This is a genomic window from Streptosporangium vulgare (genome assembly GCF_042428775.1).
GTDB lineage: Bacteria > Actinomycetota > Actinomycetes > Streptosporangiales > Streptosporangiaceae > Streptosporangium > Streptosporangium vulgare.
The window spans coordinates 1-56836 of the sequence record NZ_JBHMBS010000039.1 but is presented as its reverse complement, the minus strand read 5'-3'; the positions used below and the strand labels follow the sequence as shown (position 1 = coordinate 56836).

General features: G+C 71.3%; 51 protein-coding genes and 1 riboswitch (1 of these 52 cut by a window edge). Of the genes, 25 read left to right on the top strand and 26 right to left on the bottom strand.

All coding sequences use genetic code 11. The features are described 5' to 3' along the window. The 8 genes from ACFFRH_RS40745 to ACFFRH_RS40710 all read left to right on the top strand — a co-directional run. Window positions 1-1015 carry the 3' portion of a glycosyltransferase family 4 protein gene (locus ACFFRH_RS40745; RefSeq protein ID WP_344748492.1) on the top strand. It extends 101 nt beyond the left edge of the window, so only the last 1015 of its 1116 coding nucleotides appear in the window; the start codon falls outside the window, past its left edge; it ends in the stop codon at window positions 1013-1015. Continuing rightward, window positions 1012-2100, top strand: a complete 1089-nt coding sequence (locus tag ACFFRH_RS40740; RefSeq protein WP_344748491.1) for a glycosyltransferase — start codon at window positions 1012-1014, stop codon at window positions 2098-2100. Before ACFFRH_RS40745 ends, ACFFRH_RS40740 begins: the two co-directional genes overlap by 4 nt. Window positions 2101-2103: 3 nt before the next feature. Then, window positions 2104-3435, top strand: coding sequence for a polysaccharide biosynthesis protein (locus tag ACFFRH_RS40735; protein WP_386163162.1), 1332 nt, complete (start codon window positions 2104-2106; stop codon window positions 3433-3435). 251 nt (window positions 3436-3686) lie between these two features. Next, a complete protein-coding gene (locus tag ACFFRH_RS40730) occupies window positions 3687-4868 on the top strand; it encodes a glycosyltransferase (RefSeq protein WP_344748488.1) in 1182 nt (393 codons plus the stop codon). Further along, window positions 4865-5830, top strand: a complete 966-nt coding sequence (locus ACFFRH_RS40725) for an NAD-dependent epimerase/dehydratase family protein (RefSeq protein ID WP_344748487.1) — start codon at window positions 4865-4867, stop codon at window positions 5828-5830. The genes ACFFRH_RS40730 and ACFFRH_RS40725 overlap by 4 nt, the downstream gene beginning before the upstream one ends. Before the next feature lie 59 nt (window positions 5831-5889). Then, the gene (locus ACFFRH_RS40720; protein ID WP_344748486.1) at window positions 5890-6879 is read left to right on the top strand and encodes an NAD-dependent epimerase/dehydratase family protein; all 990 of its coding nucleotides are present in this window, start codon (window positions 5890-5892) and stop codon (window positions 6877-6879) included. Continuing rightward, window positions 6876-7913 (top strand): MraY family glycosyltransferase, encoded by a 1038-nt coding sequence (locus tag ACFFRH_RS40715; RefSeq protein WP_344748485.1) that lies wholly within the window; start codon window positions 6876-6878, stop codon window positions 7911-7913. The genes ACFFRH_RS40720 and ACFFRH_RS40715 overlap by 4 nt, the downstream gene beginning before the upstream one ends. 4 nt (window positions 7914-7917) lie before the next feature. Continuing rightward, window positions 7918-9300, top strand: a complete 1383-nt coding sequence (locus tag ACFFRH_RS40710; protein ID WP_344748484.1) for a tyrosine-protein kinase domain-containing protein — start codon at window positions 7918-7920, stop codon at window positions 9298-9300. Here ACFFRH_RS40710 and ACFFRH_RS40705 read toward each other — a convergent pair. The 5 genes from ACFFRH_RS40705 to ACFFRH_RS40685 form a co-directional block, all read right to left on the bottom strand. After that, window positions 9278-9997, bottom strand: a complete 720-nt coding sequence (locus ACFFRH_RS40705) for an arsenate reductase/protein-tyrosine-phosphatase family protein (protein ID WP_344748483.1) — start codon at window positions 9995-9997, stop codon at window positions 9278-9280. The two genes, ACFFRH_RS40710 and ACFFRH_RS40705, sit on opposite strands and share 23 nt — an antisense overlap. A gap of 138 nt (window positions 9998-10135) precedes the next feature. Next, window positions 10136-11863, bottom strand: coding sequence for a DUF4012 domain-containing protein (locus ACFFRH_RS40700; RefSeq protein WP_386163155.1), 1728 nt, complete (start codon window positions 11861-11863; stop codon window positions 10136-10138). Window positions 11864-11888: 25 nt separating this feature from the next. Beyond that, window positions 11889-12290, bottom strand: a complete 402-nt coding sequence (locus ACFFRH_RS40695; RefSeq protein WP_344748481.1) for a hypothetical protein — start codon at window positions 12288-12290, stop codon at window positions 11889-11891. Between the two features lie 315 nt (window positions 12291-12605). Beyond that, on the bottom strand, window positions 12606-13856 hold the full coding sequence (locus ACFFRH_RS40690) for a PQQ-dependent sugar dehydrogenase (protein ID WP_344748480.1): 1251 nt from the start codon (window positions 13854-13856) through the stop codon (window positions 12606-12608). Window positions 13857-14045: 189 nt separating this feature from the next. Continuing rightward, a complete protein-coding gene (locus tag ACFFRH_RS40685; RefSeq protein ID WP_344748479.1) occupies window positions 14046-14360 on the bottom strand; it encodes a hypothetical protein in 315 nt (104 codons plus the stop codon). A 58-nt stretch (window positions 14361-14418) separates the two neighbouring features. Here ACFFRH_RS40685 and ACFFRH_RS40680 point away from each other — a divergent pair, with 58 nt between their 5' ends. The 4 genes from ACFFRH_RS40680 (at window position 14419) to ACFFRH_RS40665 (ending at window position 16930) form a co-directional block, all read left to right on the top strand. Beyond that, entirely contained in the window at window positions 14419-14715 is a 297-nt protein-coding gene (locus ACFFRH_RS40680) for a hypothetical protein (protein ID WP_344748478.1), read from the top strand. Next, complete coding sequence (locus ACFFRH_RS40675; RefSeq protein ID WP_344748477.1) at window positions 14712-15575, top strand: class I SAM-dependent methyltransferase; 864 nt, start codon at window positions 14712-14714, stop codon at window positions 15573-15575. Before ACFFRH_RS40680 ends, ACFFRH_RS40675 begins: the two co-directional genes overlap by 4 nt. An 85-nt stretch (window positions 15576-15660) precedes the next feature. Beyond that, window positions 15661-16044 carry a hypothetical protein gene (locus ACFFRH_RS40670; RefSeq protein ID WP_344748476.1) on the top strand — a complete coding sequence of 128 codons (384 nt, stop codon included), beginning with the start codon at window positions 15661-15663 and terminating at the stop codon, window positions 16042-16044. A 133-nt stretch (window positions 16045-16177) separates the two neighbouring features. Further along, a complete protein-coding gene (locus tag ACFFRH_RS40665) occupies window positions 16178-16930 on the top strand; it encodes an SDR family NAD(P)-dependent oxidoreductase (RefSeq protein ID WP_344748475.1) in 753 nt (250 codons plus the stop codon). Between the two features lie 252 nt (window positions 16931-17182). Here the strand turns inward: ACFFRH_RS40665 and ACFFRH_RS40660 are convergent, their stop codons facing one another. Beyond that, a complete protein-coding gene (locus tag ACFFRH_RS40660; RefSeq protein WP_344748474.1) occupies window positions 17183-18403 on the bottom strand; it encodes an ABC transporter ATP-binding protein in 1221 nt (406 codons plus the stop codon). A gap of 177 nt (window positions 18404-18580) precedes the next feature. Here ACFFRH_RS40660 and ACFFRH_RS40655 point away from each other — a divergent pair, with 177 nt between their 5' ends. Continuing rightward, window positions 18581-19579: a LacI family DNA-binding transcriptional regulator gene (locus ACFFRH_RS40655; protein ID WP_344748473.1), complete on the top strand. Its 999-nt coding sequence runs from the start codon at window positions 18581-18583 to the stop codon at window positions 19577-19579. Here the strand turns inward: ACFFRH_RS40655 and ACFFRH_RS40650 are convergent. Then, window positions 19551-20036 (bottom strand): glutathione peroxidase, encoded by a 486-nt coding sequence (locus tag ACFFRH_RS40650; RefSeq protein ID WP_386163148.1) that lies wholly within the window; start codon window positions 20034-20036, stop codon window positions 19551-19553. The genes ACFFRH_RS40655 and ACFFRH_RS40650 overlap by 29 nt on opposite strands. A 220-nt stretch (window positions 20037-20256) precedes the next feature. On the opposite strand from ACFFRH_RS40650, the gene ACFFRH_RS40645 reads away from it, so the two are divergent. Then, on the top strand, window positions 20257-20649 hold the full coding sequence (locus tag ACFFRH_RS40645; RefSeq protein WP_344748472.1) for an aggregation-promoting factor C-terminal-like domain-containing protein: 393 nt from the start codon (window positions 20257-20259) through the stop codon (window positions 20647-20649). Between the two features lie 339 nt (window positions 20650-20988). Next, window positions 20989-21483: an aggregation-promoting factor C-terminal-like domain-containing protein gene (locus tag ACFFRH_RS40640; RefSeq protein ID WP_386163144.1), complete on the top strand. Its 495-nt coding sequence runs from the start codon at window positions 20989-20991 to the stop codon at window positions 21481-21483. Between the two features lie 284 nt (window positions 21484-21767). Here ACFFRH_RS40640 and ACFFRH_RS40635 read toward each other — a convergent pair whose 3' ends face one another. The 4 genes from ACFFRH_RS40635 to ACFFRH_RS40620 form a co-directional block, all read right to left on the bottom strand. Continuing rightward, window positions 21768-22493 (bottom strand): hypothetical protein, encoded by a 726-nt coding sequence (locus tag ACFFRH_RS40635; protein WP_344748470.1) that lies wholly within the window; start codon window positions 22491-22493, stop codon window positions 21768-21770. Between the two features lie 23 nt (window positions 22494-22516). Beyond that, complete coding sequence (locus tag ACFFRH_RS40630) at window positions 22517-22849, bottom strand: DUF202 domain-containing protein (RefSeq protein ID WP_344748468.1); 333 nt, start codon at window positions 22847-22849, stop codon at window positions 22517-22519. A gap of 7 nt (window positions 22850-22856) precedes the next feature. Next, window positions 22857-23198: a YidH family protein gene (locus ACFFRH_RS40625; RefSeq protein ID WP_386163140.1), complete on the bottom strand. Its 342-nt coding sequence runs from the start codon at window positions 23196-23198 to the stop codon at window positions 22857-22859. Between the two features lie 133 nt (window positions 23199-23331). Then, complete coding sequence (locus tag ACFFRH_RS40620; protein WP_386163138.1) at window positions 23332-23733, bottom strand: DUF8711 family protein; 402 nt, start codon at window positions 23731-23733, stop codon at window positions 23332-23334. A gap of 175 nt (window positions 23734-23908) precedes the next feature. Between ACFFRH_RS40620 and ACFFRH_RS40615 the strand changes: the two genes are divergently transcribed. The 3 genes from ACFFRH_RS40615 to ACFFRH_RS40605 all read left to right on the top strand — a co-directional run bounded on the left by ACFFRH_RS40615 (window position 23909) and on the right by ACFFRH_RS40605 (window position 27625). After that, window positions 23909-24166, top strand: a complete 258-nt coding sequence (locus tag ACFFRH_RS40615) for a ubiquitin carboxyl-terminal hydrolase 14 (RefSeq protein ID WP_386163136.1) — start codon at window positions 23909-23911, stop codon at window positions 24164-24166. A 640-nt stretch (window positions 24167-24806) separates the two neighbouring features. Further along, on the top strand, window positions 24807-25466 hold the full coding sequence (locus tag ACFFRH_RS40610) for an ABC transporter ATP-binding protein (RefSeq protein ID WP_386163133.1): 660 nt from the start codon (window positions 24807-24809) through the stop codon (window positions 25464-25466). 380 nt (window positions 25467-25846) lie between these two features. Continuing rightward, window positions 25847-27625, top strand: coding sequence for a hypothetical protein (locus ACFFRH_RS40605; RefSeq protein WP_386163130.1), 1779 nt, complete (start codon window positions 25847-25849; stop codon window positions 27623-27625). Window positions 27626-27736: 111 nt separating this feature from the next. Here ACFFRH_RS40605 and ACFFRH_RS40600 read toward each other — a convergent pair whose 3' ends face one another. Beyond that, the gene (locus ACFFRH_RS40600; protein WP_386163128.1) at window positions 27737-29320 is read right to left on the bottom strand and encodes a Na+/H+ antiporter; all 1584 of its coding nucleotides are present in this window, start codon (window positions 29318-29320) and stop codon (window positions 27737-27739) included. Window positions 29321-29510: 190 nt separating this feature from the next. Continuing rightward, entirely contained in the window at window positions 29511-30938 is a 1428-nt protein-coding gene (locus tag ACFFRH_RS40595; protein WP_386163126.1) for a hypothetical protein, read from the bottom strand. Window positions 30939-31203: 265 nt separating this feature from the next. On the opposite strand from ACFFRH_RS40595, the gene ACFFRH_RS40590 reads away from it, so the two are divergent. Beyond that, window positions 31204-33303 carry an ATP-dependent DNA helicase gene (locus ACFFRH_RS40590; RefSeq protein ID WP_386163123.1) on the top strand — a complete coding sequence of 700 codons (2100 nt, stop codon included), beginning with the start codon at window positions 31204-31206 and terminating at the stop codon, window positions 33301-33303. A 27-nt stretch (window positions 33304-33330) separates the two neighbouring features. On the opposite strand, the gene aroQ is transcribed toward ACFFRH_RS40590, so the two are convergent. From aroQ to ACFFRH_RS40565, 5 genes are all read right to left on the bottom strand, one after another. Continuing rightward, window positions 33331-33765, bottom strand: coding sequence for a type II 3-dehydroquinate dehydratase (aroQ, locus tag ACFFRH_RS40585; protein ID WP_386163172.1), 435 nt, complete (start codon window positions 33763-33765; stop codon window positions 33331-33333). A gap of 177 nt (window positions 33766-33942) precedes the next feature. After that, the gene (aroB, locus tag ACFFRH_RS40580; RefSeq protein ID WP_386163121.1) at window positions 33943-35013 is read right to left on the bottom strand and encodes a 3-dehydroquinate synthase; all 1071 of its coding nucleotides are present in this window, start codon (window positions 35011-35013) and stop codon (window positions 33943-33945) included. Next, window positions 35010-35513, bottom strand: a complete 504-nt coding sequence (locus ACFFRH_RS40575; RefSeq protein WP_386163118.1) for a shikimate kinase — start codon at window positions 35511-35513, stop codon at window positions 35010-35012. Before ACFFRH_RS40575 ends, aroB begins: the two co-directional genes overlap by 4 nt. A gap of 64 nt (window positions 35514-35577) precedes the next feature. Continuing rightward, on the bottom strand, window positions 35578-36756 hold the full coding sequence (aroC, locus tag ACFFRH_RS40570; protein ID WP_386163115.1) for a chorismate synthase: 1179 nt from the start codon (window positions 36754-36756) through the stop codon (window positions 35578-35580). A gap of 238 nt (window positions 36757-36994) precedes the next feature. Next, complete coding sequence (locus ACFFRH_RS40565; protein ID WP_386163112.1) at window positions 36995-37825, bottom strand: prepilin peptidase; 831 nt, start codon at window positions 37823-37825, stop codon at window positions 36995-36997. Window positions 37826-37971: 146 nt separating this feature from the next. Between ACFFRH_RS40565 and ACFFRH_RS40560 the strand changes: the two genes are divergently transcribed. Both ACFFRH_RS40560 and ACFFRH_RS40555 read left to right on the top strand, forming a co-directional pair. Then, window positions 37972-38964 carry a hypothetical protein gene (locus ACFFRH_RS40560; protein WP_386163109.1) on the top strand — a complete coding sequence of 331 codons (993 nt, stop codon included), beginning with the start codon at window positions 37972-37974 and terminating at the stop codon, window positions 38962-38964. Beyond that, entirely contained in the window at window positions 38943-39962 is a 1020-nt protein-coding gene (locus ACFFRH_RS40555; RefSeq protein ID WP_386163106.1) for a cation:proton antiporter, read from the top strand. The genes ACFFRH_RS40560 and ACFFRH_RS40555 overlap by 22 nt, the downstream gene beginning before the upstream one ends. Here ACFFRH_RS40555 and ACFFRH_RS40550 read toward each other — a convergent pair. The 5 genes from ACFFRH_RS40550 to ACFFRH_RS40530 form a co-directional block, all read right to left on the bottom strand. Continuing rightward, entirely contained in the window at window positions 39883-40446 is a 564-nt protein-coding gene (locus tag ACFFRH_RS40550) for an SseB family protein (RefSeq protein ID WP_386163103.1), read from the bottom strand. The two genes, ACFFRH_RS40555 and ACFFRH_RS40550, sit on opposite strands and share 80 nt — an antisense overlap. Before the next feature lie 239 nt (window positions 40447-40685). Next, window positions 40686-41777, bottom strand: coding sequence for a barbiturase (bar, locus tag ACFFRH_RS40545; RefSeq protein WP_386163100.1), 1092 nt, complete (start codon window positions 41775-41777; stop codon window positions 40686-40688). A 27-nt stretch (window positions 41778-41804) separates the two neighbouring features. Further along, window positions 41805-42713 (bottom strand): carbamate kinase, encoded by a 909-nt coding sequence (locus ACFFRH_RS40540; RefSeq protein ID WP_386163098.1) that lies wholly within the window; start codon window positions 42711-42713, stop codon window positions 41805-41807. Between the two features lie 304 nt (window positions 42714-43017). Further along, on the bottom strand, window positions 43018-43746 hold the full coding sequence (locus tag ACFFRH_RS40535) for a thioesterase II family protein (RefSeq protein ID WP_386163096.1): 729 nt from the start codon (window positions 43744-43746) through the stop codon (window positions 43018-43020). 152 nt (window positions 43747-43898) lie between these two features. Continuing rightward, entirely contained in the window at window positions 43899-44459 is a 561-nt protein-coding gene (locus ACFFRH_RS40530; RefSeq protein ID WP_386163093.1) for a TetR/AcrR family transcriptional regulator, read from the bottom strand. An 80-nt stretch (window positions 44460-44539) separates the two neighbouring features. On the opposite strand from ACFFRH_RS40530, the gene ACFFRH_RS40525 reads away from it, so the two are divergent. Further along, window positions 44540-46219 (top strand): MDR family MFS transporter, encoded by a 1680-nt coding sequence (locus tag ACFFRH_RS40525; RefSeq protein WP_386163090.1) that lies wholly within the window; start codon window positions 44540-44542, stop codon window positions 46217-46219. A gap of 282 nt (window positions 46220-46501) precedes the next feature. Here the strand turns inward: ACFFRH_RS40525 and ACFFRH_RS40520 are convergent, their stop codons facing one another. The 3 genes from ACFFRH_RS40520 to ACFFRH_RS40510 all read right to left on the bottom strand — a co-directional run bounded on the left by ACFFRH_RS40520 (window position 46502) and on the right by ACFFRH_RS40510 (window position 49693). Continuing rightward, window positions 46502-47005: a ricin-type beta-trefoil lectin domain protein gene (locus ACFFRH_RS40520; protein WP_344749122.1), complete on the bottom strand. Its 504-nt coding sequence runs from the start codon at window positions 47003-47005 to the stop codon at window positions 46502-46504. Window positions 47006-47280: 275 nt separating this feature from the next. After that, a complete protein-coding gene (locus tag ACFFRH_RS40515) occupies window positions 47281-48204 on the bottom strand; it encodes a bifunctional 5,10-methylenetetrahydrofolate dehydrogenase/5,10-methenyltetrahydrofolate cyclohydrolase (protein ID WP_344749128.1) in 924 nt (307 codons plus the stop codon). 14 nt (window positions 48205-48218) lie between these two features. Next, a riboswitch (ZMP/ZTP riboswitch) is annotated at window positions 48219-48301 on the bottom strand. Between the two features lie 207 nt (window positions 48302-48508). Continuing rightward, window positions 48509-49693, bottom strand: coding sequence for a pyridoxal phosphate-dependent aminotransferase (locus ACFFRH_RS40510; RefSeq protein ID WP_344749121.1), 1185 nt, complete (start codon window positions 49691-49693; stop codon window positions 48509-48511). A 563-nt stretch (window positions 49694-50256) separates the two neighbouring features. Here ACFFRH_RS40510 and ACFFRH_RS40505 point away from each other — a divergent pair. The 3 genes from ACFFRH_RS40505 to ACFFRH_RS40495 form a co-directional block, all read left to right on the top strand. Beyond that, on the top strand, window positions 50257-52272 hold the full coding sequence (locus ACFFRH_RS40505; protein ID WP_344749120.1) for a substrate-binding domain-containing protein: 2016 nt from the start codon (window positions 50257-50259) through the stop codon (window positions 52270-52272). 48 nt (window positions 52273-52320) lie between these two features. Continuing rightward, window positions 52321-53796, top strand: coding sequence for an extracellular solute-binding protein (locus ACFFRH_RS40500; protein WP_344749119.1), 1476 nt, complete (start codon window positions 52321-52323; stop codon window positions 53794-53796). A 98-nt stretch (window positions 53797-53894) separates the two neighbouring features. Then, window positions 53895-56836, top strand: a 2942-nt coding sequence (locus ACFFRH_RS40495) for a DEAD/DEAH box helicase (RefSeq protein ID WP_386163084.1), incomplete at its 3' end; no start/stop codon positions are given.

Genomic DNA, 56836 nt, shown 5'->3' with positions numbered 1-56836 from the left:
GGTGGTCGTCGCCCACCGACTGGGCGACATCCCCGGTGGCGCGAGGGCGCTTCCGCTGACACGGACCGCTGCCAGCCACGCCGTCTCCGGGAGGTCGGATGTGATCGCCTTCGCCATGGAATGCGCGCGGACGCTCCGCCGGGCGCACCGGATCGACATCGTGCACGCGCACGGCGACCATCGCGAGGCGCTCGGCCTCGGCTCCGCCGCGCGGCGGGCGGGGATTCCCCTCCTGCTCCATGTCCACGGCGCCCTCACGACGCGTCACCGGCGGATCATGCCGTGGGCCTTCCGCCACACCGACGGATTCATCGTGGCCGGAGAACGGCCGCGGGAGGACCTGCTGGCGGTCGGCGTACCGGAGCGGCGGATGCGGATCATACCCGGCGGCCTGAACCTCGATCACCTCGCTCGATTCCGGGAGAGACATCCGGTCGAACCGGGATTGATCGTCAGTGTGGGCTCGCTGGTGGAGGTGAAGAACCACGCGCTGACCATTCAGGCCTTCCACCGGCTACGGACCGACCACCCCGGCGCGCGCCTCGTCATCGCGGGTGACGGCCCGGAGCGCGCCCGGCTTGAGCGGCTCGCCGGGACGGGCCGGGGAATCGAGTTCACCGGGCACCTCCCCGCCGACGACGTGTACTCGCTGGTAAGCCGGGCCCAGGTGCTCGTGCATGCCTCCCGGCGGCTTCCCACCATCGGCGAGGGCATTCCCTTCGCCCTTCTGGAGGCCCTCGCGCTGGGCACCGCCGTCATCGTCTCGTCCGACGCCTCGCTCGGCGTGGCCGTGACGGACCGCTCCGCCTACCTCGTCTTCCAGTCGGGATCCGCGCAGGACCTGGTGACGCACCTGCGATCGGTCCTCGACGACGAGGCGCTGTGCCTTCAGATGATCGAACGCGGGGTGCGGGCCGTGTCGAACCTCGACTGGCGGATGGTGGGCGAGCGCATCGGGGAATGGTACGAGACGCTCATCACCGACCGGCCCCTCAGCCCGGTGAGCGTGTCATGAGCGGCCTGCACGTCTGTGAGGTGATCAAGACGCTGGACGTGGGCGGCGCGGAGGTCCTGCTCGTCGAGAGGCTGCTCGCCGCCCCCCCGACGGGCAAGCGCTACACCGTCGTATGCCTGCGGGCCTCCACCCACGAGCTGAGCGGACGGCTGCGATCGGCGGGCATCCGGGTCGTCGACCTCACCGCGTGCCCGCGCTGGCTCCGCCTGGCCCGCCTCGCGTGCGTGGTGCGGAGGTTGGAACCCGACGTTCTCAACATCCACTCCCCCCTTCCCGCGTCGCTCCTGCGGCCCGTGTCCCAGCTGCTGAGTCCTCGCCCGGCCCTGGTCTCGACGGTGCACAACGTGCGCTACCGCCTGCCGACGATGTTGCTCGACCGGGCGACGGGATGGCTGGACACCCGGACCGTGGCCGTCTCCCCGCAGGTCGCCAGCGCTTGCACCAGCAGGCGCTCGCGGGGCCTGTCCGTTCGCGTGCACGGCGTCCACCTCGCGGAACAACGCCACTGGGCGGCTCGATCGGAACAGACGAGGCGAGAGTGGAACGTTTCCCCGGACGCCTTCCTGATCGTGCACGTCGCCAACTTCCGTGCGCAGAAGAACCACGAGCTACTCGTCGAAGCCGCGGCGAGGGTCGGTGAACAAGATCCCCGTCCGGTGTTCCTGCTCGCCGGATCAGGTCCCCTGCACGCGCGGGTGGCCCGCCAGGTCGAGGATCTCGGCCTGGGCAACGTGCGCCTGCTCGGTCACGTGCCCGACGCCGACCGGCTCATCGCCTCCTCCGACCTGCTCGTGCTCAGTTCCTCGTACGAGGGGTTGCCCGTGGTCGTCATGGAGGCTCTCGCCGCGGGCGTGCCCGTCGTGTCCACCGCCGTAGGCGGAGTGCCCCATCTGATCGAGGACCGCGGGAACGGCATCCTCGTCAGGCCGGGGGACCCCGCCGCCCTCGCCGAGGGCATCCTGCGGGCGACGCGCCCGGAGATCCACGCGCGCCTTCGAGAAGGGGCGCGGGCAAGCGCGGAACTCGTGGACATCAGCCGGACGGCCGCCTGGTTCGACAAGCTGTACGACGAAGTCTGCTCGTAGGACATGGTCAACACTCTCGGACGCGCCGTCCACCGGATGCGCCCTCCTGTCAGGCGCCATCTGCGAACCTTCACATCGCTGACCGCCGCCGGTCTGGGCGAGGCGGTTCTTCCCACTCTCAGCCTGATCGCTCTGGTACGCCTGACGGGAACCGAGACATCCGGGCAGGTCATCTTCGCCCAGTCTGCGGCGACCGTCTGGTTCCTCCTGTGCGACCCCTGCCTGGAGAACGCCGCCCAGCGATTCGTCCCCATCGAACAGCAGCGGAGCGGGCGGGGCTCCTCGCTGTTCATGCGCCTGATCCGCTGGGATGTGGCGATCGGCGTGGCCGCGGCCTGTGTCGGTCTCGTGGCGGTGCTGGCCGCGCGCCTGCTGGGCTCCCTGTCGGACGAGTTCGCGTTCATGCTCGCTCTCGCGATCGTCACACGCGGGGCCATGTCGTCGTACGGCACGGCGGGCGCGGCCTTCGCACTGACAGACCGGCTGCGCGCTCTGGGCGCGCTCAGGACGCGGTGCGCGGTCCTGTCGTTCGGGCTCTCCCTCGGCGGGTTGTTCCTCGGAGGCCCCCTCCTCTACCTGGTGGGCCAGGCCGCGGGTGCGCTGGTGATGGCGGCGGTGTTCTACCTGCTGGCGACCCGAGAGCTCCTCACGGAGCTGGGACCGGCCGTCGCACGGGTCCGGTTGCCCCCGGGCATGATCGCCTTTGCCGTGAAGACGTCCATGGGAACCAGCGTGGCCGGGATCTCCGACTCCGGCATCCTCGCCCTCGCGGGCCTGCTGGGCGGTCCGACCCTCGTCACCATCCTCAAGATCGCATCAGCTCCCGGCCGCTTCTACGCCAACCTCGCGATCCCGGTGGCCGCGATGCTCTATCCCCGGATCATCCGGACGGCCACGACGGGAGCGGGAAGGGCACCCATCATCCGGGACATCACGCGCACCACCCTGCTGCTCGCCGCGACCGGAGCGGCGACCGTCGCCGTCGCGCTCCCGGTGACCGACGCCGTCATCGGCCTGGCCTACGGCCCCCACTACGCCCACCTCGGCGTGGTCGCCGTGGTGCTCCTGGGCGCCGCCTGTGTGAAGGGAACGGTCTGCTGGTCCAACGTGCTTCCCCTCGCCCTCGGCAGGCCCGGCCGGCGGCTCGCGTACCTCCTGGCGGAGGCCGGCATGCTCCTGGGCGTGCTCCTCTTCGGCAGCTGGACCGCCTCGGGCCCGTTCCAGGCGTCGCTCTGCTTCGCGTGGGGAACGCTGGCCGTCGCCACGCTCGGCACGGGTTTTTGGATCGCGTCGTTGCGGCGCGTCACCGACCTCGGTTGTCCAGACCGCGAGTGATCTTCCAGCATCGAAACGCAAGCAATACAAAAGGGCTAATTCATCATATTCCCTGCACGGCCACTCACAAAGCCATCGGACCCGATGGGGATCACCGGGCGGACTGCGAACACTTGGGGCGACCCAGCTAGATCATGCCTAGGTAGGGAATAGGAAAAACATCGTGCCACCGCCGTGATGGTGTCGGCGAACAACTCAAAGAGCGAACTAGTTTCTCCAACGTGAGCCAGGCCTGTCACCAAGGAGCCCGCATGAAGCCGGACGGCCGGATTCGTGTAATGGAAATCATCGCTCGAATGAACGTCGGCGGCCCCGCCACGCAGGTATCGGGGTTGTCGGAGGGATTGGATCCGAAGGAGTTCGACCACCGCCTTTACACCGGCTATGTAGACGACCACGAGTGCGACCACCTCCGACTGCACGGTATGGAAAGTCAGGTCCGGCGGGTCCCCGGCCTCGGCAGGTCGGTCAGACTCGGAGACGACTACCGCGCGCTCTTCTGGCTGATCAGCGCCATGCGGACGTTCCGCCCGCACATCGTCCACACCCGCACGGCCAAGGCGGGCGCCCTGGGCCGGGTGGCCGCCCGCCTGGCCGGCGTCGGCTCGGCCCGGGTGCACACCTTCCACGGGCATCTCCTGCACGGCTACTTCTCCCCGGCCAGGCGGGCGCTCTACGTGCGGTCGGAACGGCTCCTGGCATCCATGTCGGACCGGCTGGTGACGGTGGGGTCCCAGGTCAGGGATGATCTTCTCCAGGCCGGGATCGGACGCCCCTCGCAGTACGTGGTGATCCCTCCGGGTGTCCGGCTGAGACCGGTCCCCGACCGCGGGACGGCGCGCGCCGCGCTGGGACTACCACCGGACGCGCCCGTCGTGGCGTACGTGGGCCGCCTCACCCCGGTGAAGCGGCCCGACCGGTTCCTCGCCGTGGCCGACGCCGTATCCAGGCAGATTCCCGGCTGCCGCTTCGTCGTATGCGGGGGCGGCGGCCTGGAGTGGCAGGTCGCGCGGGACGTCGAGCCCGTCCACGACTCCTTCCACCTGCTCGGCTGGAGGAAGGACGTGGAGACCGTCTACGCCGCCGCCGACGTGGTCGTGCTGACCTCCGACAACGAGGGAACCCCGCTCACCCTCATCGAGGCGGGCATGGCGGGCACGCCGGTCGTCTCCACCCGGGTGGGAAGCGTCGCCGAGGTCGTCAAGGATGAGCACACCGGTCTGCTGGCGTCGACCGACCCTGCCGAACTGGCGGCGCACACCGTCCGCCTGCTCTGCGATCGGAGCCTGGCCCGCCAGATGGGCGAGGCGGCCCGCGACTGGACAAGATACGCGTTCGGCGTGGGGCGCCTCGTCTCCGACACCGAGCACCTCTATCGGTCGCTGTGCGGGAAGGCCGACCGGCGGCTCGTGGCGGAAGAGAGCACCCGATGAGAGTGCTGGTGACGGGCGGCGCCGGTTTCATCGGCGCGCACATGTGCCGGGCGCTGGCCGCCAGGCCCGAGGTCGGGCACATCACGGTGCTGGACGACCTGAGCAGCGGGGATCTCACCAACCTCGACGGCGTCGAGGCCACGGTGGTGACGGGCAGCATTCTGGACCGAGACCTGCTGACGGACCTGGTGGCCGGTGCCACGCACGTGATCCACCTCGCCGCCCGGCCGTCGGTGCCCCGTTCCCTCGCCGACCCGCTGGCCTCGCACGCCGTCAACGCGACCGGCACCCTGCACGTGCTGGAAGCGTGCCGCGCGAGCAGACCACACGTGATCCTCGCCTCCTCGTCCTCGGTGTACGGCGACAGTTCCGCACCCCGCAAGCACGAGGACCTGCCCACCAGGCCGCTCAGCCCCTACGGGGCCGGCAAGCTCGCCGCGGAGGCGTACGCGCTGGCCTACGCGCACAGCTACGGCCTGCCGGTTCTGCCGTTCCGCTTCTTCAACGTCTACGGCCCGCTGCAGAGCGCCAGGCACGCGTACGCCGCCGTGATCCCGGCGTTCGTCTCCGCGGCGCTGCGGGGCGAGCCGGTTCCGCTGCACGGCGACGGCCTTCAGTCACGGGACTTCACCTACGTGGACTCGGTGACCCGGGTCCTCGCCGAGGCGGCCGCGCATCGGATGACCAGCGCGAAGCCGGTGAACCTGGCATTCGGCACCCTCGTCTCCCTCCGGCACCTGATGGGCGTCCTCGCCGAGATCCTCGGCCGCCCCGTCGAGGAGACCTGCCTGCCGCCACGACCGGGCGACATCCGGCATTCCCAGGCCTCTCCCCATCTGCTGCGCGAACTGTTCCCCGACGTGCGTCCCGTTCCGCTTGAGGACGGGCTACGCACAACGGTGGCCTGGTTCGAGAGAACGCAGGTCCCGGGCATCAAGGCGAAGGTCGGCGGCTACGCGTGATCCACCGCTTCCTCCCGCCAACAGAGATCTCTCTCCAAGCATGTGACGAGGAGAACCCCATGCTTACGACATCAGGCACCAAATATCTGATAACAGGTGGTAGCGGATTTATCGGATCACATCTGGCTGACGCGCTGCTCGCGCGTGGTGACTCCGTCATCGCCCTGGACAACCTCTCGACGGGACGGCTGGAAAACCTGCGCCCCCACCCGAGCCTGCGTTTCGTGCACGGTTCGGTCCTGGACGAACTCATGGTCGACGAGTTGGTCCATCGGTGCGACGTCGTCGTCCACCTGGCGGCGGCGGTCGGCGTCAAGCTGATCGTCGAGCAACCGCTGCGGTCGCTGACGACCAACATCCGCGGTTCGGAGATCGTCATCGAGGCCGCGCACCGGTACCGGAAGAAGATCCTGATCACCAGCACGAGCGAGATCTACGGCAAGAACTCCTCCGGCGCGCTGCGCGAGGACGCCGACCGCATCCTCGGCAGCCCCGCGGTGGTCCGATGGGCCTACAGCACCGCCAAGGCCGTCGACGAGATCCTCGCCAACGCCTATCACAAGGAGCGCGACCTGCCGACGATCGTCGTCCGGCTGTTCAACACCGTCGGCCCGCGCCAGAGCCCGACCTACGGAATGGTGATCCCGAGCCTCGTCCGGCAGGCTCTGTCGGCCATGCCCCTGACGGTCTTCGGCGACGGGACCCAGACTCGCTGTTTCGCACACGTCGCGGACGTCGTCGACGCGCTGCTCCGGTTGCTCGACGAGGACGCGGCCGTCGGCGAGACCTTCAACATCGGCTCCTCCGACGAGGTGAGCATCTTGGAGCTGGCGAAACTCATCATCGAGTTCACCGGGTCCACCTCCGGGGTCGAGCTCATCCCCTACTCCCAGGCCTACGAGCGGGGGTTCGAGGACATGACCCGCAGGGTTCCGGACACCACGAAGCTCCGCGCGCTCACAGGCTGGGCTCCCCGGCGCACTCTCGACAAGATCCTCGCCGAGATCATCAGGGAGGCCTCCGGCGACCCGACGGCGATCCCCCGGTGAGCGGGACGATCGCCCTCACCGCGGGAGCGGCCTGCCTGCTCAGCGTGACGGCCGCCGTGCCGCTGAGGCGTCTGGCGCTGCGATGGAATCTCACCGACCACCCCGGCGGGCACAAGGCCCACACCCACCCGACCCCGTACCTCGGCGGTATCGCGATCACGGTGGGCACGACCGTGCCCACCGTGATCGCGCTCGGCTTCGCCGATCTGCAGATCATCGCGATCCTCCTCGCCGCCGCCGCGGTTTCCGTCCTCGGCCTGATCGACGACATGGCGCCCCTGCCCGCGGCCACCAGGTTGATCGTGGAGACCGTGGCGGCGATCGGGGTGGTGCTGTCCGGCGTCCAGGCGACCGTCACCGGGACGTGGCTGGACAGCTCCCTGACCGTGGTGTGGATCGTCGTGATGACGAACTCCTTCAACCTGCTGGACAACATGGACGGCGCGCTGGGAACCGTCACCACCGTGACCGCCGGTCTTCTCGCGGCCACCGCCCTGCTCCAGGGCCACACCTCGCTCGCGGTGCTTCTGTGCGCGCTCGCCTGCGCGTGCCTGGGCTTCCTGCCGCACAACTGGGCGCCCGCGAGAATGTTCATGGGGGACTCCGGATCGCTGTTCCTCGGATTCACGATCGCCTGCTCGGCGACCGTCCTGGTCATGGGCCGGTCCCCAGACGCGGCGATCGCCGGACTGTTCCTGCCGACGTTCATGGCGACCGTCGACACCTGCGTCATCCTGTTCTCCCGCATCCTGGCGAACCGCCCACCGTTGCAGGGCGGTACCGACCATGTGTCGCACCGGCTGCGCCGTATGGGCCTGGAAACCCGCGCGGTCGCCATGACGCTGGGCGCGATCACGGCGATCACCGGCGCTCTCTGCCTGATGACGGTCTCGGACCTGCTGTCACCACTCGTCGCGATGGTCGTGGCGGGCGCGATCGCCGTCGCTCTCGTCAGCCTGCTGCGGGGCACGAACGCCCAACCGCCGGCCCAGCGCCACCAGATCCCGCAGAAAGCTCACGAAAGGCGACGTTGATCCCATGGATCTGCTCTACTACGCACGGCTGGCGCGCAGGAACTGGCTGATCATCCTCCTCTCATTGATCCTGGCGGTGGGTGCGGCGCTCGTCATCACGGTGAACATGCCGCCGAAATACGTCTCGACGATTTCCATGCTGGTGTCGGGCCACGACGAGAAGGGCAGCCTCTCCACCGCCTACCAGGCGGGCATGCTGTCGGCCCAGCGGGTGCAGTCCTACGCCAACCTGCTGTCCAGCCGCCGGGTGGTCGGCCAGATCGTCGAGGGCGAGGACATCCCGCGCCTGCAGGGGAACATCAGTGCCGAGGCCGTCCCCGGCACCGTGCTCCTGCGCGCCACGGTCACCGACACCGCCCCCGAGCGAGCCTCCCTGCTGGCCAACGCCCTGGGAGCACGCTTCTCGGAGCTGATCGACCAGATCGAGCGGCCCACTCCGAACAGCCGCCCCACCATCAAGATCACGATAGTGGACAAGGCGGACGTCCCACGGGAACCGGTCAGCCCCAGGCCACTGGTCAACCTGGTGGTCGCCGTGCTGATCGCGCTGCTCGCCAGTATGGCCGTGATCGTCCTCCGCGACCATCTGGACACGACCCTCAAGTCCTCCGAGGCGCTGCGGGAGGCCTCGCGCAGCGCGGTCCTCGGGATCATCGGCTACGAGCGGGACGCTCGGCACCACCCCCTGATCCTGCGCAACCGTGGCCGGTCGTCTCGATCCGAGGCGTTCCGCGCGCTCCGAACCAACCTGCAGTTCATCGGCGTCGACCGGCAGCCGAAGTCACTCGTGGTCACCAGTTGCCTGCCCGGCGAGGGGAAGTCCTCGACCTCCACCAACCTCGCGATCACACTGGCCCAGGCGGGCTGGCGGGTCATCCTGGTCGACGGCGACCTGCGCTGCCCCAGCGTTCCCTCCTACCTCGGCATCGAGGGGACAGTGGGCCTGACGGACGTACTGATCAACAAAGTGAGCCTGAACGAGGTCATCCAGGTCTGGGGGGAGCCTGGCATGTCCGTTCTGCCAAGCGGGCAGATTCCACCGAACCCGAGCGAACTACTCGGCTCGGGCGGGATGCGCGAGATATTGGCCCGGCTGGTCGGCACCTACGACATGGTGATCATCGATGCGCCACCGCTGCTGCCGGTGGCCGACGCCATGACGCTCAGCGCGTTCTGCGACGGCACCCTTCTCGTCACCCGTTACGGCAAGACCCGGTACGAGCACGTGGCCCGTGCCGTGGAGTTGCTGGAGTCGATCAACGCCCGCGTGGTGGGAACCGTCCTGAACTTCTTCCCGCCGGGGAACGAGGCGTACTTCGGATACGGCTACGGCCACGGCTACGGGTCGAACCACGAGGTCGAGGTCAAGCATCCGGTGAGTGTGTGAGAAGCCGGAGCGGGGTGGCGAGCGACCTCGCGATGCTCCGTCCCATCGCGCGGTAGCGCAGCCAGGAGCCTCCGTAGGGGTCGATGATGTCGGACTCGTCCACCGGCACCACCCCGCGCAGCGCCCGCGCCTCGTCGACCAGGGCGCGGGCCCGCCGCGCGGGGTCGCGGTGCCGGATGACCTTCGAGGGGCGCACGGCCTCCGTCAGCACGCCGAACTCGGCGATGGTGAAGGTCCTTGGGGCCGCCGCGAGGTGCATGGCCACCGACTCCGCCCGGTGCCCGCGGGTGGCCGTCAGCACCAGGTCCGCGTCGGCGACGAGCGCCGAGGTCAGGCGGCGGGAGCCGAAGTCCTCGGGGTCCCCGCCGAGGCGCACCAGCGCCCGCATGGCACGCCGGTCCATCTCCAGGCCCGGCCAGGCGCGCGTGCCCGCGCTGGCCACCTGGATCGCCGGGCAGTCTCCCAGGGCCGAGCGGGTCAGCCGTTCGGCCAGCGGGGAACGGCAGATGTTGCCGGTGCACACGAAAAGGATGCGAAAGCGGGCACCGTCCCGCGGCTCCCACGCCTCCCGGACATCCCGCCAGCAGCGTTGCCCGCAGCCCTCGTGCCCGGCGGGGACGCCCTCACCCAGCGCCGCGGCGCTCTCCGTGGCCGCGGGATCCTGCGCGGTCCCACCGGTCCGCAGTGAAGCCTTCATGGCGCGAGAGTAGATCGCCCCCGATACGCCGCCACCCGTGGCACGCGGTTCTTTGCTCTTTTCTGCCGATATGAACAGGCGATGCGGCGCGGGAGTGCACCGGGTGGCGGCCCCGGCCCTTTACCGGAAGGTTCGGCGTCAGGGCGGGCAACCTCTTGAGTCCTGGGTGACGCGAGTCCGCTGGGGACGGACAAGCGGCTGCACCGGAACCTGCGGCGGCTCGCCGGAGGCGACTTCGGTGAAGTCGAACTCCAGTCTCCTGGACTGCCCGGGGGCGAACTCCACAAGGACCGAGTAGACGGGGTGGGAGCGTTCGTTCTCCCTGATGACCGCCACCCGGTCGCCGTCGAGGCGGGCCTCGGCCATCCTCGCGCCGAGTCCGCCGTACAGCGACACCCAGAGCAGGTTGGAACCGGGGACGTGACGGTGCCCCGGGTCGTCGAGCCGACCGGTGACGTAGGAGGGCAGCGCCCGCTGCGGGACGTCGTTGGTGAGCCCGATCCGCACCGTCGAGGAACGCAGCCCGCCCCGGCAGGGGCCAAGCTCGTAGTCGAGGGCGCGCTCCAGGTAGTAGTCAAGCTTGCCACCGGCGGAGTTGTTGACCACCAGGCCCGCGAACGGTCCAGGCCGCGACGGCAGCACGCCGCTGACCGGTGTGCCCGACAGGCGCCGCTGCTCCGCCTCGTGGCGGCTCCAGACCTGGATCCGCCGCTCGCTCACCATGTCGGACAGCACCGGCAGCAACCTGGCGGGGGTGGGAAGGGAAGCGGGCAGCACCTCGCCGACGGCATCGGCGATCTCGATGAGGAACCGCTTGCGCGCCGAGGGGTCGGGGTAGCGGGCGTAGGCCTTCCGCTCGGTGAGGTCGACGACGTTCCCCGCGGTGACCCTCTGCCCTCCGGGCAGGGGGACCGGCCCGATCAACCGCAGCAGGTGGGCGAGGCCCACCGGGTCGATGGCGACGGCGCCGTCCAGCCGCCTTCGGCTCTGCCGCTCCCAAAGCCCCGTCCAGGTGGCCGCGGCGTACGGGAAGTGCGGGGAGAGGTTCGAGACGGAGAGCATTCTGGTCGCACCCGCTCCGTAGCGCCCGAGGAAGTCCCGGCCGTGCTCGGCGACGGGGACGGGACTCGTGGCCAGCCCCGTGTTGGCGGAGAGGTGTTCGACGGCGACCCTGCCGCGGTCGGCCTTCAGGATGCCGAAGGCCCCGACCAGCCCTCCGGTGCCTCGCGCCTCGGCATTGGTCTGGAAGGCCAGGAAGTAGTGGCGGGGGCCGTCGCGGCCGAGCATCGGGGGCAGCAGGGTGGCGGCGTCCGCGGCGTCGCCGAGCAGGCCGCGCAGCCGGCCGATCTCGGCCAGCGCCGTGCCACGCGCCTCGTCCAGCCGGTCCAGGCCGGTACCGCCGGGGGTGGCCGCCAAGTGTGAGAGCGCCCGTCCGAGACGGGAGACGCCGTCGTCCAGGACCGGTGCTGCGGCGTCGAGCGCGGCCAGCCGGTGACGCAGGTCGTCCGGGGAGTGCGATCCGATCGTCAGGAGGGGGGTGGCGATCTCCCGCACGCCGGCGAGAACGTCGGTCAGCTCGGCGGCGGCCTCGGCGAGCCCGCGCACGGTCGTCGCGGCGTTCCCCACGATCGGAGCGTGGGCGATCGTCCACCACTCCGGCCCCCCGGTGAGCCGCCGGGCCTCGGCCGCGTGCCACCGGGCCTCGGCCAGCGCCGTGGCCGCCGGGTGCTGATCGTCCACACCCGCCACCGCACGCAGCCGGACCAGTGCGGCCCCGGTGGCCTCCAGGTGGTCGCGGACGCGCATACCGAGATGGGCCGACCAGCCCCCCGCCAGTACCAGGGCCGCGAAGGCAGGCAGGCCCACCACCACTACTACTCGGCGTCGTCTCCTATTCGGCACTGGCGGATCGGCGGCGCCGTACCGAGATCAGCGTGACGACGGCTCCGGCGGCCAGCAGCCCGCCGCCGAGCAGGGCCACCGTCGCCACGGGCGTTCCCGTGAACGGCAGCTTCGCCACCGGGTCCGCCCGGCAGCCCTCTCCGCAGCCGTCGGAGCAGTCCCCCTCACAGCCGTCCGAGAAGCCGCCGTTGCCCTCCCTGTCCCTCCGGTGGTTGTTCTCCCTGTCCCTCAGATTGATGTTGTTGGCGGTATCGTTCTCCTGCTTGATGCTGCTGACGTCCTCGTTGGGGCTCGGCGGGTACGGCACCTGCTCGGCCGCCGACGTTGGCAGGCCGGTCGCGGCGGAAGCCGTCGCGGAGGCCGCGAGGGGCATTGCGGCCCCGACGCTCATCGCCAAAACGATAGATATCAAATAATTTTTTGCCATTTAAAACTCCCGGCGACAGCATTTCAGGCTACAGAAATAGCGCCCATGATTCGGGCAACATGTCCACGGAATCCGTTATATGCACCATCGCCGGGAACGATGGTGCCGCCTCGCGACGCTTGCCGAACAATCACCGATTTTTCTCCCCCCCGTGACGAGCCGACACGACCTCCGGCGGCGACCACCGCACACCCCCGGCCGCCCATCGCGGCGGGCGGAGCCGGAGGTCGCGTCGGGATCGACCCGCCCCTCCCGAGGCGAACGTCCGGGGAGAGGGTTCTAGCCGGCGCCCGGCTCCAGGCGGTAGACGGGTCCCGACAGGCTGAGCGCGTACAACTCGCCGTCGCGGTCCTGGCCGAAGGACGACAGCTGCTCCACCGTGCCCAGGTCGTCGCCCCGGCCCTTCCCGCCGGGGGGCGCGGCCTTGACCCAGCCCGCGCAGAAGTCGCCGTAGACGAACCGTCCCTCCAGGCCGGGGATCTTCTCGCCTCGATAGACGTATCCGGCGATGACCGAGCAGTTGCCGCCCTCGCCCAGCGGATAATCGATGACCGGGTCCACCGTGCCGTCGCCGTCGCCGCCCTCGAAGGGGTGGGCGCCCTCCCTGCGGTTCCAGCCGTAGTTGCGGCCCCCCTCGCCCTTCGGCTCGAAGTCGACCTCCTCCCAGGCGTTCTGGCCGACGTCGCCGATCCACATGTCGCCGGTCTTCGCGTCGAAGGTGAACCGCCAGGGGTTGCGCAGGCCGTACGACCAGATCTCCGGCCTGGCGCCCTGCCTGCCGACGAACGGGTTGTCGCGGGGAACCTTGTACGGGGTGCCGCGCGGGTCGATCCTGAGGATCTTGCCGAGCCAGGTGTCCAGCTTCTGGCCGTTGCCCTGCGGGTCTCCCCCGCTGCCGCCGTCGCCGAAGGCGATGTAGAGGTAACCGTCGGGCCCGAAGGCGAGCTGCCCGCCGTTGTGGTTGGCGTACGGCTGCCGCTGGGTCAGCACGTCCCTGCGGCCGGTCGCCTTTCCGCCGGAGAAGGCCCATTCGGTGAGGTGGGTGTGCCCTTCGCGGTCGGTCCAGTCGAGATAGAGGAAGTCACCGTCCGGGTGGAAGGCCACCCCGAGCAGCCCCTGCTCGTTGCCCTTGCTGATCTCTCCGGAGAGGTCGACGACGGGCTCCTCGGCGACCTTCCCGTCCTTCACCGCGCGCAGCCGTCCCGTCTGCTCGGCGATGTAGAGCGTCGGATCGCCCTTGCGCACGGCCATCGCCACCGGCATGTCGAGCCGGGCGAACTCGGTGAAGCGGACCTTCGGGGCGGTCTCCGCACCCGTCCCCCCATCGGACTCCCCCGGCGAGGCCGTGACAGCGGGCGAGGCGGCGGGAGGGGCGGATCCGGAGTCGGCGACCCCGGCTGACCCGGCGGTCTCGGCGGAGGAGCAGGCGACCAGCGCCGCGCTCAGCAGGGCCAGGCCCCATCCTGTCCGGCGTCCTGTCCGGCGGGAGATCGGCACGGTTCTCAGCCTCCTGTGGTTCGTCGCCTGCATCAGATGATCACCTGTACGCGCCCCGCACCGCGAAGGTTCCGGCCGCGCCGGGCGATTCCTTTACGTCCCCGCCCTCCCCCTGTCGCGTACCACCATTCTCCCCGGCCGGAGCAGGAGGCTTCACCCCGCGCGCTCGCCCAGTGAGACGGCATCCGGCGGACGGCCGGCCGCGAGGCCGGACGACAGGACTCAGTCGAGCACCGCGGCGGCGACCGTGTCGACGTACCAACGTTCGAGGCGTTGCACCGGCCGGCCGCGTTCGCGGACCAGCCAGTCGTAGTCGCGGAGGTCCATGGCGAGCCAGAGCACGTCGGCGACGCCGTCGGCGTCGTGGTCGGCGCGCACGGCACCGGTTTCGACCGGTCCGGCGGCGACGGCGGCCAGCGTGGTGGCGGGGTACCCCGATCGAACGAACAGCCGGTCGGCCGCCTCGAGGATCACGCGCCTGGTCTGGTGCGCCTGCTGCTGTCGTCGTTTCGACTCGTAACGCCTCTTGACAACCATCACCTCATTGCAATGCTCTATTGGATAGAGTTAAACTCTATTGAAAGGATGTGATCACATGCCGTTCGGTGTGCTCCAGGAGATGCCCGGTGTCAGCGAGTCGGAATATCGCCTGGTCGAGCAGCACCTCGGTCCGGACCGCCCGCCTGGCCTGCTCGCCCACGTGGCGGGGCCGGTCGAGGGCGGTTGGCGGATCATCAACGTCTGGCAGGACGAGGCGGCGTTCCGGCGCTTTCAGTCGGAGCGGCTGATGAGGGCGGCGGGGCTGGCCGCTCAGGCGGAGGGGTTCGACGCCGGCAAGAGCGCCGGATTCAGGTCCATCACGGTCGACGGCACCGAAATGCCGTTCCCATGAGCGATGTCGGCACGCTACGCGCCCGCAACGTCGCGTTCTGGACACAGGCCGCGCCGGGATGGGTCCGCCATGCGCAGCGTCAGGACGAGTACGGCGAACCGCTCGGCGCCGTGGCGATGGACCGGCTCACGCTCCGCCCCGGGGAGAGCGTCCTTGACGTCGGGTGCGGATGCGGCGGCACCACCGCCGAGGTGGCGCTCGCCGTCGGCCCGGCGGGCACGGCCGTCGGCGTGGACCTGGCGGAGTCGATGGTGAGCGCCGCCGCGGCGCGCTTTCCCGCGGACCGGCATCCGGGCCTGAACTTCGTGACCGCCGACATCGAGACCGTCGCGCACATCCCGGGAGCACCGTTCGACGCGGCTTTCTCCCGGATGACGTTGATGCTGCTGGCAGACCCGGTGGCCGGCTGCACCACGATCCGGCGGGCGCTGCGCCCCGGCGGCCGGTTGGCGGCGACCGTGTTCCGCGACGGCGGCGCCAACCCGTGGCTGACGCTCGCGGTGCTCGGCACGGCACCGCACGTGGGCTCGCTACCGCCACTGCCGGTAGGCGACGAACCGGGTCCGTTCGCCTTCGCCGAACCGGCCCGCGCGACCCGGATTCTCGCGGCCGCCGGTTTCACGGAGATCGATTTCGCACCGCACGACGTGGTCATGTCCACACCCGACGAACCCGGACCGGTGGCCGAGTGGCTCATCGAGATCGGCCCCGCCGGAGCCGCCTACCGCGCCGCCTCCGCGGAAAAGCAGGCGGCCGCGCGCGCGGCGACGGCCAAGCTGCTCGAGCGGTTCCGCGAACAACCCGGCGGATACCGGATCCCGGCCGGCATCTGGCTCGTCACGGCACTTCGGGCGCCGTGAAGCCACGCCGACCGAACCTCGACGACCCTCGACCTTTCAGAACGGCGTCAATGTGTTGACAGGAAGAACGAAGTCGCTTCTGACGGTGACGATGCTGGGCGGCGTGCTGCTCCTGTCCGGCTGCGGCGGCGATGGCGATGGCGATGGCGACAATCCGGCTCCGCCGCCGGTCGGCGCGACGACACAGGCGCCCGAACCCTCCGGCGCCACCTGCGACCAGGCCGCAGACACGGTCAAGAACCACCTGAACAGCCCTGACGTCACCTCGGTCACCGTCGTGGGCCAGTGCACTCTGGTCGTGGTGGAGACCACACTCGGCGACGACGACACCGCCGTCGCCGCCGCACGGCAGCTGTGCGAGCGTGCGGGCGAGGTCGCGTACACCGGGGACATCAACGGGATCTCGGTGAAATCCCGCTCGGACGCGGAACTCTCCAACGGCATCACCGGCATGAAGTGCCTCCCCTGAACCACGATCGGTGACGCGGTCTCGCATCTCGATGCGAGACCGCGTCCCCTTCAGGCCGCCGGGATGGTACGCACCGAGCGGGTGGCGATGACCGCCTCGCCCGCCTCGCCCGCGTCGTCCCTAGACTGCTGGCATGCCAACCGCACTGATCACGGGGGCGACGGCCGGCATCGGTGCCGCCTTCGCCCGCCGCCTGGCCGCCGACGGGTTCTCACTCGTCCTGGTCGCCCGCGACGAGAAGCGCCTCGTCTCCGTCGCCGAGGAACTGCGCCTGCGGTACGGGGTGAGCAGCGAGGTGCTCGCCGCCGACCTGGTGACCGACGAGGGCCTGGAGGCGGTGGAGCGGCGGCTCGGGGAGGGGGTGGATCTGCTGGTCAACAACGCGGGCTTCGGCCACCAGGGACACTTCCTCGACGTGCCCGCCGAGGAGGAGCTGCGGATGCTCAAGCTGCACTGCGAGGCGGTGCTGCGGCTGACGCTGGCCGCGCTGCCGGGGATGAGGGCCCGCGACCGGGGCGCGGTGATCAATGTCGCGTCGGTGGCGGCGTTCTTCACCCGGGGTTCCTACAGCGCGTCCAAGGCGTGGGTGGTGAACTTCAGCGAGTCCACGGCCATCGAGATGGCCGGGACCCGCGTGCGGGTCATGGCCCTGTGCCCGGGGTTCGTGCACACCGAGTTCCACGAGCGCGCCTCGATGGACAAGTCGGGCATCCCCGAGTTCTTCTGGCTGTCGGCGGACAACGTCGTCCGCGAGGCGATGCGCGACCTGGCCCGGGGCGTGCGGGTGAGCATCCCCGACCTGCGCTACAAGGTCATCGTCAGGGTCGGCAGGCTGCTCCCCCTCGGCTTGATCGGCCAGTTCTCACGCCGCCTCGCCCGCCGCTGAGGAAAGGCCACCGGAGAAGGACCACCGGAGAGAGACCGGCAGCAGGAGACCGGTAGCGGAGAGCACCGGTTTCCCGTCAGCCGGGGTCTCCCGCCGGCAGACCCCGGCTGACGGGAACCGGCCGACAGGTCCCGGCTGACGGGAAACCGTCGGCGGAGACGAAAGGGCCCGCGCCACGGGAGGGGGTCGTGGCGCGGGCCCTTTCGGCCTGCGGTGGTGGTCGGGACGCGCCTCGCGGCCCGGCGCGGTGGATCAGACGCGGGCGTTGGCCTCGTGACCGATCGCCAGGCCCGAGACCGGGTCGAAGAAGTGCAGGTTGTGGGTGTCCACGATCAGCTCGATGTTCTGGCCGGGACGGACGTGGCTGCGGGAGTTGACGCGGGCGGTCCACAGCGACTTGTCGCCCACCAGCGGCAGCGTCGCGTCCTCCTCGCCGTCGTCGGCGGCGGCGGCCACGGTGTCCTGGTGCTGGACCGGCGGGGCGTCGATCAGGAACAGCACGTTGATCTCCGAGCCCAGCTCCTCGGTGACCTCGGCGCGGACCGGCAGGCGGACCCAGCCGGAGGAGGAGCCGTTGGCGGCGATCGAGTCGTCGAAGTCGGAGGGGCGGATGCCCAGGATGATCTTCTTGCCGAAGTACTGGTCGAGGCCGCGCTTCTCGGCGAGGGTCTCGGCGGGCACCGGGAGCTTGAAGCCCGCGAACGCGACGGCGGCGCCGCCCTCACCGCGCACCAGCTCGGCGTTGACGAAGTTCATCGACGGGGAGCCCATGAAGCCCGCGACGAAGAGGTTGACCGGCTTGTCGAAGAGGTTCTGCGGGGTGTCGACCTGCTGGAGCAGGCCGTCGCGCAGCACGCAGACGCGGTCGCCGAGGGTCATCGCCTCGACCTGGTCGTGGGTGACGTAGACGGTCGTCACGCCCAGGCGCTCGTGCAGGGTGTTGAGGGAGGCCCGCATGGAGACGCGGAGCTTGGCGTCCAGGTTGGACAGCGGCTCGTCCATGAGGAAGGCCTGCGGCTCACGCACGATCGCGCGGCCCATGGCGACACGCTGGCGCTGGCCACCGGAGAGGGCGGCGGGCTTGCGCTTGAGGTACTGGTCCAGGCCGAGCATCTTGGCGGCCTCGCCGACGCGCTTGGCGATCTCCGCCTTGGGCATCTTGCGGAGCTTCAGACCGAAGGCGAGGTTCTCCTCGACGGTCATGTGCGGGTAGAGCGCGTAGTTCTGGAAGACCATGGCGATGTCGCGGTCCTTCGGGGGCAGGTGGTTGACCACCCGGTCGCCGATGGCGATCTCGCCGCCGCTGATGTCCTCAAGCCCGGCGATCATCCGCAGGGCGGTGGACTTGCCACATCCGGACGGCCCGACCAGCACCATGAACTCCCCGTCCTTGATCTCAAGGTCGAGGCCGTTCACGGCTTTGACGCCGCCCGCGTAGATCTTGTCGACTTTGCTGAGAACAATGGATGCCATTGAAGTCCTTGTCGCCTCGGGCCAACCCCGCGTTCACCCGATATTGGATACGTTTTCATGCATCTCATCGGAAACGGACATCCGTGTCAAGAGTCTTCTCGGTTCTGGCCTGTCAGCAGGATGGTTGTCGCCGCTTCGCACTGGATCCGGCACGGAAATCATGATGGAATCGTTTCCATGAACATGCGTCGTACGACGATCAAGGACGTCGCCGGGGCGGCCGGGGTGGGGGTCGCCACGGTGTCCCGGGTTCTGTCGGGCGGGTCGGCCAGCCCGGAGACCAGGGAGCGGGTGCTGACCGTCGCCGCCCAGCTCGACTACCGGCCCAGCGCGCTCGGGCGCAACCTGCGCCAGCGGCGCTCGGGCGGGATCGGGCTGCTGCTGCCCGACATCACCGACACCTTCTACGCCCGGGTGGCCGACGGCGTGCTCGCCTGCGCGCGCTCGGCGGGCGAGCCGGTGATCGTGGGCGCGACCGGCGACGACCCCGAGCGCGAGGCCGAGCTGATCGGCATGCTGCTGGAGCAGGGCGTGGACCGGGTGATCGCGATCCCCTCGGGTGACGGCGACAGCTGGGCGCCGACCCTGCGGGCCGGAGTGATCACGGTGTTCGCGCACCGGCTCTCGGCCGGGCGCGACGACATCCCCGCGGTGGTGGCCGACGACCGCGCGGGGGTCGGGACCGCGGTCGACTACCTGACGGGGCTGGGACACCGGCGCATCGCCTATCTGGGCGGCCCGGGTCAGGCGCAGCGCCTGTCGGTCTTCAGGCAGGCGCTGGGGCCCCTCGTCGACGAGGAGCTGATCGTCGTCGCCCGGGGCAGCCGCGACTCCGCGTACGCCGCCGCCGCCGGGCTCTTCCAGCACCGGCCGGACCTGACCGCCGTACTGGCCGGGGGCAACCTGCTGGGCGAGGCGGCCGTGCTGGCGGCGCGGGAGCTGGACCTGCGCATCCCCAGGGACCTGTCCCTGATCATGTTCGACGACGTGCCCTGGGCCGAGCTGTGCTCACCGCCGCTGACGGTGATCGCCCAGCCGGCCAGGGACATCGGCTACCGCGCCGCCGAGCTGGTGCTGCGCGGCGGCGCCAGGAGGCCGCGGGGCGTGCTGCTGCCCACCGAGCTGATCGTCAGGGGCAGCTGCGCGGCTAGAGGGACTTCTCGATCGCCGCGATGAGGGCGGGGTCGCCGGGCTCGACGTTCGGCCGGAACCTGCCCAGCACCTCCCCGTCCCGCGAGACGAGGAACTTCTCGAAGTTCCACTTGACGTCACCGGCCTCGCCCCCGGCGTCGGGGGTGGCGGTCAGCGCGTCGTAGAGGGGATGTCTGCCGTCGCCGTTGACCTCGGTCTTGGCCAGCAGCGGGAAGTCGACACCGTAGGTGGTCGAGCAGAACTCCTGGATCTCCTCGGCGGTGCCCGGCTCCTGGCCGTAGAACTGGTTGCACGGCACGCCGACGACGGTGAAGCCCCGGTCGCCGTAGGTCCGCTGGAGGTCGACGAGACCCGCGTACTGGGGGGTGAGGCCGCATTTGGAGGCGACGTTCACGACGAGGACGGCCTTGTCCCCGGCGAGCTCGGCCAGGGTGGTGGGCGCGTCGGACAGGGTGCGGAGCGAGATATCACGGATTCCCATGAGCCGCACCCTAATCCCCTTGTCACATTTGAGAGTTATGCCGTCCAAAAAGTGAAATGTGACTGACGCCACAGATGAGACGGCGCCCGCCTCACCAATGCTTTGATCATTCTCTTACCGATCTTTGACAGGACTCCTGACAGGCGCTGTCGGCTGGCCCGCCGACGAAACGCCGGGCATCGTGTCGGCCGTCCCCCGTACCCGAAGCACAGGGAGTCCCATGTCGACGCTACGCCGTACCGGTGTGCTGGTGATCACCTCGGTGCTCGCCCTCGGCACCACCACCACGGTCGCCCAGGCGTCCTCGGCAAGACCGGGCAACCAGGCCGTCGCCAGGCCCATGGTGTCCGCCCACGGCTGGAACAGCAGTCAGTTCAACTGCCTCAGCAGGCTCTGGACCAGGGAGAGCAACTGGAACCACCGCGCCCACAACCGCTCGTCGGGCGCGTACGGCATCCCGCAGGCGCTGCCCGGCGGCAAGATGGCCAGCGCCGGACGCGACTGGCGCACCAACCCCAGGACACAGATCCGGTGGGGGCTCGGCTACATCAAACAGCGCTACGGCTCGCCGTGCCGGGCGTGGACGCACTTCACCACGCGGGGCTGGTACTGATCAGGGAGCGGTGACCTGAAACCCCATGGCAGGGTGATTTTCACACCGTCTCCCAGCATGGGTGATTCGCCGGTCGTAATCGCCCCTTCGCCGAATCACCCGTAAATCCCGAAGATCGGGCAAACACCTTTCCTTCGCGTGTCCCATCCGGCGCCCGGCGCGCTCTCGCGTACTAGAAAGCCGCCTAGAGAGATCGCCGCGGCGTCTCATGCCGGAAACAGGCCGGAGAGACCACGCGGACGTTCCCCGTCCGAGCCACGGGCGCCGGATCGTCGGACGCGGGAGGGCAGCACGTGCCCTCCCGCGCCTTCCGCACGCGGCCCGAGGACAAGGATCCATGTGAACAGCTACCGCGTTCTGCGCAACACCGTCATGACCGTGCTCACCGCCTCGGCGATGGTCGGTCCACCGGCGACGGGGCAGGCTGACAGCGCCTCCGAGACGTCCAGGAAAGGGACGGCGAGGACGGTGTACCGCCTCACCTGGGCCACCCAGGTGAAGCCAAGGGTGAAAGCGGTCGCGAGGACCGCCAAGGGCAGGAACAAGACGATCGCCTATCGTCTCGTGTCCCGCCGAGCGTGGCCGCACAGCCAGTTCCGCTGCCTGGACAGTCTCTGGACCAGGGAGAGCAACTGGAACCACCGCGCGTACAACCACTCATCGGGTGCGTACGGCATCCCGCAGGCGCTGCCCGGCTCGAAGATGGGCGGCAGCGGCAGGGACTGGCGCTACAACCCGATCACGCAGATCCACTGGGGTCTGAACTACATCAAGAGCCGCTACGGGTCACCGTGCGGCGCGTGGGGTCACTTCCGGTCGAGCAACTGGTACTGACCCGCACGGAGAGTGTCCAGGGGAAGGGAACACTCTCCTGACGCCCGGGGCTCCAGAGCCCCGGGCGTCACCTCCCGGGCCACACGCCCAGACCACACGGCCAGACCACACGGCCAGACCACACGGCCAGATCGCGCGGTCGCCGCGCCAGAGCAGCCCATGACTGCCCATAGCCGCCCAGAGCCGCCCACAGCCGCCCACAGCCGCTCAGGCCGCCTCCAGAAACCGCCCCGCGCGCCCAGCGCCCCCGGCGACCCGTCCCAAGCCCCTGAGGCCCCAGAGCCTCAGGGCAGGTCGAGGGCGCTCAGGCCCAGCAGGAAGGCCTGCCGGTCACGGGTGGTCAGGCTCGCGTACGGCCGCGCGGCGCGGCGGTTCGTCTGCGCCTCGATCCGGTCGCGGACGGCCCCCGGGGGCAGGGCGATGACCTGGGCCGCGCTGAGACCCGCCCGCGCCCAGGCGTCGGCGTGCGCGTCGGCGCGGTGGTAGCGCAGCACGGCGAGCCGGTTGAACAGCAGCACGCCCGGCGGGGTCCCCGCCGGCTCGTGGGGCGGTGCGGCCTGGGCGAAGGCCGCGCCCCCACCGGCGACGGCACCGGCCTCCACGAGCCGGCCGGCGAGATCCGCGAGCTCGGGCAGCCGGTCGGCCCGGGCGGCCCACAGCTCGCCGGTCACCGCCGCGTGCGCCTCGTACAGGGAGGCGATGAAGGAGAGCGCGGTCGCGGTGGCGCGCAGCACGCCGCCGTCCTCGACGAGGGTGCCCTGGGCGATCTGTACGTCGATCTCCGACCGGTCGAAAGGGTTGTAGCGGTAGAGGGCGGCCAGCCCCACGGCGGTGAGCGGCCTGGCGGGGAGCACGAATCGGAGATCGACCAGCAGGTCCGTCTGGAGGCCGGAACGCTCGGTGAGCTCCCGGCTGAGGGGCCTGCTCGCGATGTGAACGCCAAGGTTGACCGCGTCGATCAGCGGAGCGATCGACGCCGCGTAACCAGGCAGATCATCGAAGCGTGACATGCTGCGATATCTTGCCGCATTTTTTACCCCCCGAACCTTTCCAGAACGAAGGCGACGGCTCCCGCCACGGCGGCGAGGGTACCGATCCAGGCGATGAGGGCGTCGGCCCGGTTGTCGAGGGGGCGGCTCCCGTGCAGGGCCTCCTGGGCGCGCCGGTAGCGGATGCCCGTGTGGGTCAGCAGCAGGACGGCGCAGAACACGGCCGGGACGAAGGGGATGACGGCCACCGCGGGCGTGCCGGCGCGCAGGGCGACACCCGCGCCGGCCAGGCTGGTGACGGCCAGCACGGCGGTGGTGCGGACCCAGGCGAGGCGGGTCCGCTCGCTCTGCAGACCCGCGTCCCACGGCCTGTTCACCGGAAGCTCACCGCGACAGCAGGATGAGGATCAGGGCGAGCACGGCGACCGTCGCCACGCCGTACCCGAACAGGGGCGCGAGGGCGGGGGGCGGGAGCGGGGCGGAGCTGCGCAGGGCTCGCTGGACGCGGCGCCAGCGAGGGTAGGCCATCGCGGCCGCCAGGGCGGACAGCGACACCAGGACCACCGCGAGCAGGGTGCGCATCCACGGGACGAAGACGTCGGCGGAGACGGCGGCCATGGCCACTCCGCCCGCGCTCAGCGCGAGCGACGTGCTCAACCAGGTCAGGTACGTGCGCTCGTTGGCGAGAGTGAACCGGGGATCCGGCTCGTGGTCCGGAGAGGTCATGAACTGTCCTGGGTCTTCATAAGAATGACGGTATTTCAACCACATTCCCCCTAGAGAACCCGGGATTTCCGGAGGTGCCCGCGGGCACCTCCGGGGCCGGCGCGGTAGCCGCGCCACACCGAGGCGGCGGGGACTATCCGCAGGCGTTGGTCAGCTGCTGGACCCACTGCACCGAGTCGGTGGCCACCTTCTGGGCGGCGTCGACGGCGCTGTTGGCGTCGGTGACGGTGAAGCCCTCCAGGGTGCTGGAGACGCCCTCGGCGGCCTCCTTCAACGAGGTGTTGGCCGCCTTGTCGGCCAGGTCGCCCAGCTTGGCGCCACCGTCGTTCAGCGCCTTCTCCATCGCGGCGGGGTCGTCGAGCAGCCCGGAGACCTTGGCGGCGGTCTCGGTGACGATGCCCGCGGCCTGCACGCACTGCTGCGCCTTGTCGATGCCCTGGCTCACCTCCTGGATCTCGGAGCAACCGGTGGTGATGAGGGCGGCGGCCAGCGCAGAGGCGGCGAGGACGGGGATTCGTCGCTGAAGGGGTCGCATGTCCCGACCCTACCCAACGGGCCGCCACGGCAGGCGGTACCGTACCGGCTCGTTACCGACCGGCTTGATCGCGATCCGGGACGCGAAGGAGGCCGGAACCGGGACGCGAAGGGGGGCTGAGTCCGGAACGCCCCGGTGGTCGTACGATCATCTGTAGTCACACGAGGGGGAGACCATGACGACCTGTGAGCACATCCTGCAAGCCCAGGACCCGCCGCCGCGCACACCCGAGGGGTGCGAGGAGTGCCTGGCCGAGGGCGGCCGCTGGGTCCACCTGCGCAGGTGCCTGTCCTGCGGGCACATCGGCTGCTGCGACTCGTCGCCCGGCAAGCACGCCACCGCCCACTTCCACCAGACCTCCGACCCGGTCGTCGCCTCGTTCGAGCCGGGCGAGGACTGGCGCTGGTGCTACGTGGACAACGTCATCGGCTGACGCATCGCCCTTCCTTGCCGGAAATTTCACTATTCCTGTCGTCCCTGGAGCCATTGCGGCGGGACACGTACCCACTGCGGGTACGTGACGCGGCATCGCATCGGAAAAGCCTCTGAAGCGCGCACGTCCAAGAGGTTCGCGCGCCCTGCGGGGGCTTCCGCTCCGTGCCTGCGTTGTCATCTCTCCCGCTGATTCCTCGGCGAACGTCCCGTGTCGTCACCCCGGGACGATCGGCTCGCCCTGGCCCGAGCCCACCTCTCCGCCGACCGGATGGCGCCGGGCTGACCCCGAAAGGCGTCCCGCCGCCCCATGGCGGGAAAAGACGCGGTCATCGAGGGGCTCCGAGTCCGGCCAGCTCGAATTTCACGGTCCCGGCGGGTGCGCGAGTGTCACACCGACACCCTGACGTGTCCCCGCGAAAACCAGGACACATCCACTGGCCGGGGAATACCGATCGGGAAACTCGCGCATTCCCTCCGTGGACGCAACCCTGTCTTTTTCGCACAGGTCGGCCCACCAAAGCGATCCTCACCCTTCGAACATGTAAGAGACGATGCCGAGCAGGTGATTGAATCACCTGCCCGGCATCTCATTTTTTCTGGAAGGGCGGTGCGTGTTGGATCACAAGCGGTGGCCACCGTTGCTGGATATCGAAAACCTGAGTTACTCCACTCCGGACACAGAAATCTTCACCGGGCTCGACCTGAGTGTCCACACGGGTGAGTCGGTGGTTCTCTGCGGGCCGAGCGGAACCGGGAAGACCACTTTGTTGACATGCGTTCTGGGCCTCACAAAGCCCAAGAGCGGACGTATCCGGATAGCCGGAGAAGACGTCACCGGACTGTCACGGAAACAGCTGGCCCTCTATCGTAGAAAACACATGGGGATGGTCTTCCAGTTCGGTGAGCTTCTTCCCGAGCTCTCCCCTGTCGAGAACGTGGCGCTCGCCGCCCTTCTCGCGGGGGTTGATCGCGGCTCGGCGTACGACTCGGCTCGAGCCCTCCTTTCCGATCTCGGCGTTCCCCCGGGCCAGACGCCGACCGCCTACCTTTCCGGCGGTGAGAGACAGCGAACGGCCGTGGCCCGGGCACTGATCACCGGTGCGCCGCTCATTCTCGCCGACGAGCCCACGGGCGCGCTGGACCGGGAAAGCAGAGATTCCGTTGCCGATCTTCTCTTCGAGTTGCCCAGACGACGGCGATGCGCACTGCTGATCGTGACCCACGACCAGGCCGTCGCGGGTCGAGCGGATCGCAGGTTCGACTTGGTAGCCGGTCGCCTTGTCGGAGACCGCGCATGAGGCGGCGCACACTGTGGCACCACCTGCTCCGGATGGGGCTCACCGCGGGGATCCGTTCACCGGGCGGCCGGTTGCGATTCGCCGCCCTTGTCACCGCCACGGCTGTCCTGACCCTGGTCTTCGTGTCCGGCCTCGCGGTCGTCGCGACATATGACGGCTGGGACCGACGTGATACGGCGCGCGGCGCGGAGGTGGCGAGGGGCGGAAACAGTCCCGTGATCGCCCTTTACAGGCGAGGCAGCGACTCCATCGGGACGACCCCTCATCAGGTCATGTACGTGGAGCCGCGATCATCCGGGGTCTCCCCGCCCCCGGGGCTGCCTCGCTGGCCGGAGCCGGGCGAGGCGTTCCTCTCGCCGGAACTGGTACGCGCCGGCGCGGTGGAGGGCATCACCCACCGGTACGGGAGGTTCGCGGGGACAATTCACCCCAGTGGTCTCTCCACCCCTTCGGAGCGGCTCGCCTACGTGCGCCCCACCGGCACCGGCCATCAGGGCTGGCTCAAGATCACCAAGATCGGCTCAGCGGAATCCACGCCCATGGGAGACTCTCTCAACCGCGTGCCCGTCGGCCAGCTCCTCGGCACGATCGGTCTCACCCTCGGCGGCGCGGCCATCGTGCTGCTCGTCATCGCGGCGCGTTGCGGATCGACCGCCAGAGACAGACGCATCCAGTTGCTGACGACACTCGGCGGAGGCCGCGGTCACCAGGCGACGGTCAACCTTGGCGAAGCCCTCGTTCCCGTCGTCATCGGCACGGTTCTGGGGGCATTACCGTACACGGTCATGTCGGTGGAGAACGTACGCATACCCATGATCGACCAGGTCGTCGACTCCACAGATCTGCGCGCATGGGCCTGGGCGCTACCACTCGTGGCGTTCGCCGCATGTGTGTTGGCGTTGTCGACGGTCGTGGGGCTCCATCGGGCCACAGGCGACGGCAGGAGCACCCGCCCCCGGACTTTCGCCGACACGATCCCCCGCTGGCGGCTCTATGCCGGCCTCCTGGGCCTGGTCGCGATCATCAGTACTCCCTACCTTTCCAAAGCGGCGAGTTTCCTCGCCTACATCGGTGGTACGGCCCTGCTCTGGGGCATGCTGCCCTCTGCCGCCGGTGTGGTGATCCGGCGCTGGGGGCAGTCCGCCGCCTCCTTCGGAACACGGACGGGTCGCGGTGACGCGCTGGTCGCGGGCCGTTGGACGCACGCCCGCCCCGGGGTCGTCGTCCGGCTCGTGGCAGTGATCGTCATTGGGCTTGGCGTGATCACCCAAGCTCAGGTCTGGTCAAGCCGCCTGGGTGAATCAAGCCAGAACGCCCAGGTCATGAAAGAACAGCTCCACGACTCGGTGTTGGTCGTCACTCCTCGGTCGATGGCCCCCGGGACGGTGAACGCCTTCCGGCACTCCCTCCCAAGGACGGCGAACCTGTTCCTGGTGACCAGCGCGAAGGGGCCTGCGGACGCGGCCGTGCTTCACGGATCATGCGCGGCGATCCGATCACTCGGCATCACGTGTCCCGCACCTTCGTTCCGTATAGCGGATGGCGATGTCCGCGCCGTCGTCCTGGGACAGTTCGTCGGCCACAGCGGCAGCACCGAGTTGCGGGAGGGAAACGTCCCCGGCGCCACGAGAACGGCCGACAGCCTCGCCGTGGTCTCTCCCGTGGAATCGGCGAACATGGCCGCGCAGGTGAAGGAGACGGCACACCGGGCCTTCGGAATGGCCGAAGTGAGACGGCCCTATGACAGCTGGCTCCTCGGCGCCGATCGGCTGGCCGCCATGGCCAACTGGGTGAAACTGCTCACCGTCCTCATGCTGGCGGTCCTGTCTCTCGCCGTGGCCTTCAGCTCGGCCGCCGAGTTCCTCGTCTTCACGACCGCGGTCGCGCCGCTGGCGATCCTCAGCGAACGGCGGAGATTCCTGCTGGGAGTCGCGCTCTGGAACCTGACCCTACCCACAATGATCGCCGTCGTCTTCGGGGTGTGCGTGGCCGCCTGGCAGGGGACGTTCTTCGTCGCCATGACAGAGGCCGGAGTGTTCTCCTGGAACCTGCTCGCGGCGAGCGCGGCAGGGGCCGGGACGCTCGCCGTCGCCGTCGGTATCGTCAGTGGCGCCGGGGCGGTGCGAGCCGGCGCCCGATGGCGCCCGGCGGCGGACTGACCAACCGTTCCGGCGGGCGGTGGGCGATGCCGCGATCAGACAACCCGGCGAAGTCTCCGAGGGGACATCGCCACGCCTCGCCCTGTCAGCCGTGGAGCCTCCGGGCCGTTCCTAGTCGCGCTCCAGGGTGGCCTCTTCGAAGTCGATCTCGTGGAGGACCCGGCGGAGCACCTCGTCGTCGATGCGCCGCTCGTCGCGGAGGCGGACGAACACGTCGCGCTCCACCGTCAGCATCTCCCGGCGGAGCCGCCGGTAGACGTTGCTCGGCGTCTCCGCCCCCTCCTGCCCCGTGCCGCCGCCCAGGCGCTCCCAGGCGGTGAGGGTACGGCGCTCGGCGCGGGACCTGAGCTGGTCGACGACCTCCCGGTGGACCTCGTCGACGCCCTCCGCCACCAGCTCGTCCAGCCGGGCCAGCGAGGCCGAGGCGGCCGCCTGCTGCGCGGCCGCCTCCGCGAGGTTGTCGGTGTAGGTCTCCCGCTCGTTGGAGACCTTCAGCCTGCGGATCAGCGCCGGGAACGTCAGCCCCTGGACGAGGAGGGTGCCGATCACCACCGAGAAGGTGAGGAAGAGGAGCAGGTCGCGGCCGGGGAAGGTCTGCGGGATGGCGAAGGCCGCGGCCAGGGAGACCACGCCGCGCATGCCCGCCCAGCTCACGATGGTCACGTTCTGCCAGGTCGGCGCGTGGGTCTCGGTCCTGCGGACCTTCTTCGACAGCATCCGGGGCAGGTAGATGCTGGGCACGACCCAGACCACCCTGGCGACCACCGCGGCGGCGAAGACGGCGAGCGCCATCCCGGCGAGCTTCCACCCGTCGCCCCACTCCAGCCCCCGCATGATCGGCCACATCTGCAGGCCGATCAGCGCGAAGACGACCGTCTCCAGGAAGAAGTCGAGGACCCGCCAGACCGCGTCGGACAGCAGCCGGGTGCCGAAAGCCGCCCTGGGCATGCGGTGGCCGATGTAGAGGCCGACGATCACCACGACGATCACGCCGGAGACGTGCACGCTCTCGGCCGCCAGGTAGACGGCGAACGGGATGAGCAGCATGACGGTGTTCTCGACGAGCGCGTCGCGCACCCGGACCAGCACCCAGGTCAGCACCCAGGCGAGCGCGAGGCCCATCACCACGCCGCCCGCCGCGGAGCGGGCGAAGTCGAGGGCGGCGTCCTGCCAGGTGATGCCCTGCCCGACCGCGGCCGCGATGGCCACCCGGTAGGCGGTGAGCGCGGTGGCGTCGTTGAACAGGCTCTCCCCCACCAGGATGGTGACCACCTTGCGGGGCAGCCCGAGCCTGCGGGCCACGGCGACGGCGGCGACCGCGTCGGGCGGGGCCACGATCGCGCCCAGCGCGAACGCGGCGGCGAGCGGCAGCTCGGGCAGGAGCAGGTGGGTGACCCACCCGATGACCAGCGTGGTGAACAGCACCAGGCCGACCGAGAGCAGCGCGACCGGCCTGCGGAAGTCCTTGAGCCTGAGGTAGGAGCTGTCGATCGCCGCCGAGTAGAGCAGCGGGGGCAGGAAGACCAGCAGGACCAGCTGGGGGTCGAGCTCGTAGGTGGGGACGAACGGCGACAGCACCACCCCGGCGAGCACCAGCAGCAGCGGCGCCGGCCATCCCCTGCGCCGGGCCACCGCGGCCACGGCGATCCCGACGACCGAAACGGCCAGCATCTGCAGCACCGTCGACTCGTCCACGCCACCCCGCCCGATAGGGATCGATCAGCCTACGTGCCCCGGCGCGCCTCGCGAACCGCCCGGGACGGCCGAGACCGCCACACGGCGCCGGACCACGTATCCGGCGGACGCCACACGCTATCTTCTCCGGCGGCGAGCTCGCGACCGGGGTCCGGCGACGCCGGGCCCCGCGGGTAGGTCACCGGTCAGATCACCAGTCGCGGTCGCCCCTGTCGTCGCGACGGCGGCCCTCACGGCGCCCGCCCTCGTACTGGCGCCCCTCGTCGTACTGACGGTCGTCGCGGCGGCGGTCGTCGTACCGCTCGTCGTAGTGCTGCTCGGGACGGAGCCTCTCGCCGGTGGAGTGCGGCGGCGGATCCTGGACGTAGGGGCGGGGCAGCCTCTGGTCGGGCGCCGCGGGCGCGGCCTGGCCGAGCAGGCCCAGCGGGTCGGACGGGTCGACGTCCTGCTGCGGGTACGAGGGCGGTGAGCCGTACAGGTCGCGCAGGTCGGCCGGGTGACCGGCCTGCTGGGGCGGCCGGCCGCCGAACGCGTAGGGATCGGGCTGCGCGGGGGGCGGGTAGCCGCCGCCGTACTGGTCGGCCTGCGCGTTGCCGTAGGCGGACTGCTGCTGGGCGGCGAACCCGAAGGGGTCGGTCGAGTTCTGCTGTCCCTGCCCGTAGGGGTCGGGCTCGGGCCGCTGCGCGGACTCGGCGAACTGGCCGAAGAACTGGTCGGGGCGCGGCGTGAACGGGGCGGCCGGCTTCTGCCGGCTCTCCGGGGGCGCGAACGGGTCGACGGGCCGGGGCTGGGGCGGCACGCCGTACGGGTCGGGGCCCTGCCCGCCGAACCGGTCGGCGGGCCCGGCGTAGGAGTCGGGCCGCTGCGGGACGGGCGGGGCGGCGTAGGGGTCGGGCTGCGGGACGGGCGGGGCGTACGAATCGGGGTGGACCGGCGCGGCGTACGGGTCGGGCTGCTGGGTGCCGTACGGGGGCTGCGCGGGCGGGTAGCGGTCGCCGGGCAGCTGGTAGGGGGACTCGCCGGGGACGGGACCGGCACCGAGCGGCTCGACGGGCTGCGGCTGCCCGTAGGGCAGGGAGTCGTTCACGATCATGTTCTCGCGCGGCACGGCGTCGGAGGAGCCGTACCCGGGAGGCATCCGGTCCTGGGGCCGGTCGGATCGGTCCAGCGGGGGCACCACGCCCCGCGCGACGAGCACGTCGTTCGGGCCTAGGGCGGCGACCTGGCGGGGCTCGTCCAGCGGCGAGGGGACGTGGCCGGCCGGGTCGGGGTACTGCTGCGGCTGGGCGTAGTCCTCGGGCCGGGGCCGGGCGTACTGGCCGGTGCCCGGATACTCGCCGTAGGCCTGCGGCTCGGCCTGCGGGGGCTGCTCGGCGCGGGCGGGCTCGCCCACCTCGTCGGGATACTGCCCCCCGGCCTCGACGAATCCCTCGTCAAGGGTGTCGACCAGGCGCCCCACGTCGCTCATGGGCATGCGGAAACTCGCGGTGCACATCTCGCCGCGCCACAGGCTCAGCACCAACGTGCCTTCGTGCCAGGTGACCCGGAGCACCCGCTCCTGGCCACGCTCGTCAAAGAACACCTCGCCGAACGACGGCAACGGGACAACTTCCGACATGGAAGACATGTTGCTTTAACCAGCCTTTATTCGTCCACTCGACCTCGGGAAACCCTACCGAACCAGTCTTTCCGTCCCCATCTTCCGCCTCAGCGGCACCAGAGCGGTAGCCCTTCCCTTGACCTTACGAGGATTGGTGAGCCGGGTGATCCCGCCAGTTTGCCATGCGACGTGAACCCCGGGTCCCGGAATACGGGTATGCGTCCACGCCGCGACTCGCCGGAGCAGCCGCGACTGTCGGGCCGAACGGGTACGGTTGGCTGTCGTGCCGACCGACTCCATCGCCCCATCCGAAGACGTCTCCTCAAAGGTGGATATTCCCCCGGTTGAGGATTTGCTGAGCACCGCCGTCGAGGCGGTGGGCGGGGTCGAGCGCCCCGGCCAGATCACCATGGTGAGGGCGGTGCAGCGCGCGATCGAGTCGGGCGACCACCTGGCCGTGCAGGCGGGCACGGGCACCGGCAAGTCGCTCGCCTACCTGATCCCCTCGATCAGGCACGCGATGACCTCCAAGGGCGCCGTGGTCGTCTCCACCGCCACCATCGCGCTCCAGCGCCAGCTCGTCGACCGCGACCTGCCCCGCCTCGCCAAGGCGCTCGCCCCGCAGCTGCCGCACGAGCCGTCGTTCGCGATCCTCAAGGGCCGCCGTAACTACCTGTGCCGCTACAAGGCGAGCGCGGGGTGGCCCGACGAGGAGCAGGAGCAGCTCTTCGACCCCCGGGAGGTCAACGCGACGGGCCGGATGGTCCAGCGCATCCAGGAGTGGGCGAACGAGACTGAAACCGGCGACCGCGACGAGCTCGTCCCCGGCGTCAACGAGCAGGCCTGGCGGCAGTTCTCGGTCAGCGCCAGGGAGTGCCTGGGCGCCACGCGCTGCCCGAGCGGCATGGAGTGCTTCGCCGAGCTGGCCCGCGCCCGCGCCGGCGAGTCCGACGTGGTCGTGACCAACCACGCGCTGCTCGCGATCGACGCGATGGAGGACTTCCCGCTCCTGCCCGAGCACGAGGTGGTCGTGGTCGACGAGGCCCACGAGCTGGTCGACCGCGTCACCTCCGTGGTCAGCGGCGAGCTGTCGGAGACCATGGTCTCGGTGGCCGCGCGGCGGGTCGGCAAGCTCATCGAGCAGCACCTCGCCGACCGGCTCATGGAGAGCGGCGAGGACCTCAAGGCCCTGCTCGCCGCCGCCCCCGCCGGGCGCCTCGACGAGCTCCCCCAGGTGCTCGGGATGACGCTCGCCCTGATCCGCGACGCGGCGTGGGCGTGCATCACCGCCCTCGGCCCGCGCAACGGCGACAAGGACGACCCCGAGGGCGCGGGGCTGCGCAGGGCGGCCTTCACCTCGCTCGACGAGGTCCACGACACCGCGCAGCGCATGCTCGACGCCTTCGGCCACGCCGAGGAGGTCGACCGCGCCGAGGTGGTCTGGCTGGAGGCGGGCACCGACCGGCGCCCGCCCCTGCTGCGGGTGGCGCCGCTGACGGTGGCGGGCATGCTCCGCGACAAGCTCTTCGGCGACCGTACGGTCATCCTGACCTCGGCGACGCTCGCCCTGGGCGGCGCCTTCGACGGCCTGGCCCGCCAGTGGGGCCTGGGCGGCGGCAGGGGCGCCGCGCCGGTGGCCTCGGAGACCTCAGAGACCTCGGGGGGCGAGAAGAAGGGGAAGGAGGGCAGGAGCGGCAAGGGCGGCAAGGGCGGGGCCGGGTGGGAGGGCATCGACGTCGGCTCCCCCTTCGACCACCCGCGCAGCGGCATCCTCTACGTCGCCAAGCACCTGCCTCAGCCGGGCCGCGACGGCCTGCCCGAGGCCTATCTGGAGGAGATCACCGAGCTGATCGAGGCCGCGGGAGGCCGCACGCTCGGCCTGTTCTCCTCGATGCGCGCCGCCAAGGCGGCCACCGAGGCGTTGCGCGACCGGTTGAGCGTGCCGCTGCTCTGCCAGGGTGACGACTCCACGATGCTGCTGGTCAAGCAGTTCGCCGAGGACGAGCCGACCTGCCTGTTCGGCACGCTGTCGCTCTGGCAGGGGGTCGACGTCCCCGGTCCCTCCCTGCGCCTGGTCATCATCGACCGCATCCCCTTCCCCCGCCCGGACGACCCGCTCAGCTCCGCCCGGCAGCGCCACGTCGCCGCCAAGGGCGGCAACGGGTTCATGTCGGTCGCCGCCACCCACGCCGCGCTGCTCCTCGCCCAGGGCGCGGGCCGCCTGCTGCGCAGCCAGCACGACAAGGGCGTGGTCGCGGTGCTCGACCCCCGGCTGGCGACGGCCCGCTACGCCGGCTTCCTGCGCGACTCCCTGCCGCCCTTCTGGCCCACCAACGACCCGGCGAAGGTCCGCAGCGCCCTCAAGCGCCTCAGCGACTCCTGAGACCGCCGGCCTCCTGGCCCGCGCGGGTCAGGAGGCGGTCTCGGCGATGGCCCGCAGGGCCAGCACGTACGACCCCAGGCCGAAGCCCGCGATGGTGCCGGTCGCCACGGCGGCGACCACCGAGGTGTGCCGGAACTCCTCGCGGGCGGCCGGGTTGCTGATGTGCACCTCGACCAGGGGCGCGGTGCGCTGGGCGATGGCGTCGCGCAGCGCGTAGGAGTAATGGGTGAACGCCGCCGGGTTCAGCACCACGGGGATCCGGCCGTCGGCCGCCTCGTGCAGCCAGCTCAGCATCTCGGCCTCGTCGTCGGTCTGCCGCACGTCGACCGACAGGCCGAGCTCCCTGCCGGTCTCCCGGCAGAGCGCGGCCAGGTCCGCGAAGGTCTCCGCGCCGTAGACGTCCGGCTCGCGGGTGCCGAGCCGCCCCAGGTTGGGGCCGTTGAGCACGTAGACGGGTCTCATCGGGTCACTCACCGCTCCTTGATGACCGCGCGCCTGCCGCGCGGCCGACGTCACTCATCCGGCGCGCCACCCGGTACCGCCCCGCCGCACCTCGCCGTGGCCCCGGCCCCGCGGACATCCCCGGGCCACCGGGCACGCCCGTCCTTCCCGAGGCGTACGGGCCCGGGGACGCGAGACTCACCGGGCGACCTCGTGGTAGGCGGCCTCGAGGAGCTCCTCCGGCGGGTCGACCAGCGGGGACACCTTCGCCAGGTCGTCCAGGAGGACGAAGCGCAGCTTGGCGCCGCGGCTCTTCTTGTCGAGGCGCATGTGGTCGCGCAGCTCGGGCCATGCCTCGCGGCGGTAGGCGGTCGGCAGCCCGACAGAGGTCAGGATGGACCTGGTCCGCTCCACGACGTCGATCCGGCCGTCCAGGCGGGACAGCTCGGCCGCGTAGACCATGCCGATCGCGACGGCCTCGCCGTGGCGCATCCGGTACTCCTCGGCGCGTTCGATGGCGTGCGCGAGCGTGTGGCCGTAGTTGAGGATCTCCCGCAGGCCGCCCTCGCGCAGGTCGGCGCCGACGACGGTGGCCTTGATCCGGATCTTCCGCTCGATCAGCTCCCGGGTGTGCCGCCCCTCGGGGAGCCTGGCGCCCTCCGGGTCGTCCTCGATGAGCGTGAGGATCTCCGGGTCGGCGATGAAACCACCCTTGATGATCTCCGCGAGGCCGCCCACGTAGTCGGCGCGGGGCACCGAGACCAGCGTCGCCAGGTCGCACAGCACCCCGGCCGGCGGGTGGAAGGACCCGACCAGGTTCTTGCCCTCGGGGGTGTTGATGCCGGTCTTGCCGCCCACCGCCGCGTCGACCATGCCGAGCAGGGTCGTCGGCACCTGCACGACCTTGACGCCGCGCAGCCAGGTGGCGGCGGCGAACCCCGCCAGGTCGGTGGTCGCTCCCCCGCCGACGCCGACCACGGCGTCGGAGCGGGTGAGGCCCGCGCGGCCGAAGGCCGACCACAACCCCGCGGCCACCTCGACCGTCTTGGCGCGCTCGGCGTCGGGCACCGGCAGCGCGACGACCTCGTACCCGGCCGCCTCGATCGCGCCGCAGACCGGGCGGGCGATCTCCGGCAGGCTCTCCGGGTGGACCACCGCGACGGTGCTCACCCCCGCGCCGAGCAGGCCGGGCAGCTCGCCGAGCACCCCGGTGCCGACCACCACGTCGTACGGGCTCTCGCCGGGGACCTCGATCCGGGAGATCGTCACGGCTTCAGGCCCTCCACGATCTCGTCGACGATCTGGCCGGGATCACGCTCGTCGGTCGTCACGACGATCGTGGCCAGCCCCTCGTAGAGGGGACGGCGGGCGTCCATCAGCTTCTTCAGCTGGCTGCGCGGGTTCAGTACGAGCAGCGGCCGCGCCGAGGCGAGGCCGACCCGCTGGACGGCGTTGGAGAGGCCGACCTCCAGGTAGACCACCGGATGACCGGCCAGCAGCTCGCGGGTGGCCTCGGCGAGGATCGCGCCGCCGCCAAGGGAGAGGACGCCGTCGTGCTCGGCCAGCGCCCGCCGTACGGCGTCGGCCTCCAGCTCGCGGAAGCGCTCCTCGCCGTCCTCGATGAAGACGTCGCTCACCGGCTTGCCCGCCGTGCGCTCCACGTCGGCGTCGGTGTCGCGGAAGGCGACCCCGAGCCGCTCGGCCAGGAGCTGCCCGACGGTCGACTTGCCCGATCCCGGAGGACCGATCAGCACTGCTCGGGGACTCATCCGATCTCCTTCGACGCCGGCCCGCTCACCGGGGAACCGGGAGCGCCCTCGCCGGGACGCCCGCTCACTTGATCACCAACGAGGAGAGGTAGCCGGACAGGTTGCGGGCAACCTCCTCGACGGAGTCGCCACCGAACTTCTCGATCGCCGCGTCGGCCAGGATCAGCGCGACCATCGCCTCGGCGACGATCGCGGCCGCCGGGACCGCGCACACGTCGGAGCGCTCGTGGTGGGCCTTGGCGGCCTCGCCGGTCAGCACGTCGATGGTGGCGAGCGCCCGGGGGACGGTGGAGATCGGCTTCATCGCCGCGCTGACGCGCAGCGGCTCGCCGTTGGTCATGCCGCCCTCGACGCCACCGGCCCGGTTAGTCATCCGGCGTACGCCGTCGGCGGTGTTCTCGATCTCGTCGTGGGCGAGGGAGCCGGGGCGGCGGGCCGTCTCGAACCCGTCGCCGACGCCGACGCCCTTGATCGCCTGGATGCCCATCAGGCCGGCCGCGAGACGGGCGTCGAGACGGCGGTCCCAGTGGGTGTAGCTGCCCAGGCCCGGCGGCAGGCCGTAGGCGATCACCTCGACGACGCCGCCCAGGGTGTCGCCGTCCTTGTGGGCCCTGTCGATCTCGGCGACCATGGCCGCGCTGCCGGCGGGGTCGGCGCAGCGCACCGGGTCGGCGTCGATCGCCTCCAGGTCGCCGGGACCGGGGACCACGCCCGGGGTGGTCGCGGCCCCGCCGATCGAGACGACGTGGCTCACGATCTCGACACCGAGGGCCTGCCGCAGGAAGCTCCGCGCCACCTGGCCGAGCGCGACGCGGGCGGCGGTCTCGCGGGCGCTGGCCCGGTCGAGCACCGGGCGGGCGTCGTCGAAGCCGTACTTCTGCATCCCGGCGAGGTCGGCGTGGCCGGGGCGGGGGCGGGAGCGCGGCGCGTTGCGCGCCTGGCCCTCCAGCACGGCCGGGTCGACGGGGTCGGCGGCCATGACCGTCTCCCACTTGGGCCACTCGGTGTTGCCCACCCGGATGGCCACGGGGCTGCCGAGCGTCCGGCCGTGGCGGACCCCGCCCGCGATGGTCACGACGTCCTGCTCGAACTTCATCCGCGCCCCGCGGCCGTAGCCGAGGCGGCGACGGCGCAGCGCCTCGTCCAGCTGTGCCGTGGTCACCTCCACCCCGGCGGGCAGTCCTTCCAGGATCGCGACGAGCTCGGGGCCGTGGGACTCTCCGGCGGTCAACCAGCGCAACATGGTGACAAGTCTTCCACGTGTCGCCCACTGGAATGGCCTTCGTTCACTGGTTGAGACATCCGGCGGTGAACGTCACCCCGGAGGCCGGAACGGGAGGAGGGTGATCCAGGGGCACGGACCGCGCATGGGGCGAGCGGACCGTTCATGGGGCGGACGGCCCAAGGGGCGAACGGTCGAGGAGGTTCACCGTCCGAGCGGCGGACCGTCCGGGGAGTGAGCGGTCACGAGGATGGTCCTGTCAAAGGGCGGTGAGGACGGCGGCCAGGGCGCCGACGGCCATGAAGGGGCCGAAGGGGATCTCGCTCTTGCGGCCCGCGCGGCGCGCGGCCATCAGGACGGCCCCGTAGAGCCCTCCGGCCAGGAGGCCGAGGAAGGCCCCGGCGACCAGGGTGTCCCAGCCCAGCCAGCCGAGGGCGGTGCCCAGGCTCGCCGCGAACTTGACGTCGCCGAACCCCATGCCCGCCGGGTTGACCAGGAACAGCACCAGGTAGAAGCCCGCCAGGGCGAGGCCGCCCAGCCCGGCGGCGAGCAGGTCGCCGAGGCGGCCGTCGGCGAGGGCCGGTACGGCCAGCGGGACGGCCGTCCCCAGGTAGGCGGCGAGGGTGAGCCTGTCGGGCAGCCGGTGGACGGCGACGTCGACGAAGGAGAGGGTGACGGCGACCACCGCGAGCCAGCCGAAGGCGAGCAGTTCCGCCACCCTCCCGACCGGCGTGCCCCCCGCCCCAGGTGCTCCCGCCGCGTCCGGCCACAGCGCCCGCAGCGCGAGAGCGGCGAGCACCACCGCGGTGACCCCCTCCACCGCCCCGGGCGGGGGCCGGTGACCGCGCCGCCGCCCTCCGCCCTCCTCGCCCCTCTCGCCCTCCTCGACCCTCTCAACCCTCTCGGGCCTCTCGCCCTCCTCGACCCTCTCAACCCTCTCGGGCCTCTCGCCCTCCTCGACCCTCTCAGCCCCTTCGGCCCCTTCGGCCCCCGAGTGGCGGGCCACCACGCGGCGTGTCCAGAAACCGATCGCCACCCCCGCCAGGGCCGCCAGGGCGGGAAGGACCAGGAGGGTCATCGGGGGGCTCATGGAGCCGACCATAATCCGCGAACCCCCGCCACGCCGGGGATCCGGTCACTCCGGCCGGTGGGCCGAAGTGACCTCGGAGGTCATTGACGGGAACCGCGATGATCACGGAGGCTGGAGACATTCCTACCCCCGGAGGGCCGGACCGCGTGGACACGGATCGCTTCAGCAAGCTGCCCGCGGTCATCGCGTCGCTCGTCCTCCTGCCGGTGCTGCTCGAACTCCTCGCGTGGTACATCGAGGGCGAGGAGTACGACGTGGCCCGCGCGGTCACCGTGGTCCTGGTGATCGTGGCGCTCGCCCTCATCACCACCGTGCTCGGCCGGATCAGGGCGCGGCTGCCGGTGCTGCTGGTGGTCGCGCTCACGGTCACCGCGGCGGGCGAGGCGGTGCTGGGGTTCGTGGCGGCGTTCGGCCCGGTGCTCTGGCGGGGCGGGGTGCCCGGCGAGCTCCACGGGCTGATCACCGCGGGGGTGAGCGCGTTCGCCGTCGCCACCGGCGTCTACCTGCTCGTCCAGTACCACCGGGGCCTCTACCTCCCGTACCTGGAGGCCGGGATGGGCCCGCTGCCCACCGTCACCAAGCGCAGGGTGATCGGCGAGTCGGAGATCCTGATCCGCACCATGCCGGACATCGGCCCCTCGGTGGAGAAGGCGCTGGCCAGTTGCGTCGCCATGGTCGACCAGGACGACCTGCACTTCGTGGCCTACTTCGGCGACCAGAGGTGCCGCTTCTACACCGACGTGCTGGAGGACGGCGACCTGGCCCACTTCTTCCACGAGACCGACCAGGAGGAACGCAGGACGATCTATCTCAGGGCGGGCAACCAGCTCAACTGGCTCACCCAGCGGCTCAACCGGCAGCTGCGCAGGCTGGAGGGCGGCGTCCTCATCCGCACGGTCCTCGACGTGGAGCGCGGGGCCATGTTCTTCTACTGGATCGACGAGACCCGATACCTCATCGGGGTGACGCTGGACCAGCGCAAGGTCGACGTCTCCGACGACAAGATGGCCAGGCTCGTGGACACGATCCGCGGGCACTTCACCCTTCCTCCGATCAACCAGCGGGAACGCGCCCCGAAACCCCAGGGACACCTGCGATCCATCCCAAGGAGTGAGCGGTGGCCCGAATCGGGCTCTTGATCGTCGTCGTCGGCTTCGGCTGGCTCGCCGCCGACCTGGGCGGCCTGCGCAATCTGGAACACTCGGGCGCGTACGTGCTGTTCAGCAGCCTGCTGCTCGCGATCGGCCTGTACGGCAGCACGCACGGGATCGACCGCGCCGAGGCGAGGGAGCACTCCCGGCTGATCGTGCTCGCGGTCACCGTCGGGGTGCTGCTCAAGACCGCGTTCATCGCCGGGGTCGTCTATCTCGTCTCCGGCGACCCCCGGGCACTGATCATGGCGGTGGTGGTCGCCCAGATCGACCCGCTCTCGGTCGCCGGGGTGATGCGGGACAGCCGTCTCTCGAACCAGGCGAAGACGATCCTCGGGGCGTGGTCCTCCTTCGACGACCCGGTGACGATCATCCTTGCCGTCTACGCGGCGGCGCTGGTGAGCGGCGCGGGGGGCGGCGGGCTGTCGGCCTCGTACTTCGCCGACCTGGGGTTGAACGTGCTGTTCGCGGTCGCGGTCTACCTGCTGTGGCGGCTGGTCAGGAACGCCTCGCCGGTGCTGACCTACGTGACGGCGACCGGGGCGGTCGTGTCGGCCGCGTGGACCTCCCTCATGCTCGGCCTGGCGACCGCCGGGCTCTATCTGCGCCTGCCCGACGCGCGCTGGCTGGGCCGGGCGGTGAGCGCGGCGTTCGTGCTGTCGGCGTTCCTGATGGGCCTGCTGCTCGTCGGCGGGACGAACATGGGCATGGGCGTGCTGCTCGGGCTGGCCGCGTACGCCGCGCAGATGGTCGCCGCGCTGGTGCTCACCCACGGCCTGCCGATGATCGACCGGGTGCACCTGGGGCTGGCCCAGCAGAACGGGGTGACGGCGGTGATCCTCGCCCTGGTCTTCGAGCGTGACTTCGGCGGGTTCGTCGCCGTGATCGCCCCGGCGATCCTGACGGTCAACCTCGTCCACGCGGCGGCCAACCGAACCGCCGACGCCTGGGAGGCTCGGCGATCTCTTCCATCCGCGCCACGGTGACGTCGGGGGCCTCGGCCCCCAGCCGGTCGAGGGTGCCGGACTCGACCGCGGCGAGCGCCTTCAGCAGGCCGCCCTCGATCACGAAGGGCACCGGGCCCGCGACGTCCATCACCACGGCGGCGGTGCCCTCGTGCGCCGCCGCCTGGCAGACCTGGAGGAGCGTGGCCTGGATGGGCCTGGCGTCGGGACGCCAGCGCCGCAGCGGCTCCGCCCCGGTGAAGGCGAGCACCGCCTCGCGGCCGTCCGCGCCGACGAGCTTCGGGAGGGCCATCTCGCTCTCCTTCTCCTGCCGCAGCCCGTGCTCGCCGATCTCCGACTCCTTGAGCAGGGCGACCACCGGCACGAGCAGCCGGGCGCCGCTCAGCGCGGCGACGACCTCGCCGGCCTGCGCCCTTCCCTCGGCGAAGGCCGCGAGCGCGGATGTCACGGCGGCGTCGGCGGCGCCGTCGTCGCCGGGGACCAGGGGCTGCGGAATGCTCGGCACGAACCGGGAGCCTACCCGCGGCCGGGCGGGGAGGACGACCGCCCCGCCCGGCGGGCGCCCGGCCCTTGCCGGGTGCGGCATGGGCCTGGCGTGGCACGAGCCTGGGCGGGGCGCGGGGTTGGGTGGGCACGAGCCTGGGCAGGGCACGAGCCTGGGCAGGGCGCGTGCCGGGGCGTGGCACGTGCCGGGGCAGTGCCTGTGTGTGGCGCGGGCCGGGGGGTGCGAGCCGGGGGCGGGCGTCAGCCGAGGTCGGCGATGGCGGCCACCGGCCCCCCGCCGCTCGGTCCCTGGTGGACCGCCGCGACCGAGACGAACACGGCCGGGTCTCCGGTGACGCTGGCCGCGACGCCGCCCACGGTGGCCTTGATCTGGCGGTGCCAGTGCACGTCGGAGTCGTCGAGCATGATGTTGCGGCGGCCCCGCACGCTGCCCGACGGGTCGGCCTCGCACTTCATGAAGACGTTGACGAGCCGGTCGCCCAGGTCGGAGGGGTGGGGGCGCTCGGGCAGCTCGATGCCGCTGGAGCGGATCGCCTCCCAGATGCCGTCGGCGTCCAGCGCGTCCTTCATGACCGAGTGGCCGATCCGGTACCGGCCGCCGATGCCCCGTACGTTGCCGACGACCACGATCTGGGCCCGGTCCAGCTCGACGCCCGAGGAGCACGACGCGACGGAGGAGTAGAGCGACAGGTCGCGGTGGATCTGGTCGGCGGTGGGCATCTCGATCTCGCCGAGGGCGACGGCGATGCCGAGCGCGGTGGTGGAGTTGGAGATGTCCATCGACGGGCCGGTGTCCTCGATGACCACGTCCTTGCCGCGCGACTTGGCGTCGTTGATCGTGGACAGGGTGAGCAGCGGGGTCTTGGTCTGGACGTAGTGGACGTCGGCGGGGTCGTCGATCCCGGCGAGCTTCATGGCCTCGCGGACTCCGGCGGCGACCTTCTCCACCATCGCGGGGCGGCCGATGTCCTCGGGCAGGATCACGTCGCTCATCGCGATGCCGACGCTCACCCTCGGCTCGTCTCCGGGCTCGGCGTGCGCGGTGGTGGCGAAGATCGTGGCGTGCGGGCTGAGCACGCCGTCGGTCCCGCCCGACCACACCAGCGGCACGCTCTCGGGGGACGGGTGCCCCTTGGCCGCGAGCACCCCGCGGAAGGCGGTGTCGGCCAGGATGCGGGTGTAGTCGTTCACCCCGCCGTTGCCCTCGGTCTTGCCGATCACCGCGAGCACCCGGTGCGCCTCGATCACCCCGTCGTCGATGAGACGGGCCAGCCCGGAGGCGTCGGTCACGCTCTCGATGGGGACCTTGCGCACTTCAATGGGTTCGGGCATCCCTGCCACCTTTCGATCGCGTCATGTTCACTTTCGCACCACGGTGCCGGTCTCCCCGGTGAGCGCCGCTCCCATGTCCTCGAGGGAGGTGATCACCGACCGGTCGCCGCCCTGCTCGACGAAGCGCAGCGCGGCCTCGACCTTCGGGCCCATGCTGCCCCCGGCGAAGTGCCCGGCGGCGTGCAACACGCGCAGCTCGGCCGCGGTGACGTGGCCCAGGGGCCGGGCCCGGGGCGTGCCGAACCCGACGACGGCCTGGGGGACGTCGGTCGCGATGACCAGGACCGTGGCCCGCACGGCCCGGGCGAGCACGGCGGCGGCCAGGTCCTTGTCGATCACGGCCTCGACCCCGGCCAGCCGCCCCTCGCCGTCGCGGGTCACGGGCACGCCGCCGCCGCCCGCGGCCACGACGGTGAACCCCGCGGCCACCAGCGCGGCCACCGCGGGCGCGTCGAGGATCTCCAGCGGCTCGGGGGAGGCCACCACGCGGCGCCAGCCCCGCTCGAAGCGGCGCCAGGTCTGGCCGAGCTCCTCGAAACGGCGCGCCTCCGCCTCGCTGAAGTAGCGGCCGATCGGCTTGACCGGGTCACGAAAGGCCGGGTCGGCGGGATCGACGAGCGTACGGGTGACCACGACCGCGGCGCGGCCGTCGAGCGCGTTGAGGATGAGGGTGCCGATGGTGGCCTGCGTCTGCGCCCCGCACCAGTCGAGCGGCACCGGGGGCACGACGTGGGCGGCGAGCTGGTTCTTCAGGATCAGGTTGCCGACCTGGGGGCCGTTGCCGTGGGTGAGGGTGACCTGGTGGCCGTCCTCGATGAGCGCGACGACGTGGCGCACGGCCTGCTCGACCGCGCGGTGCTGGTCGCCCGGCGAGGCGCCGCCGCCGGGCCCTGTCATCGCGTTGCCGCCGAGCGCGATCAGTACTCGTTCACCCACAGGCCGACGCTAACGGCCTCCCCGCCCCACCTCATGGGCACTCATTGCCCAAGGAGCACCCGTCCTTCGACATATCCAGCCAACCGGCCGGCTTCCACGGGCCTCGCGGGGGCGGGCATGACCATAAGGGGTACGGCTCCTACCAACCGGAGCCCGTATCGGGGCGTTCCCCTGTCCCCGTTCGTCCCCGGCGCGAGCGGACCGGGGAGGGCGTTCCCGTGCTCCGTCGCGGGACACCCGTTCCGGGGCCTTGGCGAGCGGCCTCTCGGTTTCGGGGTCCGCGGCGGACGGTCTCCCGTCCCGTTCAGCCCGTGAGCGTCCGGGCCATCTCCTCGACCACCGCCGCGCGCCGCGGCTGCAGGTAGAAGTGGTCGCCGGGGAAGACCGTCAGGGAGAAGTCGGAGCTCGTACGGGCCTCCCACGACTTGGCCTGGACCGGGGTGACCACCGGGTCGGCGTCGCTGACGAAGGCGGAGATCGGGGTGTGCAGCGGAGGCCCGGGGCGGTGGCGGTATGCCTCGACCAGGCGGAAGTCCGCGCGGACGTAGGGCAGGATGATCTCGCGCATCGCCCGGTGGGACAGGACCTCCACCTCGGTGCCACCGAGTCTCGCTATCTCGGCCACGAAGCGGTCGTCGTCGTACTCCGAGATCGAGGGCCTGTCGCGGGGGTCGTGCGGCGCTCTCGCGCCGGACACGAACAGCCGCGCCGGGGCGATCCCCCTGGCCTCCAGGCGGCGCGTGACCTCGTAGGCGAGCGTCGCCCCCATGCTGTGCCCGAACAGCGCGAAACGCCTGTCGAGCAGCGGCAGCATCGAGGCGGTCACCTCGTCGGCCAGCCTGTCCATGTCGTCCGGCAGCGGCTCGTTGAACCGGTCGGCCCTGCCGGGCAGCTGCGTCGCGTGCAGCTCGACGGAGGCGGGCAGCAGCTCGGACCACGCGCGGTAGGCGGTGGCCGACCCTCCCGCGTGCGTGAAGCAGAACAGCCTCGTGGTCGCCCCCGGACGGGGAAAGGCGCAGCGCAGCCAGCTCATGCGACCATGGTCCCACGCCGCGGGCGACCGGGTGATCGCGGATGGCGCCGGCCCCCTCCCGGAGCCGCCCGTCTCCGGGCCGGCCGTCTCAGGGGCGGTCGCCTCCGGGCAGCCGTTTCCGGGACAGCCGTCTCCGGGGCGGGGCCGGTGCCTCACGCGCCGAGGCAGGCCTCGAAGACGGCGGTGAGGCGGGCGACCACGGCCTCGTGGTCGGGGACGTCGGCGGCGTCGGGGCCGTAGAGCTGGCGCATCGTGCCGGTGCCGGTGACGAGCGCGGCGGCGACCGTCGCGCGGAAGGCCGCGTCGGGGCCGGAGAGCCGCGCCGACAGGGGTTCCAGGATCGCCGAGCTGACCCGGTCGCGGATGATCTCGTGGATCTCCGGGGAGCTGGACGACCGGATGAGCGCGGCCAGCACCACGCTCCCCTGGTCGGAGCGGAGCCGGTCGGCGACGTACTCGGCCAGGCGGCGGGGCAGCTCCTCCTCGGGGCCCTCCAGGACGCCGGGGAAGCGCCCCTGCATCGCGAGCACCTCGGCGAACAGCTCCCGCTTGCTGCCGAAGTAGCGGTTGATCAGCGCGATGTTGGCGTCCGCCTCGGCGGCGATCGCCCGCATCGTCACCTGGTCGTACCCGAGGTCGGCGAACAGCCGGCGGGCGGCGTCGAGGATGCGCCGCCTGGTGCCCTCCCTGTCGCGCTGCCGTATCTCATCCACCTACGGGATCCTTCCAGATTTGACGAGTAAACAAGCGTCTACTAACTTCATGTGTACTGTACATGCATTGGGGGAAGGTCATGCTGACCGAACAACAGATCCAGGCCGAGGCCGCACCGAGTTTCACCCACAGACAGGTGCTGGAGATCCTGGCCGGACTGATGCTCGCCATGCTGACGTCGATGATCTCGACGTCCGTGGTGGGGACCGCGCTTCCGACCATCGTCGGCACGCTCGGCGGTCAGGAGCAGCTCGCCTGGGTGGCGAGCGCGACCCTGCTGACCATGACCGCCTCCACCCCGATCTGGGGCAAGCTCTCCGACCTCTACGGCCGCAAGCTCATGTTCCAGGTCGCGCTGGTCGTCTTCGTGCTGTCCTCCATCGCCGCCGGGTTCTCCCAGGACATGGGCCAGCTCATCGCGGCCAGGGCGCTGCAGGGCATCGGCGCGGGCGGCCTCGCCGCGCTGCCGCAGATCATCCTCGGCGACGTGGTCGAGCCCCGCGAGCGCGGGCGCTACTCCGGTTACATCGGCGCGGTCTTCGGCGTCTCGACGGTCGCCGGCCCGCTGCTCGGCGGGTTCATCGTGGACAACATGTCCTGGCGCTGGACCTTCTGGTTCTGCGTGCCGTTGGCCGTGGTCGCGTTCGTCGTCATCCAGAAGGTGCTGAAGCTGCCGCTCGTCCGCCGCGACACGAAGGTCGACTGGTGGGGGGCGACCTTCATCACCGGCGGCACCACCGCGCTGATGCTGCTGCTCTCCCTTGGGGGCAAGGAGTTCGGCTGGAACTCCGCGTGGACCTACGGCCTGGGCGCGCTCAGCCTGGCGCTGTTCGGCCTCACCGTGGTCGCCGAGCGCAGGGCCGCCGACCCGATCCTGCCCCCGCACCTGTTCCGCAACCGCACCTTCGTGCTCACCTCCGTCGCCTCCCTGCTGGTCGGCGCGGCGATGTTCGGCGCGCTGATGTTCCTGCCGCAGTATCTGCAGATCGTCAAGGGCATGAGCCCCACCGGTTCGGGCCTGATGACCCTGCCCCTGGTGCTCGGCCTGCTCACCTCCTCGATCCTGACCGGCCGGTTCGTCAGCCGTACGGGCCGATGGAAGATCTTCCCCGTCGTGGGCATGCTGCTGGTCGCGGTCGGCCTGTTCCTGCTCTCCCGCCTGCACGTCGACAGCTCGCTGGTGCTGGTCGGCTTCGACAACGCGGTGCTCGGCGTCGGGCTCGGCGCCTCCATGCAGATCCTGATCCTGGCCGCCCAGAACGCGGTGACCCGCGCGAACCTCGCCTCGGCGACCTCCGGGGTGTCGTTCTTCCGCTCCCTCGGCGGCGCGGTGGGCGTCGCGGCCTTCGGCGCGATCCTGTCCAACCGGCTCACCGCGGAACTGGTCTCCCTGGCGAAGGCGGCGCGCCTGCCGCTGAGCGGTGGCACGGCCCCCAGCCTCGGCTCCCCCGAGGCCATCCACAACCTCCCCGCGCCGATCCTGGAGATCATCCTGGAGGCCTTCACCCGGGCGATGAGCGCGGTCTTCGTGGTCGGCGTCCCGATCGCCGTCCTGGCCGCGGTGGCCGCCCTGATGCTCAAGGAGATCCCGTTGCGCTCGGCGCGGTCCGCCACCCCGGCGGCCACCGCCGACCCGGCCCTCCCGCCGGTCGCCGCGGACGGCTCCGTCACCCCGCCCGTCGCCACGACCGGCCCTGTCACCCCGCCGGCCGTCACGACCGATCCGGCCACCCCGCCGGTCGGCGCGGGAAGGCCGTAACACCCCCGCGCCGCCCGGGGCCGGCCCGCTCTCCGGCCGGCCCCGGGCCCTCTCACGCCCGCCTCGCGCGAGCCGCCCGCCCCGGGCGGGGGCGATCCTTCCGGCGGATCCTTCCGGTGGATCCTTCCGGTGGATCCTTCCGGCGGATCCTTTCGGCGGTGCCGGAAGGATCGCCCCCCTTCCCCGTCCGGGGTCAGGCCACGGCGCGGGGAAGCGGCGGACACCGCGGACACGGCGGACACGGCGGACACAGCCCGTACCGTCGCCCGCGAGCGGCGGCCGTCAGAGCGTCCATTTCTGGTTGGCCCAGCCGTTGCAGTTCCACAGCTGTACTTTGGTCCCGTTCGCGTTGATGGTCCCCAGGTCCGCGTCCAGGCAGCGCCCGTTGTACATGCTGTAGATCGTGCGGCTCGTCGCGTCGTAGATCCATTTCTGGTTGGCCCAGCCGTTGCAGTCCCAGAGCTGCACCTTGGTCCCGTTCGCGTTGATGGTCCCGAGATCGGCGTCCAGACAGCGGCCGTTCTCCTTGCTGTGGATCGTGTGACTGGACACGTCGTAGCTCCACGACTGGTTGTCCCAGCCGTTGCAGCCCCACAGTTGCACCTTCGTCCCGTTCGGGCCGATGGTGCCGAGGTCGGCGTCCAGACAGCGCCAGTTCTGGTGGCTGCGAATGGGGCCCCAGGCCGCGGACTCCGAACCCGAGGCGGTCGCCGCGCCGGGGACGAACCCCGCGCAACCGAGCGCGACCGCCGCCGCCGACGCCAGCACCCTGAATCTCCGTCGCATCGTCGATGCTCTCCTTCCTGCGAATCACGGCAGTGGAGAGCGGCGCACGCCACCGGGAGGAATCCACCCGGCCCGATCCACCCCGCACCGCGCGTACCGCTCCCGCGAGCACGCCCGGCCATCACTCTCCGCAGCAGAAGGTACACGCAGAGAGATCGGTTCCGGGTCGGCGACACGACGAGATGGCGACCGGCGTTTCACGGGGCGGGGTGTTTCGCGGGGCAGAGCGTCTCGCGGAGCCGGGCGTCTCGCGGGGCGGGGTGTCTCGCGGGCCGCTACCGGGGGCTTTCCCCCACGAGGGAGCCCGTGGCGCGCTCGGCCGCCGTGATCGCGTTGCGGAACAGCATCGCGACCGTGGTGGGCCCGACCCCGCCGACCCTGGGGGTGATGGCCCCGGCCACCCGGGCGCAGGACTCGTCGACGTCGGGCAGCAGGCGCCTGCCCTCGTAGCGCACCCCGCCGCCGATGACGACGGCGCCGGGCTTGACGTGCTCGGGCTGGACGATCCCCGGCACCCCCGCGGCGGCGACCAGGACGTCGGCGCGGCGCGTGTAGCGGGGCCAGTCGCCCACCCCGGTGTGGACGACGGTGACGGCCGCGTTCGCCGTCGGGCGCTTCTGCGCGAGGAGGATCGACAGGGGACGGCCCAGGGTGGCACCGCGCCCGAGGATGACCACCTCCCGGCCCGCCACCGGGATGTCGTAGAACGCGAGCAGCGCCTCGATCCCGGCGGGCGTGCACGGCAGCGGGCCGGGGAGCTCCAGCGCCAGCCGCCCGATGTTGAGCGGGTGCATGCCGTCGACGTCCTTGTCCGGATCCATGACCTGCAGGGCCCGGTCGTAGTCGAGGTGCTTGGGGACGGGGTGCTGCACGAGCAGCCCGTGCACCGCCGGGTCGTCGTTGAAGGCGGTGATGACCGCGTGCAGGTCCGCCTGGGTGGCGCTCGCGGGCAGGTGCTCGTGCGGCGAGGCGAAGCCGAGCTCGGCGGCCTGCCGCTGCTTGATGCGGATGTATCCGGCGCTGGCGTCGTCGTCACCGACCAGGACCGTCGCCAGGCTCGGGGTGACGCCCCCGCGGGTCAGGGCGGCCACCCGCGCGGCCACGTCGGCGAGGATCCTCTCGGCCACCGGGCCACCCGGGAGAAGCCTGGCGGACGGCGCGCTCTCGGACTCGGAGCCGTTCGATGCGGGCTGGGACATGCGCGTCCTCTCGACGTGGGCGCCCAGGCGGTCGACTCCCACGACGGGCTCCCCGATGGTTGATGCCATCCCCTAGCCGCCAGTCGCGTCCTTCCCAGGATGCCCGATCACCCCCCGTCCGGTCGAACCGCCCCCGCCGGCGCGCCCGTACGACCTTCGCCTCTCCGTTCCGTACGATCTTCGCTTCCCGTCGCGTACGACCTTCGTTTCCCCGTTCCGGTACGCCCCTCGTTTCCCGTCGCGTACGACCTCGCACGCGTCCGGCCCGGCGGGAGGGGCGCGCGACCGAGGGAGGGGCGTCTGGTCAGGAGGCGGCGCCTCCGGCCGCGCCGAGACCGGCCAGGCGGCCCACGGCCTCGTCGATGACCTCGTCCCGCTTGCAGAAGGCGAAGCGGACGAAGTGGCTCCCGCGCTCGGGGCGGGCGTAGAAGACCTGGGTCGGGATGGCGACCACGCCCGCCAGCGACGGCAGCTCGCGGGTCAGGGCGAGGCCGTCGGTGAAGCCCAGGGGCCGGATGTCGGTCTGCACGAAGTAGGTGCCCGCGGGGCGGTAGACCTCGAAGCCCGCCGCGGACAGTCCCGCCGTCAGGCGGTCGCGCTTGGACTCCAGGTCCGCCCGCAGGGAGGAGACCCAGTCGAGCTCGTGGCGCAGGCCGTGGGCGACGGCGAGCTGCCAGGGCGCGGCGGCGGTGAAGGTGAGGAACTGCTTCACGGTCTGCGCGGCCCTGACGAGCTCGGGCGGCGCGCAGATCCAGCCCGTCTTCCAGCCGGTGACCGAGAAGGTCTTGCCCGCGGAGGAGATCATCACGGTGCGCTCGCGCATGCCCGGCAGGGTCGCCACCGGCACGTGCTCGACGCCGTCGAAGGTGAGGTGTTCGTAGACCTCGTCGGTGACGGCCACCAGGTCGCGCTCCAGGCACAGCTGAGCGATCTCGTCCAGCTCGGCGCGGGTGAAGACGGTACCGGTGGGGTTGTGCGGGGAGTTGACCAGGACGGCCCGGGTGCGCGGCCCGGCGGCGGCGCGCAGCTCGGCGGGGTCGAAGGTGAAGCGGCCCTCGACCGGGCGCAGGGTGACCGGGCGGAGCACGGCCCCGGCGAGGGCGACGGCCGCGGCATAGGAGTCGTAGTACGGCTCGAAGGCGATCACCTCGTCGCCTGGCTCGCACAGCGCGAGGATCGTCGCGGCGATCGCCTCGGTCGCGCCGACGGTGACGAGGATCTCGCCGTCGGGGTCGTAGTCGAGCCCGTAGTGGTCCTTGCGGTGCTCGGAGACGGCCCGGCGCAGCTCGGGCACCCCCGGCCCCGGCGGGTACTGGTTGGAGCCCTCGCGGATCGCCGACACCGCGCGCTCCAGCATCGCGGCGGGCCCGTCGGTGTCGGGAAAGCCCTGCCCGAGGTTGATCGAGCCGGTCCGCAGGGCCAGCGCCGACATCTCGGCGAAGATGGTCGTGCCGAACTCGCGCATCCGCGCCACCAGAGGATCACTCACGTGCCCCAGCGTAGTCCCGTTCCCCCGGACGCCTCGTGGTCCCGCCCTCTCCTCCCCGTGATCCCGGCCCTGTCCCCTCCCTCCGGCCCCTCCCTCCTGAGAGCATCCGTCCTTCACGGAGTACATCGCGGGCGCGAGCGCGGGCGCGGCAGGAGCCCGCGGGAGGAGGCGTCCGGCGGGAGGAGGCGTCCGGAACTCGTCCGGAAAGCGGTCGGGAACGCGCCCGGTGAATCGGGAAGACCGGAAACGAAAGGCGGGACGTCATCCGATTACCGCTCGCGCCCCCGCGTCATTGTGTGAGAAACCAGGACGGCATTTGTTCGGCGAATCGCTACCGATCGTTCCCTGTCCTTCCCTGTCCTTCCCTGTCGTTCCGGCCGCTCCCGGCTCGGTGAATGTTCTCGGTCGCTCCCGGCCGCCCCGGCCCGGCGAATACGGACGGCCGTAAATATCTCGACGGTGGATCCCCCTCCCGTGGATCACCGAAACCCTCTCTCGGTGGTGAGGGGCGGACGTAGGGTGAACGCGAAGCTCGGGAAGCCGGCGGCGGAGACGACTGACAGATGGTGAACAGCGAGAAGACCACGGAGACCTCGCCTCCCGCGGACACCACAGGTTCGACGGAACGCGCGTGGCAGATGGTGACCGCTTTCTCCAACGCCCTCGTCCAGACGCTGCTGGTGCTTCTCGCCCTCTCCATTTCCACGATCTCGAAAGTGGCCCTGGTCCTCGGGATTCTCGCGCTGACGGCACTGACCATTTTCCCTGGTCACCTGCTGAAAAGCACCGCCTGGCTGCGCCGCGCGGTTCCGGAACGGCTGTACGGCCTTCTCGGGATGTTCTCCCAGTGGGTGCGCCAGGACGTCTGGTGGCTGCTCTCCGCCGGCGTCCTGGTCACCGTCGTCGCCGTCGTCGCCGTCGTTCCCAAGGACGATCCGTGGGGCACCTGCCGGATCCCCGACGAGATCACGTTCCTGGCGTCCGCCGAGACCTCCCCGGCCATCCAGCGGGCGGCCGGGGAGTTCATGGCCAGGAAGGTCGACTGGTGGGGCTGCCGGCAGACGAACATCAACGTCAGCGGGCTGCGCGCCGACGAGGTGCGCGACCGGCTGGGCGACTGGACGTTCCCCGTCCAGCCGGCGACCGGGCGGACGGCGGAGCGGACGGCCGCCAGGCCCCCGGGAGCCCGGCCCGACGGGTGGATCGCCGACTCCCTCCAGGAGATCGACTACCTCGACAGGAGCGCGGACGGCATGCCGGCGTTCGGCGAGCGGACGGTCGTCGCGACCTCGCCCCTGGTCATCGCCGCGCCGGAGAGGCTCGCCGAGGAGCTCACCGAGGCCAACAGGAAACCGGGAGACCGCGACTGGGCCGACCTGCTGCGCGGCAGGCCGGGCGCCCGGCAGCAGGTCGTGCGCACCCACCCGCTCGCCTCCAACGTCGGCCTGATAGCCACGGCCGCCGCTCCCGGCCCCGCGGAGGGGCTGTCCGCGAAGGTGCGGCCGGGCGACAACGTCCGCGACGTGATGTGCCGGTACGCGAGCTCCCTCGACACGTCCGCGATGGTCCTGACCGAGCAGCAGTTCCACGAGCTCAACGTCTCCCTGTCGGGCACCGACCCCGCGCTCCCCTCGTCGGGCGGCTGCGCCGTCCCCGGCACGAGCCCGCCGGGGGCCACCTCCGCGCCGGGGAACGCCGGAGCGAACGCCGGGGAGAGGCCCCCGCGGCTGACCGCCGTCTACCCGAGGGGCGGCCACGCCATGCGGTACGCCTGCGTCTCCAAGCGGTGGCCGGACCTGAGGCGGCCCCCCGCCGTCGAGCGGACGGTCGAGGAGTTCTGCGGCTTCCTGCGGGAGACCCTCCCCCGCTACGGATTCCGTGACGCCGAGGGCCGCCTGGACACCGAGAGACTGCCGGCGAAGGCGCCCTGGCTGAGGGCCGCCGCGCCGGTGGCGGCGAACTGGAAACCGGACATCTCCAAGCTGCTGTACAAGCTGGCGACCCCGCTCGCCGACCACGTCCTCGTCGTGGTCGACGTCTCCGGGTCGATGGCGCGCAACAAGGTGAACGACGGCAGGTCACGGCTGGAGGCGGCGATCCAGGTGGCCCAGGTCGCCGTCACGTCCAAGCGCGGTGAGCGGACCACGGGAATCATGACGTTCTTCCCCGACGACGACCTCGGTGTCCTCCCCGGCCCCGTCGGCGACGAGGGAAAGGCTCTCGCCGACAGGCTCACCGCCGTCCAGAAGGCCTACCGGGACGGTTCGCGCCCCGATCCTCCGATGCGCCCCGTCGTCACGGAGGCGCTCGGCCTGATGGCGAGGACCGGTGCCCCCGGCGACCGCAAGGTCGTGCTCCTGCTCACCGACGGCGGGAACCCCCGCGGGCTGACCGGCGACGACCTCAGGGAGCACGGCGATGTCCGCCTGCTGACGCTCTCCTTCGACCTGCACGGCTGCGGCACGTCCCCGCTGCCCAGGCTCCTGGACGAGGGCCTGATGTCCTGCTACGACGCGAGCACCGACCCCGACCAGAAGCTGGACGACGCGTTCACCGAACTCCGGACGGTCACCGATTGACGTTCTCCCCAGGGCCGAGGCCCGAGGTCTCCACGCTGGAGGTATCCGATGAGCCGCCCCTCGCCGTCCTCTCCGTCCACCCCGGGCGGGACGGGCGGGCAGGGCGCGCCCTCCGGGGCGGAGCCGGTCGGCCACGGGGTGATCCTTCTCCTCGTGCTGCTGGTCTGCCTTCCCTCCCTGACGGCGAGCGCCACGCCCACCCCGCCTCCCGGACCACCCAGGGACGACTGCGTCCTGCGCATCGCCAGCGGCGCCGACGTCTCGGGAGGGGCCCGTGAACGGGCGCTCGGAGCGGTCTGGAACGACATCGAGGGCAGGCCCCGGGCGTGCTTCGTGGCGATCTCCTCGGTCGCCGACGAGCAGCGCAGCGCGATGATCTCGGCCGCCCAGTCGAAGGCCGGGCACTACGACGTGTACAACCTCGACATCCAGTGGATCCCCGAGTTCGCCGAGGGAGGTTACCTGCGCCCGATCGACACCGCCGCGCACGGCGGGACCAACGACTTCCTCTCCCAGATCTGGTCCGCGGGCGCCTGGAACGGCGTCCAGTACGCGGTGCCGTTCAACACCGACGTGGGACTCCTCTACTACCTCGACGACCTGCGGGAACCGAAGGACTGGCGGGACATGACCGCCCTCGCGACGGCGCGTCGCGCCGGGCCCGGCCCCACCGTCCTCGGGCTCACCGGGCAGTTCGCCCCCTACGAGGGGCTCACGGTCAACGCCCTGGAGGCGATCTGGGCCAACGGCGGGGACGTGGTCGACGCGAACGGCCAGGTGGTGATCACCCAGAAGAGGAGCGTGGAGGCCGTCGGGCGGCTCATCGAGACGGTGCGGGCCGGCGTGATCTCCGGGGAGACCCTCGGCAGCACCGAGGCGGAGTCGCTGACCGCCTTCCGCGAGAGGCACGCGCTGTTCCTGCGGCACTGGCCCTACGCCCACGAGGTGCTCTCCGGGGAGTCGAAGTCGAAAGGGGTCGCCTTCCGCGCGGCACCGCTGCCCTGGCAGGGCGTCCTCGGCGGCCAGTACCTCGCCGTCTCCCGGCACACCGTCCGCCGCGACGCCGCGCAGCAGCTGGTGGCGGCGCTGACCGGCGAGAAGGCGGCCAGGCTGCTCTACCACTGCGGCGGGTTCGCCCCGGCCAGGGTCTCCGCCCTCTACGCGAAGGCGGAGCCCGGCTGCGACGGCCCGTCGCCCGCGGCGACCCCGTCCGGCCCCGTCTCCGAGGCCACTTCCAAGCCCGCTGCTTCCAAGGCCGCTTCCAAAGCCGAGCCCGGATCCACGCCCTCCCCCGCCGCCGAGCCCGAGTCCGAGGGAGTGCGGCCCGACACGCTGCTGCGCGCGCTGACGCAGGCCAGGGCGCGCCCGTCCTCCCCGTACTACAGCCAGTTCAGCCGGGTCTTCCGCACGGAGGTCCACGAGCTGCTCGGCTGCTGGTCGCTCGGGCGCAAGGGCTGCGAGGACGCGAAAACGTTCACGGCCGGCCTCGCCCCCAAGCTGAGAAAAGCGCTGGCCGGAGGCTGACCCGGCCGGGCAGGGGCGCCCGCGCGCCCTGCTGTGAGGCACTCGGCCCGATGCGCCTCGGCTGTTACGGTTCTTTGAACGTGAGGAGGGTCGTAAGGGTGCTGGTGGTTCACGGGGCCTGGGTGGACGACAGGCTGGCGCTCTGGGCGGAAGACCCGGCCGCCCCCGCCCCGAGCACCTCACGCGCGAAGGTCCGCCCGCACCCGTTCGCGGCCGGCGACACGGTCGTCCTCGACGGTCTGACGCTCTGGGGAGACGTCGCCGCGGCGGCGGCGGGCAAGGCGGTCACCGACGAACTCGTCCTGCTCCTGCCGAGTTCGGCACGAAGCCCGCTGCCCTCCCCCGAGTCCGGGGCGGAGGTCACCGCGCGGCGGCCGAGGATCGGCTCCTGGCGGGTGCCCGCCCTGCTGGTCGAGCCGGGCGCGGCGCTGGACCTGCTCGACCGCGTCGACGAGATGGCACACCTCCCGGCGGAGGCGTACGAACCCGACGAGATGACCGGGGAGACGCACGGACCCGGTGAGTCGCCCGCAGAGAAGCACGAACCCGGCGAGTCGCCCGGGGAGACGCGCCGGCCGCGCGAGCTCTCCGGCGAGTACCCCGAGAACGCCCGGCGGGTGCCGATCCCGGGAGCCTCCCTGCGGTATCTCGCCGCCGTCGCGGCGTACGCCCGCGCCCTGGTCCGCGGTGGCCGGGTGCTGCCCCAGCTCGTCACCGAGGGCGACGGCCACGCGGCGCGGTGGCGTCCGGTGCCGACCGGCCCGCACGCCGCCCGCTTCCGCGATCTCGCCGCCGCGATGCCCCCCGTCTGCCGGTCGGTCGCCGAGGAACGGCCCTCTGCCCAGGTGCTGAACGAGGCCCTGTCCTGCCTGGCCGACGCGGCGGTACGGCGGGCGCTCCCCGACCGCCTGCTCGGCGGGCGCCGTCCGGGGGCCCGTGGCCCCCTCACGGACCGCTGGCTGGTCGCCCTCACCGGAGAGGACGCCGCCCTCCCCGGCCTGACGCGGGCCGCTGCGGACGAGCTGGCCGGGCCGCTCCAGGAGTGGTTCAGGTCGGCACACCTGCTCGACGCTCCGGTGAGAGTCTGTTTCCGCCTGACCGAACCAGAACCCGAACCCCAGCCCGAACCCGACGCCTGCCCCGGCTCCTTCACCGACACCGAGGCCGAGGCCGCACCGGAAACCGTGCCCGGCCCCGGTCCCGTATCCGGCGCCCAGCACGGCTCCACCTCCGGCTTCGACTCCGACTTCGAAGTACAGCCCGGCCCCGCCCGCACCTCCGATCCCGGTCCCGGTTCCGGTCCCGGATCGGACCTCGGCTCCGGACGACCGAACGGTGACCTTGCCCCGGAGCGCGACGGGCGACGGCGATCCGGCCAACGGGAGGAACGGGAGGACGGCTCCCCCTGGCGGGTGGAGTTCGCCGTCCAGTCGGCGGAGGACCCGAGCCTCTACCTGCCCGCGCCGCTCATCTGGGCCGGTGAGACCGCGCCCGGCCTGCCCGCACGTCCCGAGGAGACGCTGCTCGCGGGGCTCGGCCGGTCGGCACGGCTCTACCCGGAGGTGGAGGAGGCGCTGCGCGGTCCCCGGCCGTCGGAGCTCGTCCTCGACACGGCGGGCGCGTTCGCGTTCCTGCGCCACGCCGCCCCGCTCCTGCGGTCGGCCGGGTTCGGCGTGCAGCTGCCCGCCTGGGCCGGGCGGACGCGGCTGGGGCTCAAGCTCACGGCCCGCTCGCGGAAGACAGGCCCGGGAGCGGCCTCCGACCAGGGGTTCGGGATGCGGCAGCTCGTGGACTTCCGGATGGACCTGGCGATCGGCGACGAGACGATCGGCGAGGAGGAGCTGGCCGAGCTGGCCAGGCTCAAGGTGCCGCTGGTCCGGGTACGGGGCCGATGGGTCGAGCTGGACGACCGGCAGCTGGGCGCGGCGCTGGAGGCGTTCGAGAGGCGCAGGGCGGGTGAGATGACGGTCGGCGAGGTGATCCAGGCGGTCGTCCACGGAGGTGACGACGAGTTGCCGATCGTCGGGGTGGACGCCGACGGCCTCCTCGGCGACCTGCTGTCCGGTGAGGCCGACCGCCGCCTCGAACCGATCCCGACCCCGGCCGGTTTCCACGGCGAGCTCCGGCCGTACCAGGAGCGCGGGCTGTCCTGGCTCGCCTTCATGTCGGAGGTGGGGCTCGGCGGCGTCCTCGCGGACGACATGGGGCTGGGCAAGACCCCGCAGACCCTGTCCCTGCTGCTCAACGAGCGCGCGGCGGGACAAGGGGAACAACAAGGGGAGCAGGGGGAACAGGGAGAGCGGCCGGGAGCGACGCTGCTGGTCTGCCCGATGTCGCTGCTCGGCAACTGGCAGAAGGAGGCCGCCAGGTTCGCCCCCTCCCTGGACCTCTACTCGCACCACGGCGCCACCCGGCTGCGCGGGGAGGAGCTGGCCAGGCGGGTGGAGGAGGCGGATCTCGTGCTCACCACGTACGGCACCGCCCTGCGGGACCGGGAGGCCCTGGCGGAGCTGGTCTGGTCGAGGGTCGTCTGCGACGAGGCGCAGGCCATCAAGAACAGCGCCACCGGGCAGGCGCGGGCCGTACGGTCGATTCCGGCGAGGAGCAGGTTCGCGCTGACGGGCACGCCGGTGGAGAACCACCTGGCGGAACTCTGGTCGATCATGGAGTTCTGCAACCCCGGCCTGCTCGGCCCGGCCGGACGGTTCAGGAAGCGCTACCAGGAGCCGATCGAGCGCGACGGTGACACCGTGGCGACGGCCGCGCTCAGACGCGCCACCGGCCCGTTCGTGCTGCGGCGGCTCAAGACCGACCGTTCGATCATCTCCGACCTGCCGGACAAGATGGAGATGAAGGTCTGGTGCAACCTCACTCCTGAGCAGGCCACCCTCTACCAGGCCGTGGTCGAGGACATGATGGCCAAGATCGCCGACAGCGAGGGCGTCGAGCGGCGTGGCAACGTGCTGGCGACCATGACGAAGCTGAAGCAGGTCTGCAACCATCCGGCCCAGTTGCTGAGGGACGGCTCGCGGCTGGCGGG

Excerpts from the sequence above, each read along its gene's own strand:
- ACFFRH_RS40740 (WP_344748491.1), top strand. The coding sequence starts at position 1,012 with ATGAGCGGCCTGCACGTCTGTGAGGTGATCAAGACGCTGGACGTGGGC.
- ACFFRH_RS40735 (WP_386163162.1), top strand. The coding sequence starts at position 2,104 with ATGGTCAACACTCTCGGACGCGCCGTCCACCGGATGCGCCCTCCTGTC.
- ACFFRH_RS40730 (WP_344748488.1), top strand. The coding sequence starts at position 3,687 with ATGAAGCCGGACGGCCGGATTCGTGTAATGGAAATCATCGCTCGAATG.
- ACFFRH_RS40725 (WP_344748487.1), top strand. The coding sequence starts at position 4,865 with ATGAGAGTGCTGGTGACGGGCGGCGCCGGTTTCATCGGCGCGCACATG.
- ACFFRH_RS40720 (WP_344748486.1), top strand. The coding sequence starts at position 5,890 with ATGCTTACGACATCAGGCACCAAATATCTGATAACAGGTGGTAGCGGA.
- ACFFRH_RS40710 (WP_344748484.1), top strand. The coding sequence starts at position 7,918 with ATGGATCTGCTCTACTACGCACGGCTGGCGCGCAGGAACTGGCTGATC.
- ACFFRH_RS40705 (WP_344748483.1), bottom strand. The coding sequence starts at position 9,997 with ATGAAGGCTTCACTGCGGACCGGTGGGACCGCGCAGGATCCCGCGGCC.
- ACFFRH_RS40695 (WP_344748481.1), bottom strand. The coding sequence starts at position 12,290 with ATGAGCGTCGGGGCCGCAATGCCCCTCGCGGCCTCCGCGACGGCTTCC.
- ACFFRH_RS40690 (WP_344748480.1), bottom strand. The coding sequence starts at position 13,856 with ATGCAGGCGACGAACCACAGGAGGCTGAGAACCGTGCCGATCTCCCGC.
- ACFFRH_RS40685 (WP_344748479.1), bottom strand. The coding sequence starts at position 14,360 with ATGGTTGTCAAGAGGCGTTACGAGTCGAAACGACGACAGCAGCAGGCG.
- ACFFRH_RS40680 (WP_344748478.1), top strand. The coding sequence starts at position 14,419 with ATGCCGTTCGGTGTGCTCCAGGAGATGCCCGGTGTCAGCGAGTCGGAA.
- ACFFRH_RS40675 (WP_344748477.1), top strand. The coding sequence starts at position 14,712 with ATGAGCGATGTCGGCACGCTACGCGCCCGCAACGTCGCGTTCTGGACA.
- ACFFRH_RS40665 (WP_344748475.1), top strand. The coding sequence starts at position 16,178 with ATGCCAACCGCACTGATCACGGGGGCGACGGCCGGCATCGGTGCCGCC.
- ACFFRH_RS40660 (WP_344748474.1), bottom strand. The coding sequence starts at position 18,403 with ATGGCATCCATTGTTCTCAGCAAAGTCGACAAGATCTACGCGGGCGGC.
- ACFFRH_RS40655 (WP_344748473.1), top strand. The coding sequence starts at position 18,581 with ATGAACATGCGTCGTACGACGATCAAGGACGTCGCCGGGGCGGCCGGG.
- ACFFRH_RS40650 (WP_386163148.1), bottom strand. The coding sequence starts at position 20,036 with ATGGGAATCCGTGATATCTCGCTCCGCACCCTGTCCGACGCGCCCACC.
- ACFFRH_RS40645 (WP_344748472.1), top strand. The coding sequence starts at position 20,257 with ATGTCGACGCTACGCCGTACCGGTGTGCTGGTGATCACCTCGGTGCTC.
- ACFFRH_RS40635 (WP_344748470.1), bottom strand. The coding sequence starts at position 22,493 with ATGTCACGCTTCGATGATCTGCCTGGTTACGCGGCGTCGATCGCTCCG.
- ACFFRH_RS40625 (WP_386163140.1), bottom strand. The coding sequence starts at position 23,198 with ATGACCTCTCCGGACCACGAGCCGGATCCCCGGTTCACTCTCGCCAAC.
- ACFFRH_RS40620 (WP_386163138.1), bottom strand. The coding sequence starts at position 23,733 with ATGCGACCCCTTCAGCGACGAATCCCCGTCCTCGCCGCCTCTGCGCTG.
- ACFFRH_RS40615 (WP_386163136.1), top strand. The coding sequence starts at position 23,909 with ATGACGACCTGTGAGCACATCCTGCAAGCCCAGGACCCGCCGCCGCGC.
- ACFFRH_RS40595 (WP_386163126.1), bottom strand. The coding sequence starts at position 30,938 with ATGTCGGAAGTTGTCCCGTTGCCGTCGTTCGGCGAGGTGTTCTTTGAC.
- aroQ (WP_386163172.1), bottom strand. The coding sequence starts at position 33,765 with ATGAGACCCGTCTACGTGCTCAACGGCCCCAACCTGGGGCGGCTCGGC.
- ACFFRH_RS40575 (WP_386163118.1), bottom strand. The coding sequence starts at position 35,513 with ATGAGTCCCCGAGCAGTGCTGATCGGTCCTCCGGGATCGGGCAAGTCG.
- aroC (WP_386163115.1), bottom strand. The coding sequence starts at position 36,756 with ATGTTGCGCTGGTTGACCGCCGGAGAGTCCCACGGCCCCGAGCTCGTC.
- ACFFRH_RS40565 (WP_386163112.1), bottom strand. The coding sequence starts at position 37,825 with ATGAGCCCCCCGATGACCCTCCTGGTCCTTCCCGCCCTGGCGGCCCTG.
- bar (WP_386163100.1), bottom strand. The coding sequence starts at position 41,777 with ATGCCCGAACCCATTGAAGTGCGCAAGGTCCCCATCGAGAGCGTGACC.
- ACFFRH_RS40535 (WP_386163096.1), bottom strand. The coding sequence starts at position 43,746 with ATGAGCTGGCTGCGCTGCGCCTTTCCCCGTCCGGGGGCGACCACGAGG.
- ACFFRH_RS40525 (WP_386163090.1), top strand. The coding sequence starts at position 44,540 with ATGCTGACCGAACAACAGATCCAGGCCGAGGCCGCACCGAGTTTCACC.
- ACFFRH_RS40520 (WP_344749122.1), bottom strand. The coding sequence starts at position 47,005 with ATGCGACGGAGATTCAGGGTGCTGGCGTCGGCGGCGGCGGTCGCGCTC.
- ACFFRH_RS40515 (WP_344749128.1), bottom strand. The coding sequence starts at position 48,204 with ATGTCCCAGCCCGCATCGAACGGCTCCGAGTCCGAGAGCGCGCCGTCC.
- ACFFRH_RS40505 (WP_344749120.1), top strand. The coding sequence starts at position 50,257 with ATGGTGAACAGCGAGAAGACCACGGAGACCTCGCCTCCCGCGGACACC.
- ACFFRH_RS40500 (WP_344749119.1), top strand. The coding sequence starts at position 52,321 with ATGAGCCGCCCCTCGCCGTCCTCTCCGTCCACCCCGGGCGGGACGGGC.